We start from the raw sequence: 57,671 nt of genomic DNA, 5'->3' as shown, positions 1-57,671 counted from the left end.
TTTATCTGATGTTGTATTATGTGACAGAACTGGAACAATCTATAAGGGAAGAGAAAATCTTAATGTGGCCAAATTAGAGATTGCCGATATTACTAACCGGAATATGCTCAAAGGTACACTTATGGATGCAATTGTAGGTGCTGATGTATTCATCGGAGTGTCGGCACCGAGTGCTTTAACACCTGAAATGGTAAGACTTATGGCTCCAGATCCTATAGTCTTCGCATGCGCTAATCCAATACCAGAGATTATGCCTAGGGAAGCCCTAAAAGCAGGTGCTAAAGTTGTGGCTACTGGTCGCTCGGATTTTCCGAATCAGATTAACAATGTGTTGGCTTTTCCCGGTATATTTCGTGGGTCACTCGATGTTCGAGCATATGATATAAATGATGATATGAAGTTAGCAGCAGCTTACGCAATTGCTGATCTCGTGTCAGTAGAAGAACTATCAGCGGAATATATTATTCCTTCTGCTGTGGATCTTAAGGTAGGCAAAACTGTAGCCCAAGCAGTTTCAAAAGCGGCCAAAAATTCTGGAGTATCTAGAATTGAATAAGTAAAAAATCATTGAAAAAGAATAAATATAGTATAGTCTATACTTAAAAGAAAAGGTTTTCTATAATTTGCATACTCAATTTAAAAAGTTTATCTATCAAAATATTTAAAGCATGAAGCTAGATATTGATTTATTAATAAGAATCCCAATGTAAACTCGAAAGAAAACAAAACATATGTGAATTATATAGTGGCACTTACGAAGTTTTATTTTAATAGACCAAGTAAAAAATTCAAGTAAAGCTATTTGATATTTTTAAATTGTTTAGGGGAGGTGAAACAGTTTTATTGAGTTCTAAACAAAAAATAAAATTTTAAAGAACATAAGTATTTTGGCTAAAAAATATCAAAATAGCGAATTCGCCCTATTTATGTGAATAAGTAAAATTTAAGGGCACAGAATTATATTCACAAAAAACTTAAAAATTAAAGGAGATGCTCTAATGAATAAATATGGAAGAATACTATTACCTTTTATTACACCTTTCGGAAAAAATGAGGAAGTAAATTATCAAGCTTTTGAGGAGCTATTAAACTATGCAATTGAAAGAGATTATTTGGATACTGTAATAGTTACTGGAACGACAGGAGAATTTAATGTCCTGACTTTTGAGGAAAAAGTAAAACTCTATGAGACGGCCGTAAAAGTAGTGAATGGCAGAAAGCCAATAATAGCTGGAACTGGGTGTGCATCTACCAGAGAAACCATCGAATTGACGAATGCAGCTACTAAACTAGGAATAGATACATGTATGATAGTTGCACCATATTATTGTAAACCTACTCAGGAAGCTATATATGAAAATTACTTAAGGATTGCTAAAGAAACCGATACCAATATTATGATTTATAATATACCAATATTCACTGGAGTGAACATAGAACCAAATACAGTAAGAGAGTTAATAAAACAAAGCAAAAAGTTTTTTGCAATAAAAGATGAGTCGGGGATTAATCCCGTGCAGATTACAGACTATTATTTTGCTGTCAAAGATATTAATCCCGAATTTTTAATTTTCAACGGTGACGATATAATGCTTATGCCTACGCTGGCACAGGGTGCTGTAGGGATTGTAAGTGGAGGTTCGTTAATACTTGGAGATAAGGTTAGAGAGGTATTTACAAAATACTATGAAGGTAAAGTTAAAGAAAGTCTTGAAATTTATAGACAAATATTTAGGTTTACTAGAGCGCTAGGCATAAATAGTAGAACCAATCCGATACCTGCTCTAAAAGCTGCTGTTGAAATGGTTACTGGAATTGAAGTTGGTGGTGTAAGAATGCCATTAAACAACTTGACTGAAGAAGAGAGGAAATATTTAAAGGAAGTTCTTGAAGAGATTAAACTTATTTAACTAAATTTAGTAGTGAGATTTCATTTTTTAAAATGAAATCTCACAGTTTCAACTCTATAAATAATTTGAGCGGATGTGAGATAAATGGAAATAATAGAAACCGCTAGACAAGTAATGGAAACAGAACTAAAAGCTATAAAAAGTGTTTCAACTACAATTGGTGAGGACTTTGAAGCAGCTGTTAAGGCCATGTATGAGTGTAAAGGAAGAGTTGTAGTTTCTGGTTTGGGTAAGTCCGGGCACATAGGAAAAAAGCTTGCTGCTACCTTATCAAGCACAGGCACGCCATCTTTTTTTGTGCATGCTACTGAAGCATTACATGGAGATTTAGGTATGATCACTAAAGATGATATCGTCCTTGCTATTTCAAATAGTGGGGAAACAAAAGAGTTATTAAATATGATACCATCTGTAAGAATAATTGGTGCAAAAATAATTTCTATCACAGGCAGTAAGGAATCCACGTTAGCAAAATGCAGTGATATAAACATAGAAGTTAAAGTGGAAAATGAAGCAGATCCGTTGAATCTTGCTCCTACTTCTAGTTCAACAGCAACTTTGGCAGTAGGAGATTCCATAGCTATTACTCTTTCTGTTATGAAAGGTTTCAAGGAAGAAAACTTTGCTGTATTTCATCCTGGTGGAAGTCTTGGCAAAAAATTACTAGAAAAGCATAAACTTGAAGACATAATATAAAGGGTGACAATAAATGATTAAAATTCTTGTAATAGGAAGCTTTATGATGGATCTTGTGGCTAAAACTCCAAGAGCTCCACGAGAGGGTGAAACTATAATTGGTCATTCCTTTTCTCAATTTACTGGCGGAAAAGGTGCAAATCAAGCAGTAGCAGCTGCAAAACTGGGATCTAATGTTACAATGTTAGGTAAAGTAGGGGAAGATAGTTTTGGGGATTCCCAGATAAATAGCCTAAAATCAGCCGGTGTTAATACAGAATATGTGATTAAAGATAATTCTGATTCTACAGGAGTGGGATTTGTTACTCTTGAAGACAATGGGAAAAACAGAATTATTATAATACCAGGCGTAAATATGCTGTTAAAACCATCGGACATAATAAGGAATGAAAAGCTTATTAAATTATCAGATATAATTATTCTTCAACTGGAGATTCCTTTGGAAACAGTATATACAGCTATAGATATTGCCTACAAATACAGTAAGACAATTATCTTTAATCCGGCTCCGGCTGCTAAAATAAACAATGAATATTTAAAGAAGGTATCATATTTTATACCCAATGAGATAGAAGCCAAAGATTTTACCGGTATTGATATTGTAAATAAAGAAAGCGCAAAAATAGCCGCTGCAAAATTGTTGAAAATGGGATGTCAGAATACAGTAATTACCATGGGAGACAAAGGAGTGTACTTTTTAAATATAAAAGATGAGGAGTACTTTGTAGAAGGCATAAATGTTAATGTTATAGATACAACGGCTGCAGGAGATGCGTTTGTCGGAGCTTTTGCATTTGGCCTTGGGCAGGATCTGGATCATTATGACTGCCTAAGACTAGCTAATGCATCAGCTGCTCTATCAGTAACAAGAATGGGTGCCCAACCGTCATTACCTTATTTAAATGAAGTGAGAAAGTTTATGAATGACAGAAAAATCAAGATAGAAAAATATTAGGAGTAAATAGTTTAAGACAGGAGTGAATGTATTTGCTCAAAACCTCATGTATAAATCCGGAAATCATGTCAACTTTAGCGTGCTGCGGGCATGGTGATAAAATACTTATTGCAGATGGAAATTATCCTATTGAAAGCAATACCAATACTAATACAAAAAAGGCGTATATAAATCTATCTCACGGCATTCCTACTGTAACTCAGGTATTAAACGTACTATCAAATACTATTACTATAGAAAAGGCAGAAGTAATGGCCACGGACGACGGACAGGAACCGCTCATATTTCAGGAATTCAAGAAAATACTTGGAACCGAAGCTACACTTTATGACCTAAATAGGTTTAAGTTTTACGAAGAATGTAAGAAAGAAAATGTAAAGCTTGCAATAGCTACCGGTGAACAGCGAGTATATGCAAATATACTACTTACTGTAGGAGTGGTTAATTAAACTCGAAAGCTGTTTAACTATAAATCTTAAAGTTATATTTACTATCTTCTCTAGCATAAGAAGCAAAGGTGATTATATCAGTCCTTTGCTTCTTATGTTTTAGCGTAGATTAAAAAATCGATAATGTAGTGGAACTACCCAAAAAGATACAAGAGCCGGTATGTAATAAGCTGCCACAAGTGAACCGATTATGTTTCTTAGAAATCCGGTAAATAAAAAACGATTTAAAACTTGCCAAGAACTTGATAAAATAAAAAGAGAGTGATAATCTATTGTTACACGAGAGACTGAATTTGAGTCTGTTATTTCCTCTGAGCTTGCTGAATATATACAAAAGGATTCAGAAAAATAAATTCAACCCTTCAGGATGTTACTGTTCCTAAAGTAATCTACTACATGACCGCACCTATTACCCTCATGCATATAGCGGATACTTCTTGATTATCTGCAAATCCCATAAATTCTCAGAAGCCCGAAGCTCTGTTAGTATTTCCCCCCGCTTATGTGTTATGTGTATAATGCACAAAAAACGATTTTTTATATGTAGTTTACATAAAATATGTAATAAAAGTTATTATAATTATAATAATTGCAAAAAAAGCTGGCCAAAGCTTGGATAAAATCTAATAATAAGATAGTATTTTTTGCGAAATTCTTATAAGAGCTGTGGACAGTAAAAGCAAAAAGGAGAGATGAATATGTTCGATTTAACAGAGAGAGTAGCCGCAGTAACAGGAGCCTCTGCGGGCCTGGGAAGACAATTTGCTTTAGCTTTAGCAAGACAGGGAGCCGATGTGGCTATTATGGCAAGAAGAAAGAATAAACTTGAAGAAGTGGCGCAAGAGATACGGGAAACAGGAGTAAAGTGCCTGGTTGTTCCCTGCGATGTTACAAAGCTTGATCAAGTAAGAGATTCTGTAGCAGCCATTATAAAGGAATTTGGCAAAGTCGACATCTTGGTTAATAATGCAGGGAGCGGAGGTTCTGCACCTTTGGAGGAAATGACCAATGAAATCTGGCAGCATAATATAGATTTAGAGCTCACCGGTACATTTCAGTGTACTCGTGAATTTGGAAAAGAGATGCTGAAAAGAGGTTATGGCAGGATCATCAACATAGCTTCAATTTTCGGCCTAGTGGGAAATGCAGATGTTCCTGTAGTAGGGTATCATGCTTCAAAAGGCGGAGTTGTGAATTTTACAAGAGCAGCGGCTGCAGAATGGGCAACAAGAGGTGTTACAGTAAATGCCCTTTGCCCAGGATTCTTCCCATCTGAAGCAAACAATCCTGAAGCAATGGCAGCTATGGATTCATTTATAAGAAGATGTACCCCGATGAAGCGTCCCGGCAAAGAAGGCGAGCTGGATTCCGCGATTATATTTCTTGCGGCAGATGAATCCACATATGTTACCGGCTCCATTGTGACTTGTGACGGCGGATGGACATGTGTTTAAAGCCGAACACTTTAAAATTTAAAAAATATTTTAGAAAGGACGGATAAGATGGACAGCAAATATGCAAAATTGTTGGAGCCTATGAAAATAGGCAACATGAATTTAAGAAACCGCTTTATAATGTCGCCCATGGGCACGTTTACTCCCATGCAAGACGGGACAGAAAGCGAAGAAGGCATTATGTATTATGAAGAGCGCGCCCGAGGCGGGTTTGCTATGATTATAATCGGTGCTCAGTTCATAAATGAAAAAACAGCACAGGGAGGGCCGACAATAGCTTTTGACAATAATCGCGCCATTCCCAAGACTACTGTTTTGTGTGAGAGAGTGCACAGATGGGGGGCGAAGATTTGTGCGCAGTTAAGCCCGGGCACAGGACGCAACGGCATGCCTGATATTGGAGAGCGAGTGCCGATTTCTTCCTCTGAAAACCCGTCTTTTTATGACCCGAATGTAATCTGCCGTGCTCTGACAGTTGACGAAATCAAAGATATAATTAAAGACTTTGCTCAAGCGGCATCATTTGCTCAAAAAGCAGGTTTTGATGCAATTGAAATTCATGGACATGCAGGTTATCTCATAGACCAATTTCTATCGCCCATTTGGAATAAGAGAACCGACGAATACGGCGGCAGTGCTGAAAACCGCGCACGTTTTGCAGTCGAAATCGTTCAAGCTGTTAGAAATACAGTAGGTTCGGACATGCCTATATTATTTAGAATCGCCTTGGACCATCGTTTCCCCGGAGGACGCACCCTCGAAGACAGCATGCCTTTGCTTGAAATATTAGAAAAAGCAGGGGTTGATGCATTCGATGTAGATGCAGGCGCATATGAAACCATGGATTATATATTCCCTACGGCATATGTGGGAGATGCGTGCATGGCATATGTATGCAAAGAGGCAAGAAAACATGTAAACGTTCCGCTTATAAATGCAGGAAATCATTCCCCTGAAACAGCCCTTGAACTTGTAAACTCTGGTGACTGTGATTTTGTAATGTTTGGCCGGCAAGCTATTGCAGATCCGGAATTTCCCAAGAAATTGATGGAAAACCGCAGAGAAGATGTAAGGCCTTGCATTGTTTGTAATGAAGAATGTATTGGACGGATTTTCGGCAGGCTTACACAGCTAAGCTGCTCGGTAAATATACAGGTCTGCATGGAAAAATATTTTCCAATTACGAAAACAGATTCTCCAAAAGATATTGTCGTGATTGGGGCAGGGCCTAGCGGATTGGAAGCGGCTCGCGTGGCTGCCATAAAGGGCCATCATGTAACCGTTTATGAAAAAAGTGATGATATAGGCGGTATTCTCAAGATAATCGCAACAGCGCCTTTTAAAAAACGTATCCGGGATTTAATTGAGTGGTATGATGTCCAGCTTAAGAAACTCGGAGTAAAAATAAAACTGAACACAGAAATAAAAGCAGACGACACTGTTTTGGATTATGCCGATAAAATCTTTGTTGCAACAGGCTCTTTGCCGTTTATCCCCAATATACCCGGTATTGATGGCAAAAATGTGATAGGTGTGATTGACGCCCATGAGAAAGGTGTGTCCGGAGAAAAAATTGCTGTTTGCGGCGGAGGCCTCAGCGGCTGCGATACCGCCTTGGAACTTGCAATGAAGGGTAAAAAAGTGACCGTTATCGAAATGCTGAGCGAGTGTGCTCAGGATGCAATGCCGATAAATAAAATAAGTTTAATGAGGATGCTGGCCGAAAATGCTGTAACTTTACTTACAAACAGTAAAGTTACAGCTATCGAGCCAAATGGCGTGGTGATCGAAAAGAAAGACGGAACAAGAAAAACAATAAAGGCTGATACTGTTATAACTGCATTTGGTCAAAAATCGGATACAAATCTTCCGGATGCCATCAGAGCAAAGTACAATATAAAAACTACTGTAATCGGCGATGCCGAAAAAGTAGCAAAAGTCGGAGAGGCTATTCGTACAGGCTTTTATGCAGCAATGGCGGTAGAATAATTATTAGAATTATAGATTATAAGTCATTCGTAAATCTGACAATAAAGTCAAGAAAGTAAAATGTTGGTAAGCAATACCAAGAAACCTCCTAATACCGATATCGGTGCAGCCGTATAATATGGAGCCGCCTTTTGATATTTGACAAACGGTTTTTGAATATTATTCAGAAAGGACTAGCAGGACAATAACCTTGACTTGTCGAAATAATAAATAAGTATATATATTGAGACAAGCAAGGAGTGAAAGCAAATTGAATCTTGAGGAAATAAAACAAACAGCGCGCGATAAGATGAAAGGTTATTGCCGAGTATGCAAGAACTGTAACGGAATAGCTTGTGCCGGTGAAGTTCCCGGAATGGGAGGGATAGGCACCGGTTCTTCTTTTACAGCAAACATAGAGGCACTGGCCAATGTAAAGCTTAATCTGAGAACACTGCATGATGCAAAGACTCCGGATGTTTCCACAAATATTTTAGGAATTGACCTTTCCATGCCGATTCTTTCAGCTCCTATAACCGGCTCAGATTACAATATGGGCGGGGCAATACCTGAGGCCGAGTATATCAGCATGGTCATGTCAGGCAGTAAATATGCGGGAACTATTGGTATGTGCGGCGACGGGGGAAATCCCGTATTTTATACTTCGGGTATTGAAGCAATTAAAAAAGAAAACGGGCATGGAATACCTATCATAAAACCCAGGGAAAATCACAGAGTGATTGAAATGGCGAAACAGGCCGAGGAGATAAATGCCCCTGCTGTTGGCATGGATATTGACGGAGCGGGCCTTGTGACCATGGCATTAATGGGACAGCCGGTAGGTCCTAAAAATCTTCAGGAAATAAAAGAAATAATATCGGCTGTTGACCTGCCTTTTATATTAAAGGGTATCATGACCGTAGATGAGGCAAAGCTGGCTTTGGAGGCGGGGGCTGCTGCAATAGTCGTATCAAACCACGGCGGACGCATACTGGACAGCACGCCTGGAGTTGCACAAGTTCTCCCCGCCATAGCCGCTAAGCTGAAGGGTAAAATAACCATTCTCGCCGACGGAGGAGTGCGTTCCGGTGTGGATGTGCTGAAATATTTAGCCTTGGGGGCAGATGCGGTACTTGTAGGAAGACCTGTTATCATCGGTGCTTTTGGCGGCGGCGGCGAAGGTGTGCGACTGGTACTGGAAACAATGGCAAATGAGTTAAAACAGGCCATGATTCTTACAGGCTGTAAGGATATTAAAAGCATAAATTCATCAGTCATATATTAAAATTATACCCTCTTGCAGAAGTTTGTGATTGGTTTATACATTTTTGTCGGGGAGTAAGATTGATGTGCCGTGAGCTTTAAATAGCCCTTAGCAAATCCACTTCTTCCTTTGTGAGCTTGCGCCACATGCCCGGCTCAAGCTCTTCATCAAGCCTTAACGGCCCAAGAAACAGCCGTTTTAGATAAGTAACCTCCTTACCCCTGGCTTTCATCATCCGCTTTATCTGATGAAACTTGCCTTCATATATAGTAACATATGCGCTTGAAATATTATTATTTTTTTCCAAAATATCAAGCTCTGCAGGCAGTGCCGTAAAATCTTCAAGTTCCATACCTGCGGCAAAGGCTTTAACATCACTTTCATTAAGCCTTCCATAAACTTCCACATAATAGGTTTTAGGTACCCGATTTTTAGGTGACAGAAGCCGATGGGCCATCTTACCGTCATCGGTTAAGAATATAAGCCCTTCGGCATCTTTATCAAGCCTGCCTACCGGGAATAGTTTTCGATGGAAGTATTCCCCTTCCAGCAAATCAATGACAGTTGTTTCAAAATCATCATAGGTTGAAGAAACAACATCTTGGGGCTTGTTCATCATAATATATACATTATCTTCATAAAAAATACATTCCCCTGCTACGATTATCTCATCAAGAGATGGATTCACCAAAGTGCCGGCATCATTGATAATTACACCGTTTATCGACACTTGGCCCGATTTAATCAGTTTTTTAACGTCCTTTCGGCTGCCATAGCCGCATGAAGCAAGGATTTTGTCGATGCGTGCAGGTTTTTGACTTTTCATTGCTTACACCTCATTTTATTTCAACTGTCTTATCATCCTGATGCCATATTACCTCATATCCCATAGCCTCTGCAAGTTCCCTTACGGGCACCATTACCTGTTCGCCTGCCAAATAAGTTGGAACCGTAAACCATTTTTCCGTTTGATTGGTAAGCTGCCTTGTAACCTTATGCGAATTAGAGTCCCAAAGCAGATTCCACCCTAAATTTTCCACAAAGAAACTCAGCGGTGCCGTAAATTTTCCACCTACAAAAGTTGCGGCAGCATCCAGCGGCATCGGCTTTTTATCCCGATACGCAGTTGCAGAATCCAAGCGGAGCACAACTGAACCATCAAAGTATTCCGGAAGAACAAAAGAACTATCGTGAATTAAAACTTTAAATTTCTCCAAAGTCGTACCGGGCAACACAATTATCCGATTTAAAGCCATGGGACAAGCATCTTGACATACAAAACCCTGATTAACAGTAAACCCAAGGCTGTAGCCGTTTAACCTTGAGGCGGCTATTGACATGTCATTAAACTTGCCATAAGGATATGCAATACTTTTGATTTTCGGAGAGCCGATTTGGTCGAAAAATTCATTCATATTGTCAAAGTCTTCATACAACAGCTCTTGGCTCATAGCAACAAAAGCAGATTCTTCATTTATAAGATAATGAGCATTAAAAGTGTGACTGCCGAACTCTATAAGCCCGCTATCGCTCATTTCGCGTATTTGGTCAAAAGAAAGCTTTGGGATGATATTTGGGTCTTGCGGCTTACTTTCTATGCTGCCGCCTATCAAAAAAATCAATGCATTTAAACCGTATTTCTTTAATATGGGATAAGCATATGTATAGTTGGATTCATAACCGTCATCAAAAGTAATAAGCACCGTATTTTCCGGAAGTTTCTTTTTGGCATACAAAAACTCCTCAACATCAGTTAATTTTGCAGTATAATAACCATGTTCATATAGATATTTCATCTGCTGCTCAAATTCTGAAACAGAAATAGTGGCATCCGTATTTGTCGGTGATTCCTCAGGAACAATATGATGATAACATAGAACAGCCAGCGAGTCCTTTTGCTCTGCCGGTAAATTCTGTGCAGCCAATGAAGGTGCTGGAAAATTTAAAGTTAGTATAAAAAACGATAATAAAAATAAAACAATATTCTTCGACTGCTGAAGTTTAAAGTGGCACAAAAACTGCATTATTATACATACTCCTTTCAAAATTAATGACATAAGCAAAAATAGACTGCATATCTGATTTTTTTAATTTCTAAATTTATATGCTCAAACAGTATCCTATCACATTGCCAACACAGAGTAAATAACATAAATTTTGCAGAAATATTATACAAAAGTGTTTGATTTTTGATATAATCGAATAAAGCTTTTTTATTAATCTTTTAAAGGAAGCGGATATAAGTTGGAACATATTGAATTAAAGATATCACTACTTCAGACTGATACAATTTACAGTGATTTTCAGGCGAATTTGAGTCAAGCCGAAATCATGATAAGCAAGGCTTTAAACCGTCGAAAAAAGCCTAATGTGCTGGTTTTGCCTGCAATTTTGGCAGCCGACTCAACTGAGCAGGAAACTGCTGCTATAGAACAATTACAAAAGCTGGCAGCGCAAAACTCCGTCAATATAGTGACTTGCGGCATATTGGATACCGCATATGCAGTAGACCGTCAAGGTCATATTATTGCAAGCTATAATCAAGCTAATGAAATGCAGCCCGAAAGCTGTATATTTGATTTGGACGGTATCAGCTGTGGGATTATCCCGGGCTGTGATTTAAGATTTCCAGAAGTTGTAAGACAGTCGGCTCTTGGAGGTGCAAAAGTTCTCTTTGTTTTAGGGAAATGGCCGAAGCTTCGAGAAATTCACTGGAAGCTTTTAAACATAGTAAGAGCCATTGAAAATCAATTTTTTGTTGTAGCAGTAAATTCTGCAGGCAAACCCCGGATCGGTGCATGTTCAGGCATGTCTATGGTTGTAGACCCTTGGGGCAAAATACTTGTTGAAAGTGATGAGAGCTCCGAAATTTTAACGACTGTTATAGATGTGGGCCTGGTTGAAAGAGCCAGAGGTCAAAATCCGGTACTAAATGACATAACAGCTAATTAACAAAGTGATTGAAAGGAGATACATATGAATAAAATTCAACAACAAATATTTGACACACAGCTAGCTGCAAATTCCCTGGTTATTTATAGAAACCTTCTTCTAAATGACCGAATTGTTAAGAAGTACTTAAAAATGCTTGAAATTACCTCGGAAGAAAAACCTATACCGGCTGTTGTTTCAGCATACCACGATTTTTTAAGCAGCCTTATAGAAGAAAACAAAATTTGTGGGGAACCTTTAGTGGGCAACCTTTGGCAAGACCATATCTTAAATCTTATTCTTGCAGATGAAAACCCTTTTAGCCTCAGATGTGAAAAAATCGGATTACATGAAATAGAGCAGCCGCTTATAGAACTTGCAGAAAGAGATTTAGCGCTATTGAAGATATTACACGATTTCAATTTTGTAGCATTTACTTCCTACATACAAGAAAAGTCAGCTCAATGCACAGATTTTACCGCAATGCTTACTATGAAAGGCAGTAAATCTTTTCCCTATCCCAAAACCTATTACGAACAAAAACAAAAAATAAAAATACTGTTGAATAATTCCCCGGCTTGGAATAAAAATATCAGTGACTTGGCAAAATTCTATAAGAATACGGGCTGCGGAAAGTTTGCCAGATACTGGGCTTTCAAATGGGCAGATACCGAAAATGGCGGCAAACTTGTGGGTATACCGGAACCGGACCCCATTCTGTTGGAAAACCTTATCGGTTATGAAGAACAGAAAAATGAAGTATTGCGAAATACCCGACAGTTTGTCCAAGGCTTTGGAGCAAATAACATGCTGCTATACGGGGACAGAGGCACCGGCAAGTCTTCTACGATTAAGGCATTAATCCACGAATTCGGAGAAGATGGCTTGCGAATGGTGGAAGTAACCAAAGACCGGTTAATAGACCTTTCCAATATCGTTGCAGAACTGAGAGACCGTCCCTACCGCTTTATTATTTTTGTAGACGACCTTTCCTTTGAAGAACACGAGACAGAATACAAGTATTTAAAAGCCATTCTGGAAGGAAGCCTGGAACCGGCTCCGGAAAATGTACTGATATACGCAACCTCTAACCGCCGCCATCTCATCCGGGAATTTCACAGCGACCGGGCCGAAGATGAGGCAAAAGCCCAGGATACGCTTCAAGAAAAACTTTCCCTATCGGATCGCTTCGGCATTACGGTAGTATACCTTTCTCCCGACCAGGAAAAATATCTTGACATAGTCGAGGGCATAGCCGAAAGCAAAGGGATAAACATAGAGCCCAAACAACTTCGTGAAATGGCACTAAAATGGGAGCTTTGGCATAACAGCCGCTCCGGCCGAACCGCCAAACAGTTTGTAGAAGACCTGCTGGGCAAAATGGCAAGTAATAAAGAGGATGATGTAATTGAAAATAAAAGCAACAACTGAGGACTTTATCGTAAAGGAACTGATAGATTTAGAAATCAAGGATGATGGTGCATACCGCATATACCTTCTGGAAAAACGCCATTGGAATACCATGGATGCACTTTTGGCCATTGCCCGGCAAAATAAGATGCCCATGGCACGGATAGGATATGGAGGCCGAAAAGACCGGCATGCCCTTACATATCAATATATCTCCGTGCCCAGGGAGTATGACCTTTCTTTCAATATGCCCAAAATCAAGCTTACCTTTATAGGTTTTGCGGATGATTATGTATCTCCCGCGATATTAAAAGGAAATTACTTTGAATTGACACTTAGGAAAATACCAACAGCACAAAAAACATCAGTAGCAAAGCGCTTAAATGAAGTTGCCCGCTGCGGCTTTCCAAACTACTTTGATGATCAGCGCTTCGGCAGTGTAATAAATCCCGAAGAGTTTTTAGCGGAAAGGATTATAAGGAAACATTACAAGGGAGCCTTAAAACTTTACTTAACCAGCATATACCCGGAAGACAGAGGCAAAGAGAAGGAAAGAAAAAGGGCAATAGAAAAACAGTGGGGAGACTGGCAGGCAATACTCCCCCTATGCCGCACAGCGGCAGAAAAAGACATTGTAAAGATTCTTGCCAAAGGAGAAAGTAAATATCAATTAGTAAAAGCCATCAATGCCATCCCCAAAGAAGAACTTTCAATGCATTTTTCTGCATATCAAAGCTTTTTGTGGAATCAAAGCTTAGAGCGCATACTCCTTCAATATATAACAAACCCCATCAAAATAAAAGGAAGGATTATGAACTACTATTTCTATGAAACCCTTGAAGAAAATACTTTAAATACATTAAAGCAGCTCAACATCCCAACCGTATCCTACAAAATCTTCGGAGATCCCAAAGCTATCGACGCTGTCCTGGAAGTCCTCTCCGAGCGGAACCTAAAACCATCCGACTTCAACCTTACCAAAATCCGAAAATCCTTCTTCAAAACCTTCCCCCGCCCCGCCATCACCATCCCCAAATTTTTAAGGACGGTTCCACTTGATTCATCAGATATCCTGCAATCTTTTGCAAAAGATGATATATATCCCGGATATCTAAAACTTAAGATAAGATTTATCCTCCCGCCCGGAAGCTTTGCTACCATGCTGGTAAAAAGCTTAGAGAGTTAATTAGAGGGGTAGCGGGAACGTTTTTCTCGTTCACCACAAAATCCCATATTTCCATCACAATTTATCCGCTTTTAAAGGATAAACTAAAATTAATTTGAGTTACTTTAAAGAAAGGGGACAAAGGAGCTACTACTTGTCACCTTAAGGGAGGAAGAACGTTTGTCAAAAAAAGTTATAAAGATAGCAGTAATAGGTGTTTTAATTATTGCAGTGATTTTTACCGGGTATTTTTGGAAACGAAAAAACAGTTCAATGCGAAAAACAGCGGCACAGCAAGTATCATCAGCCCAAGTTACAAAAGGAGATTTAGAAGTGGTTTTAAAAGGCTCGGGCACGCTTTTACCCATGGAGCAGGAAACCATTAATCTGAAAGTAGACGGCACCGTAAAAAAAGTATACTTTGAAGAAGGAGATGTTGTTAAAAAAGGTGATCTGCTCTTTGAATTAGAGGATGAAGACCTTTCAATAAGTCTTGAAAAATCTCAACTTTCCCTGATACAACAGCAGATTAACCTGCAAGAGATAAATGAACAAAAACAAAAAGCCGTAATATATGCTCCTGAAGACGGCGTCGTAAAATCTGTTGATGTAAAGGTTGGTGATTCGGTAAATGCCAACAGCGTGCTTGCGACCATACAAGATCAAAACAAATGTCAGGTTAAAGTGCCCTTTATTTCGTCACAGATAAAAAATATAAAGCAGGGGCAAAAAGCCGAAGTTATGTTTTTAGATCCCATATATACCGTAGAAGGCGAAGTAACAAAAACCGACACAGTAGGCACACTTACATCTACCGGCAGCATTTACTACTATGTGACCGTTACAATGAACAGCAACTATTATGTTGAGGAAAAGGATACGGCGGTTCAAGTGCATGTTATTACCGACAGCGGTAAAGAATTGGGTATTGAGCAGGCCCTGATTGAGCCGGAAGAAGCAGTGGATGTAAAGTCGGAAATATCCTCGAAGGTTAAAGAGATATATGCTGAAGAAGGTGAAGTAGTCAAAAAAGGTCAGAAGCTATTTTCGCTGGACTTAGAAGATATAAATAGGGATATAGAAAAACAGCAGTTAACTTTACAGCAGGCTGAACTTGACCTTAAATCCAAGATTTCACAATTAGAAAATCTTCTGGTATATTCTCCCATAGACGGAACAATCATAGAACAAAACGTTCGAGAAGGCGATCTGATACGCCCGTCCACAAGCAGCAGTTCCAGCAGCGACCCTGCAGCGGTTATTGTAAACTATGCAAAAATGCAGGTAGTATTGCCTGTGGATGAACTTGATATTAACAATGTTGAGATTGGCATGCCTGTTAAAATAACGGCAGAGGCCGTACCGGATCAGGTATTTGAGGGGCAGGTAGAAAAAATTGCAGAGCAGGGTCAAAGTCAGAACAATGTTTCAACCTTCGATGTTACAATAACCACAGATAAAGTTGACGAACTTAAAGCGGGTATGACCGTTGATGTGGAGATGGTTGTAGCCAGCAAACAAGATGTCCTTATACTGCCTATAACTGCGATACAATATCGAAACAACAAGAGCTATGTTATGCTTGCCTCAAATGGAGGTGAAACGTCTTCGAGCGACATGGTGGAAGTTGAAACCGGCATCAGCAATGATGAATATGTTGAGATTGTAAGCGGCGTAAAACAGGGAGACAGAGTTTTGCTGTCCAATTCTACAAGCAGCAGCAGCAACAGCACCAGATTTGGCAATCAACCTGCAGGCCAGATGGCACCTATGGGACCAATGCCGTCAGGTGGCAGTGGAATGGATAATCGGAGGTAATCATATGCTGATAAGCTTAGAAAACATCTACAAAATATATAAAAGAGGCGACACAGCCGTGCATGCACTTGACGGCGTGACACTGCAAATCGAAAACGGAGAATTCGTGGCAATTGTAGGTCCCTCCGGCTCAGGAAAATCAACAATGATGAATATTTTAGGATGCCTTGATACGCCGAGCGATGGTACATATATATTTGAAGATAAAGATATATCCAAGCTAAACGATGATCAGCTTGCAGTCATACGCAACCGGCATATAGGATTTGTATTCCAGAGTTTCAACCTGCTTCCCAAGCTTGATGCAGTGGAAAATGTGGAACTGCCGCTTACCTATGCGGGGAAAAAAGGCCCGGCCAGAAGAGATCGTGCCGTTGAAATGCTAAATGCAGTAGGATTGGGCAATAGGATACACCATAAACCATCCGAACTTTCCGGAGGTCAGCAGCAGAGAGTTGCCATAGCTAGAGCACTGTCTACGGACCCGCCGATTATATTGGCGGATGAGCCTACAGGAAACCTTGACACAAAATCCGGCCGCGAAATCATGGAGATATTAAAAGAATTGCATTTAAGCGGAAAAACTATCATCCTTATAACACATGATATAAGTGTAGCAAATCAAGCCGAAAGAAATGTCCACATTCAAGACGGCAAAATAGTAAATGATGTAAAGGTGGTCGGATAAATGGATACACTCCAGACCATAAAAATAGCCCTAAGAGGCATTTTAGATAATAAACTGCGGTCGTTTTTAACCATGCTCGGCATAATTATAGGAGTAACATCGGTTATTGCCCTTGTTTCCATAGGTCAGGGAGCCACTTCGCAGGTAACCGAACAAATCCAAAGCTTAGGTTCAAACCTGCTTACCGTAAATATAATGGGCAGAGGAGCAAACACCACCCTAAGCTATAAAGACGCCATGGAATTTGCAGAAAGTCCTTACATCAGCGGAGTGGCTCCGGTAGTTACCGGAAATGCTACGGTAAAACACGCCAACAAAAACAGCAGTGTTCAGATTCAAGGGACAAATGCCGACTTTCTGACTGTAAGAAACTACAAATTGTCACAGGGCAGATTTATAACACCGGCCGATGTTAACATGCGCCAAAAAGTAGCGATTCTGGGTTCACAAATAGCGGAAGACCTTTTCGGGTTAGTAAATCCTATCGGACAGGAAGTAAAAATAGGAGGCCAGATTTTTAAAGTAGTCGGCATTCTTGAATCTTCCAGCTCCATGATGGGATCCAACGATGAAGAGATATACATTCCGATAACCGTAGCCGAAAGGCTTTTACAGAGCAGAGGCGTAAGAGTACTATATATCCAAGCCGCATCCAAGGATACAGTAAGCCAGGCAACCGAAGAGATATCCTCCAAGCTTTCCCGCATGTTTAAGACAAGCTCCGACAGCGATTTTCAAAGCTATAGAATTCTTGACCAGACGGAGATGCTTGATACAATAAACCAGACCACGGGAACACTTACCATGATGTTGGGCGGCATTGCGGCTATCTCACTTCTGGTCGGCGGAATCGGAATTATGAATATCATGCTGGTGTCTGTAACTGAGCGCACAAGGGAAATAGGTATCAGAAAAGCCCTTGGCGCAAGAAAGCGGGATATAATGAGCCAGTTTCTAATAGAGTCGCTGGTAATCAGCGGCATCGGCGGAATCGTAGGCATCATCACGGGATTTTTGCTAAGCAGGGGCATAGCCCAGTTAATTGGAATAAATGCGAAAACCACCTACTCAGTGACAGCCATCGCCTTTGGTTTTTCCATGCTGGTCGGAGTATTCTTCGGAATATATCCCGCCAACAAAGCCAGCAGCCTAAAACCTATCGAAGCATTGCGATACGAATGAATAATTAGGGACGGTTCTAAAATATTCATGAATATTTTGGAACCGTCCCTTTGGCCTTATGACAGCAGATGCTGTCATTTGCTTTGCCCAAAAACTGGTTATCTGATATAATGTAGGAAAGAATATGCAAGAAAGGGGCTGTGTAAGAATGTTTCTTGATATGCTAATGTTATTTTTTATGATTTCAGCATTGCAGCCTGTAGTTACTCAGGGAATGCTAAAAATGTCGCGCCAAAGATTGATATCCAAAATAGAAGAAAAAAACAAATCCAGAGTAATTACCCTCATACATCGGCAAGAGACCATGAGTATACTGGGTTTTCCGGTAATGCGCTATATTGATATCAATGATTCGGAGAAAATTATACGCGCAATACAGATGACTGACCCTAATATGCCCATAGATATGATCTTGCATACCCCGGGTGGAGTAGCATTGGCAGCACTTCAAATAGCCAGAGCTCTAAAACTGCACAAAGGGAAAGTTAGAGTTTTTATCCCCCACTATGCCATGTCCGGCGGCACTCTAATCGCACTGGCTGCCGACGAGATAGTGATGGGAGATAATGCCATGCTGGGGCCGGTAGACCCGCAGTTAGGCCAGTATCCTGCTCCATCGATTGTTAATGTCCTAAAACAAAAGCCGATGGCAAGTATCAGTGATGAAACGCTGATTTTGGCGGATATTTCTCAAAAGGCTATAAGTCAGCTGAAAAACGGCATACTGGATTTGCTTCCGGACAGATATTCTTTTGATGAGAAGAAAAACATAGCAGAGATATTGACACAGGGCATTTGGACACATGATTTCCCAATAAATGTAGATGTGGCTCGCGGACTGGGCCTTAATGTAAGCACAGACGTTTTGCCCGAGATATACCAGCTCATGAATCTGTTTCCACAGCCCGTACAAGCTACACCATCAGTAGAACACGGTGTCATAGATCGCAGAACGCATAGGCGATTTTAGCAAAAATTAAAAACGGGGGTTGTATCTATGAATATAGCACTTATAGCACATGATGCAAAAAAAGAGAAGATGGTAGAGTTTGCTATTGCTTATGAAGACATATTAAAACCTCACAAGCTTTACGCAACAGGCACCACAGGCAAAAGAATAATGGAGGCAACAGACTTGAAGATAGAACGCGTCCAATCCGGACCATTGGGCGGTGATCAGCAGATTGGCGGGATGGTAGCTGACGAAGGTATAGATATGGTAATATTTATGAGGGACCCGTTGACTTCTCAGCCTCATGAACCTGATATAAATGCTCTCCTTCGAGTATGTGATGTGCACAATGTGCCGTTGGCGACCAACATCGCAACAGCGGAGATACTTATAAAGGGATTGATGCGGGGAGACTTGGATTGGAGAAAGGTTATAAATCCGACTTTACAGTAAAAAAGAAAGGCAGTTCCGAAACTAAGGAACTGCCTTTACTGTCTTAATAAACCCTCAATCAACTTTTAAGATTTCATCGATGTTGATCACTTCTCCGGGCCTTACTCCTTCAATAATTTTCCGGCTTAGAGGTGTTTCTATTTCTTGCTGTATCAATCTCTTCAACGGCCGGGCTCCAAACAGCGGATCATAGCCCTTTTCAGCTAAATACCTTACGGATTTTTCCGACCATGTCAAATTAATTCCTGCAGTATTCTTTACCCTTTGAGCAAAATTATTCAAAAGCAGCTCGGCAATTTTTGCCACATGCTCAGGCTCTAAGGGATGGAATACTATTATCTCATCAACACGGTTTAAAAACTCCGGTTTAAAGTAGTGTTTTAATAAATTCAAAACCTTCTCTTTAATTTGCGAAAAGTTTTTATCTCTCGAAGATTGGTATTCAAGGATTTCCTGACTTCCAATATTCGATGTCATAATCAATACGGTGTTTTTAAAGTTTATGGTGCGGCCCTTGCCGTCGGTAAGCCGACCGTCATCTAATATCTGGAGAAGCACATTAAACACGTCATTATGAGCCTTTTCAATTTCATCAAAGAGTATTACGGAATAAGGGTGTGTGCGCACAGCTTCAGTGAGCTGCCCGCCTTCTTCATAGCCCACATATCCCGGAGGCGCTCCTATAAGCCTTGAAACCGCATGTTTCTCCATGTATTCGGACATATCTATCCGGATAATATTTCTCTCATCGTCAAACAATGCCTCAGCCAAAGCCTTAGCCAGTTCAGTCTTGCCAACACCGGTGGGACCGAGGAATATAAAGCTTCCTATAGGTCTTGACGGGTCTTTGATACCGGCTCTTGCACGCAGTATGGCATCTGCAACGGCCTTAACCGCTTCATCCTGACCGACCACCCGGCGGTGCAGGATATCTTCTAGGTTAAGCAGCTTTTCTTTTTCACCTTCAAGGAGCTTATCAATGGGAACACCTGTCCACTGACTGACCACCCTTGCAATTTCTTCTTCGTCGACCTCTTCCTTTAAAAGTCCGCCTTCTTTCTGTCTTTGCCGGATGGCCTCCTCTTCAGCTTTTAACTGTCTTTCAAGTTCATTCAGCCTTCCGAACTTAAGTTCTGCAACTTTATTAAGGTCATATTCACGTTCTGCCTTTTCAATTTCAAGCTTTACCTTTTCGATTTCGGATTTTATTTTATGAATCCTGCTTATTTCTTCTTTTTCTTGCTGCCACAAGACATTTAGCCTGTCAAATTCATCTTGAAGTTTACTCATTTCCTCCTGTATCTTTTCAAGCCTCTTAAGTGATGCTTCGTCCTTTTCCTTCTTCAACGCAGTTTCCTCAATCTGAAGCTGAATTATTTTACGTTTTATTTCATCAAGCTCAACTGGCATACTGTCAATTTCAGTGCGAAGTCGAGCCGCAGCTTCATCCATTAAGTCGATAGCCTTATCCGGCAGGAAACGATCGGTAATATATCTATCTGAAAGTGTTGCGGATGCTACTATGGCATTATCCTTTATTCGGACACCGTGGAACACCTCATATCTTTCTTTAAGACCTCTTAAGATGGAAATAGTATCTTCCACCGATGGGGGATTGACCATCACCGGTTGGAAACGGCGTTCAAGAGCAGCATCTTTTTCGATGTATTTGCGGTACTCATCAATAGTGGTGGCACCGATAACTCTTAGCTCTCCACGTGCCAACAAGGGTTTTAAGATATTCCCTGCATCCAAGGCCCCTTCGGCAGCACCTGCACCTACTACGGTATGAAGCTCATCGATAAAGAGTATGATTTGACCGTCGGACTCCTGCACTTCCTTTAGAACTGCCTTAAGCCTTTCTTCAAATTCTCCTCTAAATTTTGCACCTGCTATAAGGGAACCCATATCTAAAGCAATTATCTGTTTATTCTTTAAACCTTCCGGAACATCCCCTGCCACGATGCGTCGGGCAAGACCTTCTACTATGGCAGTTTTTCCCACACCGGCTTCACCTATGAGAACAGGGTTGTTTTTTGTTCGCCTTGACAGAATTTCGATGACCCGCCTTATCTCATCATCTCTACCGATAACCGGGTCAAGTTTGCCGTCGCGAGCCAAGCGGGTAAGGTCTCGGCCGTATCTTTCAAGAGCATTATAAGTAGCTTCGGGATTTTCACTGTTAACCTGCTGACTGCCGCGAACTTGTTTTAGGCCTGTCAGTATGGCTACCCTATCCAGACCTGCCTTTTTCAAGGCATCCCTTACATCTGTGTCGCCCTCTTCCAACAATGCCAGAAGCAGGTGTTCGACACTTACAAATTCATCCTTCATGTTCTGAGCTTCGCGCTCTGCTCTGATAAAAACCCTGGCAAGATTTGCATTCATGGACAATGGCCCATCATAACCGTGAACAGAAGGTATACGTTTTAACAGGTCTTCGGCCAATGATTTAATTTGATTGACATTGACTCCCGCCCTTTCTATAATCAGCGGTACAATACCGTCCTTCTGAAATACAAGAGCGTAAAATAAATGCTTTGAAGTCATTTCTTGATGATGATGCTCTAATGCAAGATTTTGAGCATTTAAAATGGCTTCTTGAGATTTTTGAGTATATTTATTAAGATCCAAGGCTGTCACCATCCTTTCTTCCTCTTTTTTCTTATTTTATAATACTATAAAGGTCAAAGAAAGTCAATGTTTTTCAAACCCATTTTCAGACTATTAGACCTACAGCTTTAACAAAACCTGAAAATAAAAATCAGGCCCTATTTTAAGGCCTGATTCCTCTGCAGTTCAATTATCTCCATCAGCAGTTTCAGAAGATACTCCCTAAGCAATACCTCGCTATGCTCAAGAGAGTTTTCCCAAGGGAAGAGCTGGGCTTTTTGACCCTTTGTAGAAGCTTTTTTAAAAGGGAGCACTCGTGCACTATATTTACTGTCGGACTCCTGCAGATTTTCCCAAGACCTGCCTACAGTTTCCTCGTATCCGTGAAAATGCTGATTCAGGAAAATGTTTTCCGCAAGCTGTGCATTTTTCATATATTCCCTCATAGTGGATTGGCTCACAAGCACAAGAAGGCTTTTATCACATCGAAAAGTGATACTGCACTTTCCGCCTTCACCATCGGCAACTTGTTTAATTTCCCGAAAATTCACATACCCAAAAGTACCGTCATTTTCGCCCAAGGGACTCTTTCTGACCTTGACCGGTATAAGCAGCAGATTGACTGCCATAGGGATGGGCACGCCCTGTTTCTTATTGATAAAACTGCCGTAGTGTTCGCGAACCGCAGTAAGGTCTATACCATAAAACCTAGCAAGGTTTTTTAAAACCGTTTTACAGGTTCTTCTGACCAATAACTGTTCACCGCCACCGGTAAAAATCATAGTCACATTGCCTTCCTTATATACCGGAAGCAGAGCAGCAAGGCCATTTTCTAAAATCTCTTCCATATTCATAAACTATACCCCCAACATAGTAATCAAAATATTTTGCAAGAGGCGAAAGCAATTCCATTATAAACCAAACATATGTTCGATGTCAAGGCAAAAAAATATAGGTGGTATCATACCTTAAATTCAAACCTATCTCCCGGACAACTGGTGGAAGCATTCTTTACCTGCTTATGCCCGATTACGTTCTCCCCCGGAATCTGATATATCTCCATCAGGTAAAAGACAAGCTTTTTCAAAGCCTCGATTTGCCCCAAGGTAGGTGCAATATGCCCTTTTTTGCCGGAAGGATTGTCTTTAGAGTCAAAATTACCTGTGAGGGCTACTCCAATAGATTGAAAATTCATACTCTGAGCTGTGCAGTGAGCGCCCCTTGCAAAATCCGGCCTGCCTTTTTCCACACAACCATCGGCTCGGATTAGATAGTGATATCCGATACTGACCATAACCCCGTCCGAAACACGCTTAAAACCTCTCTTTGCATATTCTTCCACCAGAGGCTTAGGTGAGGTAATCTTTATGCCAAAACCCCTTTCAGCATGATATCTATCTATAGTAAGTGCCGGTACATCGAAACCAGCCGTATGATGTATTACTATGAATCTCGGGTAAAGTCTTTCCATATGACCGCTCCTCACTTTCTTAATTAATGATATTTTTCCAACTAATTCTTTATACCTTCGATAACCTTGGCCAGCTCATAGATGCTGCAGGTAAGGCTTTCAATCTTAGTTTCAACTCTTACCAAAAGGTAAATGGAAACGACAATGGGAAATCCCACATTAGCTACATGAGCAACCAACTCGTCCATGAAAATCCTCCTTTCCATAGTAGTTTAGCCGGACACATCCAGTGCCCGGCAGGGATTTTTCTAACTAACCGATAAGCTGTACAACTTCTTTCTGTATAAGGCGGGCTTCTACCGCTTCGATCAGGTCGCCGCCGGTCGTTTCAAATACATTTTTTGTTACAATGTTATCCATCAAGGCTTGGACTTCATCGGCAGTAAGGTCATCTTTAGGGTCCTGCAGCGAAATCCTGGCATTTTTGCCCGCCCTATTCCTAAAAACAAGCTCCAGATTCGTATCCACATTTTTCACCTCCTCTCAAGATTTTATAGATTGGATTTACCATTTCCTAGACTATTTCGCTGAGCTCACTTTCCACTGTCCGGCGAAACGCATATACCGGATGAATCTGAATGTCTGCCAACTGAGCTGCTATGCTCATCAGATCCTCATCAGTGGCACTAGTCTTTACATTGTTGAAAGACCTGGTTCTATAAATGGATTTATTATTTTCATCCTTACCGGTTTCCACAACGATGCGAAGACTGGAATTTAAAGGTGTTGAAACTATCGCCATATCTTTTCACCTCCTTTCATTTTTTCCCCACACCACTTAAAATCTCAGGCCACCTCCTTTAAAAGACTGCTGCGGTGTGTTTGTGATTTCATTATAGGGGAATACAAGAAAAAACAAAAAAGCCCGGCAGCTCTAAGTGGATAAGCCGCCCGGCCTTACCGGACTATTTTTTAAGCAGGTCAGTTTGACAAATATAAGCAGCAGCGGTAACTGGCGCCATTCTAATAAACCTAAATAACCTGCTTACACCAAAACCATGAATAGTAAATATTTAGAGACCAATTTTTAGGGACGGTTCCAAATTATTCAATGATATCATAATTCATCTTTTGCTGCATAATTTATTACAAAGAAACGAATAATCATAAAGATAGACAATAAAGGAGAATCATGGTAAAATGAATTTAAATATCAGCTATCTACTAGACAGAAAATTTTTTGATAATTATATTATTGTTTTAACCATAGGGGATGACAACATGTTGTTTGGTGAAAAGAGTATTATGAAATATGATATAAATAATATAAAAGAGTATGAAGTGCGTGATTTTGAAGGCAAAGCAATATCAGTAAATTATTTAATAATTCATGATTTTTATTTATTCCTTATTGAGGAATTAGAAAGCTTGAAAATGAAGCTGATCAAAAGACATCGAGTAGAAGATATAGATTATTTGTTATCTAGAGTAGACAGTTTTTTGCAGGACTTTGACTTCGATTTATTTTACTTAAATAATTTTGAAGAGTTGATGATGCAGTTAAATGAATCTTCATTTGCTAAACTAAATGAAATAATCAATATTTTAAAAGAAGAGTATGATAACTTTAAGAGAATGAATCCGGAAATTGATATTTATAGTGACATGATTGACTGGATTGAAGATGCATTATATTTACTTAAAGGCTTCGCAAAAAAACTTATAGCAAATCAAGAAGAAACGATCAATAAGCTCGAATAGAAGAAATATTGAAAGTTGCCGACAAGTGTTAAAAGCTAATGGATATGATTTTGTAAGGATATTGTCATGTGACGATCTATGCGAGATGCTTGAAAAATTTCTTAAATAATTTGAAACCGTCCCCAATTATTCATAAGGTTTTGCAAAGCGGTTCCGATGTTTTTGCTGTAAACAGCAGAGAACATCGGAACCGCTTTTGTTTTTCTTCAATCGATATTTCCGATTGTTCTGGAGCAGGCTCTTTCACAATCTTAATTTCCATTTTTTTAAGTTCATATTTATTTTATTTGTAAAGTTTACGGAATTTCTTCAAAGTAAATCTTTTTCAGTTACCAACATTTCACGATGAGATGCCAATGGCTGAAGTTACGCTGCTTCCCCTCACTAAATCCGATTGCTCGATTGCAACGGAAGCTAGGAACTCAAAATGATGAAGTTTTCGATTACATTCCGATTAAAACAAAGACCAAAGTAATCACAATAACAATTTCTCTATTGATTGTATTTCCACAGATTGTCAACTGGTTACCAAGTATAAGGTATAGAAGTTTTAAAAATGCATTTTTGTAAATCACATAAAAAATCCAACAAAAATCTGCTATAATATTATAATGAAAATAAACCAAAATATCTTATCCTTAAAAATAATACGATTCCGGTCAAAAAGAAGGAATTCCACATCTATTGTAGAATAAAATATAATCGAAGGATGCAGTGCAGTGTCATATAAATACATCTAGGAGGAAAACAATGGAAGAAGAAATAAGCTTACGCGAACTTATCGAAATAATACTTAACGGAAAGTGGATTATAGCAGCCATCACAATCATAGCCGTACTAATAAGCGGCATATTCAGCTTTTTTGTAATAGCACCTACATATGAAGCACAAAGTACACTTATGGTTTCGCCAATGGTGCAAAGAACGGCAGCACCCGGCGAGGACAGCGCATACGATGCATTGCTTTCTTATCTGTCCCAGTATCCACAAATGTCTTTAGAAACTTATCGGGTTCAAGTGACAAATCCCCACATATTAAATCAGGTGATAGAGGAACTTGACCTTGACCCGGAAAAATACAGTACAACCTCTCTTCGAGATATGATAAGCGTTGAAGCCATCCAAGATACCAACCTTATAAAAATCGCGGTAAAAGACAAAAACCCCGAAATGTCAGCAAAAATAGCGAATACCTTAGCACCAAAATATGTAGATTTTATTTCAAAAACACTGCAGGAACAGATGGGTAAATCCGCAACTTTTTTACAGACTCAGATGAAAGAAGAACAGAAAAACCTGGATGCAGTCACTGAAGAACTAAAAAACTTCCTATCCAAACCTCAAAGTGTGGATGAACTGCAAAAAGATATTGATGCAAAACTCGAGCTGATTACCGAGTTTAAGACAAAACTCGTAGAACTTGATGTAGAAGAAAAGGCTACAAGGGCGTCTTTGGAAAGTGCCAAGGCAAAACTTGCCGCGGAACCGAAATTTTTCGACGTAGAAAAATCCATCATCGATGATGCTATAATGACAGGGCTTGCAGCAAATAAAACCGGAAGCATGTCCGATGCGATTGGACTTACCATGAAGAGCCAGGAAATCAATGAAAACTATACCTTACTCAGCGAAAGGGCATCAGAACTTGAAGTCATACTTGCAGGACTTAGTTCCCAAAGGGCCGCATTGACCTCAAACATACAAAAAACCCAGACGGAACTGGAAAGCCTTCAAGCAACTCTGGCCAAAAAACGAACTGAATATAATCGACTGCAGCAGCAGTATACCATAGCACAGGATACATATAATACCTTCCTGCAAAAATACCAGGAAGCACGTATCACTACATCTAGCAATATCGGCGATGCGAATATTATGGTAGTTTCTCCTGCTATAGTACCCGAAAAACCCGTAGCACCTAAAAAAGCTCTTAATGTAGCCATTGCTATGGTGCTAGGGCTGATGGTAGGAATATTTACTGTGTTCTTCATGGACTACTGGAAAAACTCAGCAGACGCCAAAACCGTAAAAACCATATCGTAAGTAACCTGTTAATTGAGGTGTAATAAGTTGGGAAGAAAACAAAAACTAAAAGAACAGAAAAAAGTCGAAACAAATAAAAACATTTCCCGGGCAATACGAGAAAAGGACAAAGGGACACTTTACTATATAATATATATAGGGCTTATTATATTACTCCTATATCCTCCCTACTTCAGAGGGATGTTTTTTGATAAAGAATTCCTTCCGACTCATATATATAGTGGTGTTCTATTTCTTCTGTACCTGCTCTACAAAATCAAGGTCCTAAAAGAGCAGCAGTTTTTCAAAACTCCGATGGACTATGCCGCATTAGCTCTTGTGGGAGCTTATTTCCTGTCCGTATTTGCAGCTGTAAATATGCGCTCTGCCGTAGGAGAGTTTTTAAAATACATCAACTACTTTATAGTCTTTTATATGGTATCGGATTTTGCCCGGACAGAAAAAGACATAAGGGTGGTCTTATGGGCGATGGTTCTTTCTGCCTTCGGAGTAGCCTTCGTCGGAATCGGAGCGGCGGCAAGCACCTTTACATACAACGGCGCATTTGTCGGCGGCAGGATAAATTCGACACTTCAGTATCCGAATACATTGGCGGCATATCTTACTGCGGCCTTTATGATAGCTGCATCTTTATGGGCAACAGGTCAAAAACGTTGGCAAAAAGGAATACTTGCATTTATAAATTATACGATACTTCTATGCTTTATCTTTACACTGTCCAGGGGAGCATGGCTCATGTTTCCCGCATTATTTCTGATATTCATTCTGGGAATGCCTGGTCAGTACCGCATGAAGGCATTGAGCTGCTCTATCCAAACATTTATATCGGCAGCAGCAGCATCTCCGGGCTTTAGCATGGCCATATCTGCAAACCGGGAAAGTCTGGTATGGCTCTGGTACCTGGCAGGAGCAGTTCTTTCAATTGCCCTATTTTATATAATCGAGAAAATAAGTGAGCACTTTGCACTTCGCATAAGGCCGAAAGTTGCTCTTTCAGTTTTTGTTGTATTAATCATTCTGGGAGGCCTAGGTGCATATGCCGCACTAACCACCGAAGCCCCTCTTGCTATTTCCCATAGTGAAGACGAGGAAGCAAGCTGGAAGACGTCGTGGTATCCTATAAAAGATGTAAAACCTGACACGGAATATACCTTAAGAATCACCCTTTCCGCAAAGCCGGGTAAAACAGAAGAGGAATGGGGCGGGGCAATATTTATAAACAGCATTGATGAAAACAGCAGCAGTGTGCGTATCATGAATGAACATATAAACGAAAACTTATCAAAAGAAACAAGAGAGGTCACCTTTACCACTCGCCCGGATACAAAAAGTTTATCCATTGGATTTAGCAACTATTTTCCCGACACCAAGGCAACTTTTTACGATGCGGAGTTTTTTGAGGCAGGGGATGCAGCCGCTGCAAAACACATAATCCTTGCCTATAAATATATACCGGAATCAATATCCCGAAGGATCATGAGCATCAGCACCGAAGATTCCAGTTTTACAGGAAGAGTCAGCTTTTACAGGGATGCTCTAAAAATAATAAAAGACCATCCGGTGCTCGGTACCGGCGGCGGAGGCTGGAAGTCTATATATCAGGCATACCAGTCGTACCGCTACTTTACCACTGAGGTTCACAACTTCTTCCTGCAGCTTTGGGTAGAAACAGGTACTATCGGCATATTAGCACTGGCAGCACTGCTGCTTTGTACCGCAGCATCCGTATACACTGTATATAAAGTGGATGGGCAAGCGCCCTTAAAGACTATTACATGGGGAGCTTTTGCCGGTGCTGCTGCCTTGCTGGGACACAGTGCCATGGACTTTAACCTTTCGCTGGGAGCTGTAGCTTTTTATCTATGGCAGCTTTTAGGTGTAATAAGATGTTCCACTGCTACATTAAAACCTCAGGCAAAAGCCGAGGGGAATAAAGGATTATGGCAGCCTTTGCCCTTAGGCGGTCTTGCATGTATATTGGCAGTGCTCGGCTTTCTTCTGTATCAAGGCTACACCTATAGTCAGCAGGCAGTAAAAAGCGTTCAAGAACAGGATATCATGCAAGCCAGAGAATACTTTGAAAAAGCTGCCAAATATGACCCGTATACCGCATCCTATAAAGCAGATTTAGCACAGCTTGATTACTTTATCGCAAGGCAGACCGAAGACGATGGTTTACTTAAAAAATCAGAACAAATGCGGCTTGAAGCAGTAAAACTTGACCCATATAATGCGATGCTTCGAACTCAGCTTGCCGCTTATTATCTTGAAAATGGCAGGCTTGATGAAGGAATATCCGAACTTGAGAAATCTTGCATGATAAATCCGTTCAATAGCGAGAACTGGGAAAACCGGGCCGATGCATACCTAAAAACTGCTATAATGTATTTACAGCAGGAACAAAAACAAAAAGCTCTTGAACTTACGGCAAAGTCGCAGGAATTATTCAATGAAATATTTGAATATAATGCAAGAGCTCCAAAGAGTGCCCGAGATAAACTGGACGTCACAAATGAGCTAATGCTGTATATATACAAATCAAAACTTCTGGCAGAAAACATCGATGACAAAAACTACTACAAAACACTTGACAATCTTATCTTTGCATCTGACTTTACCATAGATGCGGACAATGACAAAGCTCCGGACCTGTGGAGGATATATAATTCTCAGAATGGTCTTTTGGAAGTCAGTATAGACAAAAATGCTGCCAAAGTCACAAACCGAGGAGAAGAGCCATCGCATGTGATCACTAAAAATGATATAACATTGGAACCCAACACAGATTATATGGTAAACTTAGCAGTAGGCAGTCTGAATCCGGAAACCAAACCAATATTTAACATATTTAGCCGCAAAGGTAAAAACCCTCAGCACCAGCAAAGCGATATGGGCCTTAACCCTGAAATAACAAACATATCCTCAACCTTTACAACTACCGAGGACATAGAAGACGGAGCCGCATGGCTTAGAATAGACATACCGGAAAATACGAGGGATGCAATTTATATAAAAGCTGTAGAGATATGGCATAAATAGATTAATCAATGTTGGCAATTATTGCCGATACAGAAAAGCTAATAAAAACACTGAAAGTGTTGTGGAATATAATGGCAAATATTGAATTGAACTCAAATAAGACAATTACTAATTTGACCCCACAACAAGGAGGACTATACAGAAGATATTTTAAAAGACCAATAGATTTTACTCTTTCATTATTGGCTATTATAGCTCTTAGTCCTGTCCTTGCTATCATAGCTATTATTGTAAAAGTTAATCTTGGCAGTCCGGTGATTTTTAGGCAGGAAAGACCCGGACTTAATGAAAAGATATTTACTCTTTATAAATTCAGAACGATGACCGATAAACGAGATCAGAATGGTGATTTGTTGCCGGATGAGGTTCGCCTGACTAACTTTGGAAAGTTCCTCAGGAGCACTTCCTTAGACGAACTTCCTGAGCTATTTAATATACTTAAAGGGGACATGAGCATTGTTGGTCCAAGGCCGCTGCTTGTTCAATACTTGCCGCTTTATAATGATCATCAAAGACGTCGACATGAAGTAAGACCGGGGCTTTCAGGCTTAGCACAGGTAAACGGCAGAAATGCTATTAGCTGGGAAGAGAAATTCGATCTTGATGTAAAATATGTTGAAAATGTTTCTTTTTTTGGGGATCTAAAAATAATTTTTAAAACAGTTGTAAAAGTTATAAAAAGAGAAGGAATTAACAAAGACGCAAATATGACTATGGAACCTTTTAGAGGTAGTAAAAATTTCAACGTATAACTCATAAAATATTATTAAACTGAATTAGGATCATTTAGTGAGCTGTTTTATGCACATTATATATATATAAAAGTGATTTGAAATGAGTTTTCTGCATTAGGGGGCTAATAATGAGGAACAGAGCTTACATTAAAGATATAGCATCATACCTTCCTGCGCAAAAACTAACGAATGATGAACTTATAAAAGATTATCCCGATTGGGATGTACAAAAGATTTATAATAAAACAGGCATATCAACCAGAGCAATTGCGGGAAAGAATGAATGTGCATCTGATTTAGCTGTTGCAGCAGCTGAAAAATTATTTGAAAAAGGTATTTGCAAAAGAGAAGAGGTAGAATTTCTAATACTCTGCACGCAAAGTCCGGATTATTATTTGCCAACCACGGCTTGCATTGTGCAGGACCGCCTAAAGCTGCCAACTACTTGCGGAGCGTTTGACATTAACCTAGGGTGTTCCGGATATGTATACGGGCTTTCAATTGTCAAAGGGATGATAGAATCAGGGATTGTTAATAATGTACTTCTGATTACTTCTGAAACATATTCCAAATACTTACATCCTACTGACAGGAGTGTAAGAACGATTTTCGGCGACGGAGCAGCAGCAACATTTATATCTTCAATCGAAAGCGAAGAAGAACTAATCGGGCCGTTTGTTTTTGGAACCGACGGCAGCGGTGCCAACCTGTTAATTGTACCGGCAGGCGGGCTTAGAATGCCCATATCACAAGAGGCAAAAATAGAGCAAACTTTTGATGATGGAGCAATAAGGTCACCGCAAAATCTTTTTATGGATGGTGCGGAGATATTTAACTTTACCTTAAAATCCGTGCCTTCTGCAGTAAAAGAATTGCTCAAAAAAAGTAAGATGACAATCGATGATATCGATATGTATATATTTCACCAAGCTAATGCATTTATGTTAGAAACTCTGCGCAAAAAGATAAAAATACCTAAAGAAAAATTTTGCATAAACAACGAACAGTATGGCAATACAGTTTCATCTACCATACCCATGGCTATTGAATTAGAGATAGAAAAAAACAGCATAAAAAAGGGCGATAAATTAATGTTGGTAGGCTTTGGAGTAGGACTTTCTTGGGCAGGCACAATAATAAAATATATTTAATTAAAATGAATTGGAGGAATATAAATGGAATTTAAGGAATTTTTAGCGGAACTTGCAGATTTATTAGAGGTAGATGCAGAAGATTTAAATGATGATTACGAATTAGATAGCGAAAATTTTGATTCAGTCGCTGTAGTATCTACTATAGCTTTAATCGATGAATATTTTGATGTAACAGTCAACGGAAAGTCACTGTCACAGGCCAAAACAGTGGGAGAAGTAATGGATTTAATAAAAAAAGCAAAAGAGGATTAAGACATGATACAAACGCTGGCATCGAATGTTAATATTAAAGGAATAGTCTGTGCCGTACCGAAAAATATCGTTAAGAATGATGGTTTTGAAAAATATTTCCCCAAAGAAGATATAAATAAAATAACTGAAATGACAGGCGTTAGGCAAAGGCGTATTTCAAATAGCGATACTTGCACATCGGATTTATGTACTGCGGCTGCTGCAAAATTGATTGAAGAACTGGATTGGCCGGCAGATACAATAGACGGTATTATCTTTATTTCTCAAACGCCGGACTATAGGCTCCCTGCCACAAGCTGTGTTGTGCAAGATAAACTGGGACTATCTACAGAATGCATGGCATTTGACGTAAATCTAGGATGTTCCGGCTATGTTTATGGATTATGGATGGCTGCCAATTTTATCGCAGCAGGAGCTTTAAAGCGGATTTTGCTTCTTGTAGGTGATACTCCAAGTAAAGCTGTTTCCCCTAATGATCGTTCAACATCTATGCTTTTTGGCGATGCTGCTTCGGCAACAGCTCTAGAGATAGACGAAACATCTTCAACTATAAGCTTTGTTTTAAAAACAGACGGTAAAGGCAGCAATAATTTAATTATTCCGGCAGGAGGGTATAGGAATCCGGCAACACAAGAAAATCTTGTAAGAAATGTTCAACCCGATGGAAGTATACGAAGCCTAAATGACCTATACATGGATGGCGGAGAAATTTTTAATTTTACAATAAAGAGAGTGCCGCCACTGGTAAAAGAGCTGTTAAGCATAAATAACTTAGATGTTAAAGATATTGATTACTTTGTTTTTCATCAGGCAAATGAATTTATTTTAAAACATTTGGCAAAAAAATTAAAACTTAGTCAAGAACAAACGCCTATCAGCATTGATAGATTTGGAAATACGAGCTCTGCTTCAATACCTCTGACAATAACAAGCGAACTGCAAGATGTGCTAAGCTCCAATAAGAAAAAGCTTGCAATGATAGGTTTTGGAGTAGGTTATTCGTGGGGAGGCGCCTTAATGGATGCGGGTCCTCTTACAAGTTTACGATTATTGGAGGTGTAGCAATGGCTTTTAACCCTATGTCCTTGGAAGGTAAAAGAATATTAGTAACCGGTGCTTCATCGGGAATAGGCAGAGAAACGGCTATTATTTTAAGCAAACTCGGAGCGGAAGTCGTGTTATTAGCCAGAAACAGAGAAAGACTTGAAGAAACTTGCAGAGAGCTCGAAGGAGAAGGCCACAGCATATATGAATATAACTTAGAACAATTAGATGGCATACCGGAATTGTTAAAAACCGTTGCATCTGAGCAAGGGAGGCTTTCCGGGGTATTTCATGCTGCGGGGATAGAAGCAACAATTCCCCTAAATATAATTAAAGAGAAGAAAATTGAACCTGTTTTTAAAACTAGTGCATTTGCGACTTTAATGATTGCCAAGGGCTTGAGCCATAAAGATGTTAAAGAAGAAACTTCAAGCTTGGTAGTTATGTCATCAGCAGCCGGAATAACAGGGAATAATGGAATATCGCTTTATTCTGCCAGCAAGGCTGCCGTTGACGGTGCTGTAAGAGCGCTGGCTGTAGAACTTGCCCCTAAAAATATCAGGGTAAACTCAATAGCTGCCGGATTGGTCAAAACAAAAATGTACGAAGATCTGGTTAATCGTGCTCCCAGTGAAGCAATTAAAAGAAAAATGGAAAGATACCCGCTTGGATTTGGACTTCCGGAAGATGTGGCAATGGCAGCAGCGTTTTTATTATCAGATGCTTCAAAGTGGATAACAGGAACTACCATGGTAGTTGATGGAGGATTTACTATTAGCAAAGAATAAAATGCATTTTACTAATTATTTTATAGTGGAGAATCATTATGAAGAAAATTTTAATTGTAGGTGCGGGTGGCTTTGGTCGAGAAGTCTATAACTGGATTAAAGATTCGCAGGAAAAGTATCCGGACTGGCAAGTGGTGGGATTTTTAGATGATAATTTGTCAGCGCTAAAGGAGTATAATTATGAAGTAGGTGTAGTATCAACGATATCGGAGTATCGGCCTCAAGACGATGAGTATCTGGTTATGGCCATAGGAACTCCACAAATTAAGAATGAGCTTGCTAATTTGCTCAGGGATAAAGGTGCAAAGTTTGAAACCTTTATCCACAGAACAAGTATTATAGGAAAAAATGTAGAGATTGGCCTAGGCAGTGTTTTGTGTCCAAATTCTATTATAACCTGCGATGCAAATATAGGGGAGTTTGTTACGATTAATTGCGGATCAGGCACAGGCCACGATGCGTCAGTGGATGACTATTCAACTCTCAGCGGTCAGGTCGATATAACGGGTTTTGCAAAGGTAGGTAAAAGAGTGAGTATTGGCAGTAGTGCTTGCGTTTTACCAGGCGTTATTATAGGAGATGATTCGGTTATTGGCGCAGGTAGTGTAGTAGTTCGAAATGTACGGGAAGGTTCTACTGTTTTTGGAAATCCTGCAAAATACATAAAGTAAATCTCGGGTGAAAAAAGTATGCTAATCGGCACCGATATCCTTGATCTTAAAAGAATAAAAATTATAGAACGCAAAAAAAGTATTCTGTGCAGACTTTTTACCCCTTTAGAATTAGAATCAACAGTTAAACTCAATTATATGGAAAAAATAATTGCCTTAGGCAGTATGTTGGCAGCAAAAGAAGCAGCGGTAAAAGCTCTAGGGACAGGATTTACTGATACTATCAGTGTCCAAGATGTTCAAATAGTAATAAATGAAAATAGTGAGGGGAAAATAGAATTTTTAAATAAAGCCAAAAGTTTTGCAGATGAATTGGGCGTTACAGAAACACATCTAGCAATAGATACTGAAAACAAATTAGTTGTTGCTATAGTGGCTTTAGAAAGAGGATTTTTACATAGATAGGCAAAAAAATCCATAACGAAGAACTCTATAAAGACAAAAAAACTCATTTTTCCCTGAGTATAGAAAATAAAATTAACGTTTACTAAAATGTGGATTTAATTTAGCATTAAAAAGCAGTTTGGAGATGTAAACCATGGATCATAATCCAATCCCCCTATCAGTTCCCAACCTTTCTTTAGACATCATGGAGAACATAAAAGAAACTATAGAAACAGGCTGGGTGTCAACAGGCGGTAGATTTATAACTGAATTTGAAGAAAAGACAGCAAAATATGTAGGTGTAAAAAGAGCAGTATCCTGTCAAAGCGGTACGGCAGGGCTTCATCTTGCACTGAAGGTGCTTGGTATAGAGCCGGAGGATGAGGTAATAGTCCCTACAGTTACATTTATAGCAGCGGTAAATCCGGTGAAATACATGGGTGCAGAACCTATATTTATGGATTGTGATGATACATTAGATATGGATATGAATAAGCTTGAAGAATTTCTGGAAAATGAATGTGATTACATAGACGGAAAGGTAATTAATAAAAAGAGCAAAAGACAGATAAAAGCAATAGTAATAGTTCATGTATTCGGCAATCCGGCAGATATGGAAAAGCTTATGAGGATAAAGGAGAAGTACAACTTAAAAGTTATAGAAGACTCTACAGAAGCCCTGGGCTCATATTATCTGGAAGGAAAATATAAAGGCAAGTACTGCGGTACTATCGGTGATATAGGCGTATATTCCTTTAATGCCAACAAGATAATAACAACCGGCGGCGGTGGGATGGTAGTTTCAAATAATCAAGAATTACTTGACAAAGCAGCATATTTAGCAGTCCAAGCAAAAACAGATCCGCTCTATTTTGTTCACGACGAAATCGGATACAATTACCGTATGACCAATATCCAGGCAGCCTTTGGAACGGACCAGATAGACAGATTAGAAAGCTTTATAGAAACAAAGATTAGAAACTACAACTTATATAAAAAAGCCATAGAAAACATAGAAGGTTTAATGCTCCTTCCTTTTAGAGAAGATACCAGATCAAACCACTGGTTCTATTCTGTAATAGTTGATAAAGACAAATACGGAATAGATAGAGATGAACTTCTCAGGAAACTAAACAATGACAATATCCAAACAAGACCTCTGTGGAGCCTAATACATAAACAAAAACCCTACCTCAATAACCAAAGCTATAAAATCGAAAAAGCAGAGTTTTATGAGAAAAACCTCATAAACCTCCCCTGCAGCAGCAATTTGAGCAAGGAAGAAGTTGGGGTAGTGGTGGAGAAACTTAAATAAAAGAGTGATTTATTTGAAGAAAGTACTTATATTAACTAATAATGCAGGTGGATTATATAATTTTAGAGCTGAATTGATTTATGAGTTAATAAAGCAAGGTTTTGAAGTCTACTTTTCGGTTCCTCAATCGGAAGAGGATAAAAAAGTTCAATTAATTAGAGATATAGGGGCTAAGTATATTCAAACTCAGATGAATAGAAGAGGCTCAAATCCTTTTGAAGATCTGAAACTTATTTTAAGATATAAAATAATTATCAAAGAAGTAAATCCAGATATTATTTTGACTTATACAGTAAAACCTAATATATACGGAACCTATGCAGCCGATAAATTTAATAAACCGGTTATTATGAATATAACTGGCATCGGTTCTTCACTTGTAGGCGGCAGTTTAAAAAACATAATTAAAAAAATGTATAAATATGCTTGCAGCAAAGCCAAGGTCGTTTTTTTTCAAAATGAACAAAATTTGAATTTTTTTATTGAGAATAATATATTGAATCATAGAAAGGGAATCTTAATACCGGGTTCGGGAGTGAATGTAGAAAAATTTATTCCTAGTAATAAAGCCAATTGTGACGGAATAATTCGGTTTTTATTTATTGGAAGAATAATGAAGGAAAAAGGAATAGAAGAATATATCAAAGTTGCAGAAAAAGTGACAAAAAGGTATCCAAATACAGAATTTCAGGTTCTAGGTTCGTTTGAAGAGGAGAATTATAAAGAGCTGATTATTAACAACAAAAATAGAAAAATAAAGTACTTAGGTAGGTCCGATGATGTAAGAAATGAGATAAAAGAAGTTGATTGTATAGTACATCCTTCTTATCATGAAGGTATGTCGAATGTTTTACTAGAAGGAGCTGCTATGGGGAAACCTCTTGTAGCATCTAATATACCAGGATGTAGAGAAATTGTAGAAGATGGTTATAATGGGTTTTTGTTTGAAATTAAATCAGTTAAGTCTTTAGAAGAAAAGGTGATTAAATTTATAGATTTAGATGAAGAAAGTAGGAAAATCATGGGAAAGAATTCAAGAACAAAGGTTGAAAAAGAATTCAATAGAGATATTGTTATAAATGAATACATGAAAACAATAGACGTAATTTTAAAGGAAGGCCAACAGAATGAATCTATATAATTCAATCAAAAATAAAAAAGAAAAAATCTCAGTAACGGGACTAGGTTATGTTGGGCTACCACTTGCAATTTCCTTTGCAAAAGTTGCAGATGTAGTGGGATTTGATATATCGAAAGAAAAGGTGAGTCAATACTTAAATGGAATAGATATTACAAAAGAAGTTGGAGATGAAACAATAAAACAGACAACTGCATTACTTACATGGGAAGAAAAGTATTTAAAGGATTGCAAGTTTCATATCGTAGCAGTGCCAACACCTATTAATGCGGATAAGACCCCAGATTTGAAACCGGTCATAAATGCCAGTAAAACTTTGGGTAGAAATCTAACTAATGGTTCTATAGTAGTATATGAATCCACGGTTTACCCCGGAGTTACAGAAGATATTTGTGTGCCGATATTAGAGCAAGAGTCTGGGTTAAAGGGTGGTGTAGACTTTAAAGTCGGCTACTCTCCCGAAAGAATTAATCCTGGAGATAAGGTACACAGGCTGGAGTCCATAGTAAAGGTCGTGTCAGGCATAGATGAAGAATCATTAGAAACTATCGCTAAAGTATATGAGCTGGTAGTAAAAGCCGGTGTATATAGAGCTAAAAGTATAAAAGTTGCCGAGGCCGCAAAAGTCATAGAGAATTCTCAAAGAGATATAAACATAGCTTTCATGAATGAACTTTCCATTATTTTTAACAAAATGGGAATAGATACAAAGGCAGTATTAGAGGCCGCAGGAACAAAATGGAACTTTTTAAATTTCAATCCTGGTCTTGTAGGAGGCCACTGTATAGGAGTAGATCCGTATTATCTGACATACAAAGCAGAGCAAATAGGGTACCATTCCCAAATCATCCTTGCCGGTAGAAAGATAAATGATGATATGGGTAAATATGTTGCCGAGAATGCTGTAAAAAGTATGATAAAGGCTGACAAACAAGTTAAAGGCTCAACAGTTGCTGTATTCGGAATAACATTTAAGGAAAATTGCCCTGATGTAAGAAATACAAAAGTAGTTGACATAATTAATGAACTTAAAGAGTATGGGATAGAAACAAAAGTTATAGATCCGGTTGCAGACAAAGACGAATTATGGAATACTTATGGAATAGAATTGTGTAATTTTGAAGAAATAAGTGATATAGATGCAGCGGTGTTTGCCGTGCCGCATAATGAATTTAAATCCATAAGACTGGAAGATATTAAAAAGATATTTAATCAAAGATGGAATGGGCATAGAGATACAACAACAGAGGTTCATGATAGTAATTTCAATAATAAATATGTTTTAATTGACATAAAAGGAATATTTGATAAAAAAGAAGCAGAAGATATGAACTTCCAGTATTGGAGGCTTTAAAGTGAAGGCAGACTATAATAAGCTAGATAAAAACAAAAGATATTTTGTAACAGGTGCAGCAGGATTTATAGGTTTTCATTTATCTAAGAGGTTACTTAAAGAAGACTGTCAAGTTATAGGATTGGATAATTTAAACGATTACTACGATGTAAACTTAAAAAGAGCAAGATTAGATATATTAAAGCAAGACGGCAATTTTCAGTTTATATATGCAAATTTAGAAGATAAAGATGCAATAGATAAAGTTTTTAAGGAATATAAAATAAATATAGTAGTTAACCTTGCAGCACAAGCCGGTGTGAGGTATAGTTTAAAAAATCCCTATGCATATATTCAGTCAAATATAGTCGGGTTTATGAACATATTAGAGGCTTGCAGATATAATAAAGTAGAACATTTAGTATACGCTTCATCAAGCAGTGTATATGGTTCAAATGAAAAAATGCCGTTTTCAACGAGCGATAACGTTGACCATCCTATTAGCTTGTATGCGGCAACCAAAAAGTCAAATGAACTAATGGCTCATACGTATAGTCATTTATATGGAATACCTACAACAGGACTCCGATTTTTTACAGTTTACGGTCCATGGGGTAGGCCTGATATGGCATTATTTCTATTTACTAAAGCTATACTCAATGATGAACCTATAAAAGTATTTAACTATGGGAAGATGGAGAGAGATTTTACATATGTAGATGATATTATTGAGGGAGTAATAAGGGTTATATCTAATCCACCTAAACTAAATGAAAACTTTAATAGACTCAACCCAAATCCAAGTACAAGCTTTGCACCATATAAGATATACAACATAGGAAATAACCATCCGGTGAAACTTATAGAGTTTATCGAAATATTGGAAAGACATTTAGGCAAGAAAGCCAAGAAAGAATATTTACCCCTACAGGCAGGAGATGTTCCCAAAACCTATGCAGATGTAGATGATCTTGTAAGAGATGTAGGGTTTAAACCAAATACTAGCGTAGATGAGGGAATAAGGAAATTCGTGGAGTGGTATAGGGAATATTATGGAGGCAGAAATGATCAATGTAACATATAAAAAGAAATATTTTAAAATAAATGCAGTATGGTTTTGTAAGGATATAGAAGTTATAGTAGATAGGAGCAGAGGCGATTTTATCTTTCTTCACGGAATAGATAAATCAGTTTTGGATACTAACCGCAAAAATGCCATTATCAATAAACAATTTTCGTTAATAACAGACTTAAAGGCAGAACCGGAAGAAATATTTAAAGAGTTTAACAAAAATTACAGATACGAGATTAATCGAGCTGGTAAGGAAGGAGTAAATTGTATTTCTTATCTTTCGGAAGATTTGAAAGATGACCCTGATATACTGGCATCGTTCAAAATGGAATATACTAATTTTGTAAAACTTAAAGGAATTGTGAATTCTTACAATGAGCCTGCAATGCAGCAGTATATTGCAAATGGGAATGTTTTACTTACTAAAGCTCTCAAAGATAAACAGAGTTATGCACAACATGTTTATTTATATGATAATAGGATTGCAAGGCTGCTTTATTCTGTATCTAATTTTAGAACAAAAGACTTAGATCCCAACTTTGCGGGAAGAGCCAATAAATACTTGCATTGGCATGATATCCAATACTTACATAAACATAAGATCGAAGTATTGGATTGGGGGGGTATAAGCAGCATTGAAAATCTAAACGGTATTGATAAATTTAAAAAAGGTTTCGGAGGGAAAGAACATACCTATTACAATATAATTTTTGGTAAAAGCTTAATTGGAAAGTTGGCTATTTCAATGATGAAGCTAAAAAGGAGCTAAAATATGTATTTGATAAGATTAGATGATGCTTCGGAATATATGGATATCACAAGATGGGATAAGATGGAGCAAATATTAGATCTTCACAACATAAAGCCTATAGTAGGCGTTATCCCAAATAACCAAGATAATAATTTAATAAATAAGTATAAGAGAGATACAGGATTTTGGAATAAAGTTAAAAAATGGCAGGAGAAAGGCTGGACAATTGCATTACATGGCTATAATCATGTTCATTTGACCGACGATGGCGGAGTTAATCCTGTTAATTTGCGTTCCGAATTTGCCGGCGTTTCATTAAACGAACAAAGGGATAAAATTGCTAATGGCATTAAAATCTTTAAGAAGTATAATATAAATCCGGAAGTTTTCTTTGCACCATTTCACACTTTTGACATGAATACGCTTGAGGCGCTAAAAGTAGAGAGTAATATAAGAATAGTAAGTGATACAATTGCAAATGACATTTATAAAAGCGGAGATTTTTATTTTATACCGCAACAATCCGGCCATGTTCAGAAACTACCATTTAAAGTCGTAACATTTTGTTATCATCCCAACAATATGAAAGACAATAATTTTAAAAGGTTAGATTTCTTTATAGAAGAAAATAGAGATAGGTTTGCCGACTTTAAAGAATTATTATTTAAAGATCGTAAGCTCGATGCTTATGACAAAATATTAAGAAAGTCGTATTTTTCACTAAAATCTTTAAGAGTTAAACTGAAAGGTAAATAAAAATGAAGGAACAAATCAGGATATTACATATTGTAGGCAATTTAAATCGTGGTGGTGCAGAAACCATGATTATGAACCTGTATAGAAATATTGACCGTTCCAAGTTTCAATTCGATTTTGTAAAGCATACAAGTAAAAAATGCGATTATGATGATGAAATATCTGAATTGGGAGGACGAATCTTTAGTATTTCTAAATATACAGGTAAAAACTATTTTTCTTATAAAAAAGAATGGGATACTTTATTTAAAAATCATCCAGAATATAAAATCCTCCATGGCCATATAGTAAGCACAGCTGCAATATATATTGCAATAGCTAAAAATTATGGGGTGATAACTATAGCGCATAGCCATAGCACGGCTTCAAGAGGCAGTAAAATTGAACAACTTATAAAAAATATTATGCAAATCCCAATAAAAAGTAAAGCTGATTACTTACTTGCTTGCTCGAATCAAGCAGGAAGTTGGTTGTTTGGAAAAAGGGCGATAACAGGAAATAACTACAAAATAGTAAAAAATGCAATAGACGTTGAAAAATATGTGTTTAATGAATCTAATAGAAATAACATAAGAAAAAGCCTTGGGATCAAAGATAAATTTGTTGTAGGGCATGTAGGCAGTTTTACATACCCTAAAAATCATAAGTTTCTAATTGATATTTTTTATCAACTTCAAATAAAAAATAGAAATTCTGTCTTATTACTTGTAGGTGACGGAGAATTAAGACCACAAATAGAGAAACAAATAGAAAGATTAGGCATAAAAGACAAAGTTATATTGACTGGAGCAGTTTCGAATGTCAATGATTATTTACAGGCAATGGATGTATTTGTATTTCCATCAATATCAGAGGGACTTGGTATAGCAGCTATAGAGGCCCAAACAGCCGGATTGCCATGCATCCTATCTGATAAAATTCCTCAAGAGGCTTTTGTTACCGATTCGGTGGAAGAACTTTCATTGAAAGCTGACAAAAAAATATGGGTAGAAAAAATCCTGCATTACTGCAATAATTATATAAGAAAAAACAATTCGGAAGATATTAAACGAGCCGGATATGATATTAAGGAAAGTGCAAGAGAGATGGAAAGGTTTTACTTAGAGGTAACTACTACTAAAATATAGGGGAAGGTATTAATGGTAAAAAAGATAGGGATAGTTACTTGGTATGACAGAGGATACAATTACGGAAGCACTTTGCAAGCTTATGCATCGCAAATTATATTGCAAAAAATGGGGTACAGTAGTGAATTCATAAATTTTAACCCGGAAAGACAAAAAATTAGTAAGAGAATAAAGGAAATATTAAAAAGAATATATTTATATCTTTTTGATAGAAACGTTTATGAAACATGGAAAAAAATGGATGATTGGATCAAATCTCACCTAATCATCAGTGAAAAATATGATTCCTACGAACAACTCAAATCTAAGTCATTAAAATATGATGCTGTTATTTGCGGAAGTGATCAAATCTGGAATAATTCTAGCGGTGAAATAAATCCATTTTATTATTTGCAGTTTATTAATGAAAGCAAAAGAATAGCTTATGCGCCGAGTATAGCAAGAGATTATATTGATAAAAATTTACAAAGTGTGTTTTGCGATTATGTAAAAGGAATAAAGTATTTGTCTATACGGGAAACTCAAGGTGCTGAGTTGATAAAAAATATTACTGGAAGGGATGCAAAGGTGGTTCTTGATCCTACTCTGCTTGTAGATAAACACGAATGGGAAAACAAATTATCCGATGACTATGAATTAAAAAATAAGATGTACATATTTTGTTATTTATTGACAAAAAACGACAAGCATTACAAAATAATCGCAGAACTTTCTAATAAACTTAATATTGAAGTCATAACGCCAACATTACTAAATAGATATGATAAAACGTCAAAAAATGTTGATTTTTTTGAATTTCTTAATTTAATTAGATATGCTGATTATGTTGTTACAGATTCATTTCACGGCGTTGCATTTAGTCTAAACTTTTGTAAACAGTTTGCTGTATTTAAAAGATTTCCAGATTCATACAAAGAAACACAAAATTCACGAATATATAGTATTTTAAATGAATTTGGTTTGAATGATCGATTAGTTACTGATAATAATAGCTTAGAATTAATAATAAAGAAAAATATAAATTATGAAGACATTAATATTAAATTAAAGAGAAAAAGAGAAGATTCCTTGCAATATCTCAGGAGTTCATTAGAATCAGCTATTAAATCTAATGAGGAGAATCTGTGAAGTGCCTATGAATTCTGTATACAAAAATAAATTAACTAATAAGGAATCATTCATGCATGAAAAAGATAATTGTAGTAGACTAAGCAAATTTATAACGTGGATAGTCTTATTATTCATGCCTTTATCAACATATGCAGCATATGTTGAGGGGATTACATTTGGGGATATACTGCTTATTTTGGGTGTTTTATTAATTACTACAGACATCTTTTTAAATAAAAAGATAAATCTACTCAATATCATAGCTACACCGTTGTTATTATATATGATTTTTATTATTATCCATTCTTTAATCTTTTGGATGATTAAGCCCTATGAATTAAGTGAGGGGCTGTTAGGAGTATCGAGATATCTATTATATTTGTATTTTGCTATGAATGGTGCAAAATATTATTTTAATTATGATTATGGGTATAAGATATATAAGAAACTGGCCATATTGTTTGCATTATATTGTATAGCACAATATTTTTCATATAATTTTTTTTCAACCGTTCTGCCAGTCAACTTATTTGGCTTGCCAACATTTGACGATATAAGTGCAATCACTTCAAAATATAATATTAGCATGTATCAAACAGGAGCTGTTTTGTATAGACCAAGAAGTGTATTTCTCGAACCGGCGTATTTTGCCGCATATCAAATTCCGATTCTATATTTAATATTAAATAATAAAAACGAGAAATATTTAACTAAATATAGTTCTGCTATACTAATTACAGCTAGTATATTCTTAGCAGGAACTACTACTGGCATACTGATGCAATTTTTATGTTGGTGGAAACCAATTATTACGGAATTAAAAAAAATATCATTTAAATTCGTCAATTTAATAATTATAGCTATACCTTGTGTATATCTTTTTATTTCTTCGGACTATTGGCAAAGAGTTTCAAATAGAATTATTTCTAATGATGGGACTTTAGGCACATCTGTTACAGGCAGGATACAAAACTATAAAATATTTTTTGATGGTAGGTTATCGTGGGATCAATTATTATTCGGACAAGGCAAGTGGGTTTCAGTAGGTTATCTACCAAGTTATGGAGAGCTAATTATATCCTTTGGCTTAGTCGGTCTAGTTGTATTTTCTGTTGTAATGTTATTAACGTATTTAAAAACGCAAAAAATAGGAAAGGCAATGACTTTATTACTATTGGTAATGTGTATAGGCACTAATACATTATTCAATATTACATCAGTACTTATGTTCTTTTTAATATATTCAGACTCTAAATCAAATATAAGATATAATTTTTCTGGGAAGCAAAACTAGAGAAGGTGACAAAATGATTTGTGATAAAGACGTTTGTACCGGGTGCGGAGTTTGTTATAATGTTTGTCCGGTAAAATGTATAACAATGAAATATGATAGCGAAGGTTTTATCTTTCCGATAATAGATGAGCAACAATGCATTAAGTGCAATAAATGCAGAGAAAATTGTCCATCTTTAAATGAATTAACAAATAATAATTGCAAAGAACCGATTACGATTGGTTGCTGGAATAAAAACCAAGATATATTAAAAAAGAGTAGCTCAGGGGGAGCTTTTGCAGCTATAGCTGAGGATATATTGAAGGAAGATGGCGTAGTTGTAGGGTGCGTAATGGATAAAAACCTAAATATCTATCATACAATTGCTGAAAACTTTGAAGAACTTGAAGAAATGTATGGATCCAAGTATGTTCAAAGTGAAACACATAATATATATCGGAAAATAAAGGTGTTTCTCAATAAAGGGAAAAAAGTCTTGTTCGTAGGTTGTCCCTGTCAAGTAGCTGGTGTGTATACTTATTTAAAAGATGAAGAATATAAAAACTTAATTACAATAGATCTTGTATGTCATGGCGTAGGTTCAAAAAAATTTTTTGATAAATACATTAATGAAATGAATAACAAATATAAAGATAAAGTAATTGGAGTATCATTTAGAAACAAAAGAAATGGAAGACGAAACTATACAACAAGGCTTTCGTTTACAACAAGGCCTCCTGTATACATACCAGCGATTAAAGATTCATATATGACTTGCTATTTACAAAGAGCAATTTATCGTAAAAGTTGTTATAGCTGTAAATATGCTAAATTGCCAAGAGTCGGAGATATTACGATAGGAGATTTCGTGGGTATAGATAGAAATCAAATCAGCAAAAGAGATTATTATAATGGTGTTTCTGTAGTTCTCCTAAACAATAGTAAGGGTACATATTATTTCGAAAATATTAAATTAAATCTAAATTGGTTAGAACGCCCATTACAAGAAGCAACTTCAACAAATTCTAATATTATCGAGCCTAGTATAATGCCAGATAGCAGAAAACTTATATTAAATGATGTTGGCACAGTTGAACAGCTAAAGAATAAATATTGTAAATACCCTCTTAAAGCAAGAATCGCTAACATTTTAGGGGACGACGTTGTAAGAGCATTGAAAAAGGTATTTAGTAGATTTAAATCGTAACTAAAAGATTTGTGTTAATATTGTATTATTAAATAACTACGCAAGAATTTAAAATGGTTAAATGTTTATATCTATCCTAGCTAAGCACTGTACACTTCCATCGTTTTGTTCATCGCCCGGGCGCAATCTAAGAAAAGATAAAATCAGGAGGTTTTAATGTATTACATTAGGGACCCAATCCATGGATTTATAGAGATTAATGAGTTGGAGAAAACTATAATAAATCAGCCGGAGTTTCAGAGACTTAGACGCATAAAGCAATTGTCATTATCTGATATGGTATATCCGGCTACAAATCATACAAGGTTTGAACATTCACTAGGCGTTATGCATGTGGCAACACAAATGTTTGACAATATAGTAAAAAATGAGATGGATTTTTTAAGGAATAAGTTAAACTATACAGAATCAGGGTTGGAAAGAGAAAGAATTTTAATAAGGCTTGCCGGTCTTTTGCATGATATAGGCCACCCGCCTTTTTCACATGCAGCTGAAGAATTGATGCCTTTAAAACCTGATTCAGCAAAAGATCATTATGAACATGAAGATTATTCTGCTGCTATAATAAAAAATAAATTTAGAAGATATATAGACGAATCTAAATTTAATGACCTAAAAATTACTGCCGATGAAGTTTGTGATATACTGACAAAAGGGCCTACATCATCTGAAAGAGCATTTTGGAGACATTTAATCAGCGGTCAATTAGATGCAGATAGAGCAGATTATTTGTTAAGAGATTCTTATCATGCAGGCGTGAACTATGGTAGATATGATTTAAAGAGAATATTAAGAACTTTAACGGTTATAAATGAACCTGAAACAGATAATTTTTCCATAGGAATCAATAAAAGCGGTTGGCACGCAGCAGAAGGATTAATTATTGCACGATATCAGATGTTTACACAGGTTTATTTCCATCATACTAGAAGAGCTTATGACAATCACATTTCCGAAGCGATAAAAACTTTACTAAAATCCGAAACTAAAAAAGATACATTTGTACCGCCAACTAGGGACAATCTAGATGAATATTTGGATTGGGATGATTGGAAGGTAGGAGGCTTAATAAAAGAAGGAAAAGCGGGTCTGCACGGAGAAATAATACTTAACAGGCTGCACTATCGACGTGCATACGAAACAAAAGAAGTTCCCAGTATTGAGGATCTTAAAGAATTTGAAGCTATATCTGAAGAGTTCAAAGACAAAATCGGTTTTATAGATACGGCAGAAAAATCATGGTATAAAGTTGGCGATGAAGATATACTTATATCCGAAGAAAAAGGCGATTCTAAGTATGCACCTCTTTCTCAGTACTCAAGCATAGCAAGAAATCTTGTTCCGAATAAGCAAATTAGAATATATGTTCCATATGAAAATAAACAAGAAATTAAGGAGCAAATTAAAAAATACAGGGAGGAAATAAAACATGATAAACGAATTTAGAATTCCATGGGAAAAATATGGCATAATAGCATACTTAGCAAAAGCTATGAATGGTAACAATGTTCAATTCGGAAAAACTTCCCTGCAAAAAATTATTTATATCTTACAGGAAGTATATCAAGTTAACGTAGGTTATAAATTTATACTTTATAACTATGGTCCGTATTCAGCAGATTTGGCAACTGACCTTGAATACATTGCAGCTTTAAATGGTGTCGATGTGTCTTGGGTAAATACCGGCGGATATAGGATAAAACCGGACTCAGATGCAGATACCTTTATAGAGAAAAGCAAAGATTTTCTAGATAAACATAAAAATGATATAGATAAAGCTATTGAAACTTTTGGAAATTTAAGTGCTAAGGAATTGGAATTAAGGGCTACTATTATTTATTTTGTAAATGATTGCGGTATAAGAGAAGATTCAGAAGTTATGGATAAGATACATCAGTTAAAACCTTATTTTCCAAAAGACAAAATACAATCAACAATAGAGGAATTAAAGAGTTTAGGTGTTATTAGGCTTTGATGCTTATACAGAATTGACCTACTGGAGCTAACCAAATGAAAAAAACAGCACTGCTTTTAATGATAATAACAATAGTTTCTAAGATAGTCGGGTTTGGTAGGGAGATAACCCTATCATATTTTTATGGGGCATCTAATATAAGTGATGCCTTCTTGATATCTCTTACTATTCCCAGTGTGATATTTTCTTTTATCGGGACAGGCATATCTACGGGATATATTCCTTTATACAGTAAAATCGAGGAAAAGTATGGGGAAAAGGAAGGGGAAAGGTATACCAATAATCTTGTAAATATCCTGCTGGTTCTATGTACGGGTATTATAATCTTTGGACTTTTGTTTACGGGTCCGCTGATAAAGATGTTTGCTTCCGGGTTTGAGGGAAACACCCTGGAACTTGCGATAAGGTTTACCAGGATAAGTTTATTTGGGATATACTTTACAGGCTTAATAAATATCTATGGCGGATTTTTACGGATAAAGGGAAACTATGCCGTTCCGGCATGTGTGGGCTTTCCCATGAATTTCTTTTTAATACTTTCGATATTGCTCAGCTCTAAGACGAATGTAATGGTGCTTGCCATAGGAAGCGTGATAGCAACCGCTTCTCAGCTGGTGTTTTTGGTGCCTTTTATGCATAAAGCGGGATATAGGTATGAGTATATATTTGATACGAAGGATGAATATATTAGAAGAATGATATATATTGCACTGCCGGTAATAATAGGGGTGTCGGTAGATCAGATAAATGTGCTCGTTGACAGGACTTTAGCGTCCGGCATTGCGGTAGGCGGGATTTCTGCATTAAACTATGCGAGTAAGCTCAATGGTTTTGTACAGGGGATGTTTGTTACAACCATATCTGCCGTTATGTATCCCATGATATCTAAGATGGCTGTACAGGGAAATTTTGACGGGCTTAAAAGTTCTGTATCTGAAGCCATAAATTTGATAAATTTGTTTGTTGTACCTGCTACATTTGGAGCTATGCTATTTGCAGAGCCGATAGTCAGGCTCCTGTTTGGAAGGGGAGCCTTTGACCCGGAGGCTATATCTATGACATCTATTGCACTTTTTTATTATTCTATAGGGATGGTAGGCTTTGGCCTTCGGGAAATTATATCCAGAGCCTTTTATTCCATGCAGGATACTAAGACACCGATGATTAATGCTGCTGTGGCTGTGTCTATGAATATTATCTTAAATATAATATTGTCGAGGTATATGGGTATAGGCGGTCTTGCACTTGCCACAAGCTTATCGGCTATATTCTGTACAGGGCTGCTGTTTATAAGCTTGAGGAAGAAGGTAGGGCCTTTTGGCATGAAGGACACTGCTGTTTCTTTTGTTAAAATCTTGGTATCTTCAGCAGGGATGGGAATTGCGGCATATATTTCATATGTTTTCCTGCTGCCGCGTATCAGCAGGAATTTATCTTTGATAATTTCAATATTCATAGGTGCGTTAGTGTATTCTGTAATTGTTTATTTTATAAAGATAAAAGAAGTGGATACGCTGGTAGATGCAGCCAAGAAAAAGCTGAAAACAGGTGCATGAAATGGTATAATGAGTTTATAAGTATGTGTTTAAGGAAGGGATTTTTAAGGTGAAGACCACACTGCGTAAAGTCTTAATGGTAATTTCGGATATTTTGATTATAAATATTTCGCTGTATTTATCGCTTATCCTGCGATTTGAAAGTGATATTCCAAATGAGTATTTAACACTTTTTGAACAAACTCATATTATAGTGACTGTTATTGCACTTTGCAGCTTCTTGGTTTTTAATTTATATAATAGAATCTGGAAATATGCCAGTATAAGTGAGCTTATTTCGATAGTTGTGGCAACTTCTTTTAGCACTCTTACATTTTTAGGATATACATTCATGGTTAGAAAAACCTTTCCCCGCAGCATATACATATTGTTTTGGCTTTTACTTACTACATTTGTTGGAGGAAGCAGATTTATTTTAAGAACTTTTAATGGTGTAACTCCGACTTTTAGGAAAACAGAAGGTGTCCGAAATGCTATGGTTATCGGAGCGGGTGAAGCGGGATCTATGGTTATTCAAGAGTTTAAGAAGCATCCGGATCTAAGGATGAAGCCTGTTGCTATTATTGATGATGATACAAATAAGCACGGTATGAGCATTCATGGGGTAAAGGTTTTAGGTGCACGTCAGGTAATTCCTGAAACAGTCTTGCGAAAAAATATTAAAGAGATAATAATAGCTATGCCGTCTATTGATAGGCATCAGATAAGAGATATAGTGGATATCTGCAGCAAAACCAAGTGCAAATTAAGGATTGTGCCGGGGGTATATGAACTGCTTGATGGGAAGGTAAGTATAAAAAGGCTTCGTGATGTGAGGATAGAGGACCTTTTGGGCAGGGAGCCGGTTAAGTTAAATCTGGATGAAATCTCCGGTTATATAGAAAATAAGGTGGTGCTGGTAACCGGCGGCGGTGGGTCCATAGGTTCGGAGCTGTGTCGGCAGATAGCCAGGTTTAAACCTAAAGAGCTTTTGATTTTTGATATCAGCGAAAACAATGTCTACAGTTTAGAGTATGATTTAAAAACTCTTTTTCCCGACTTATGCTATACTCCGCTGATTGGCAGTGTAAGGGATAAGGGCCGACTGGAATATGTATTTAAAAAATACGGGCCAGATGTGGTTTTTCATGCTGCGGCACACAAGCACGTGCCGATGATGGAGTTAAATGCTACTGAGGCCATAAAAAATAATGTTTTTGGAACGCTAAATGTGGCAGAAGCGGCGGATAAGTATGGTGCGGAAAGGTTTACCCTTATATCTACAGACAAGGCAGTAAATCCTACTAATATTATGGGTGCGTCAAAGCGGATTGCGGAGATTGTTGTACAGATGATGTCTATGAAAAGCAGTACTGTGTTTTCAGCTGTAAGGTTTGGGAATGTTTTGGGAAGTGAGGGGAGTGTGATTCCCCTTTTCAGAAAGCAGATAGAAAACGGAGGGCCTGTAACGGTAACTCATCCTGAAGTCATCCGATATTTTATGACTATTCCGGAAGCCGTGCAGCTTGTAATACAGGCGGGAGCCCTTGCGAAGGGCGGAGAAATATTTATCTTGGATATGGGGGAGCCGGTAAAAATCGCAGACCTTGCCCGAGACATGATAAAGCTATCAGGGCTGGAGCCGGGTGTGGATATAGATATAGAATACATAGGCCTGAGGCCGGGTGAAAAACTTTTTGAAGAGCTGCTGCTAAACGAAGAAGGCATAACTGCCACCAAATACAAGAAGATATACATCGCAAAACCGACATTCAGTAATGTTGATGCATTTGAAAAAGAGATTTTAAACCTGAGGGAGCTGCTCTTTGACGCCAACGCAGAAATAAGGGATGTAATAAAGAAAATAGTCCCGACATATAAATGCAGATGAATTTTAGGGGCGATTTTCGCACCGCATGGGGGTAAGAGGATAGGGGGCAGCAAGTAGGGATGGGGGTACAAAGAAGGTTTGCAGCGAGGATTTCAAGGTTCTAAACTTTGAGAATCAACTATTATGTGATACCACTTCGGCCATACATGCATCATCTTATAATTTAACGGAAACTGATTTGATTAAAAAAACATTTAGGGTAGGTGAGGGCATCGTTGGGTCAGTGGCAAAGCAAGGTAAAGCCATACTTTTACAAGATGCCGAAAAGGACAGGCGCTATGTAATTTGTGTTCATGGAACAAAGTCGCAGATGACGATGCCGCTTAAGGCAGGCAGTGAAGTTTTAGGTGTTATTTTATTAGGAAGTTATGAAGTAGAAAAGTTTAAGAATAAAGATATCATTTTGCTGAATAATATTGCAGGTGAGATTGGGCTTGCTATAAACAATGTATGGCTGACCAGAAAATTAAAGGAAGAAAAGGAAAGCGTGGTAATTCTCTATGAAACGGCCAAACAATTGGCTGAAAGTATTGATTTAGATGATGTGGCCGAGATAGGGGTAAAAAGATGTCAGCTTAGCTATAATCGATGTTGATAATTTCAAAAAGTATAATGATCATTATGGGCATTTGGCCGGCGATTATTTATTATCAAAAATAGGAAATCTTATACAGGAAGACCTTCGCGGCAGTGATATTCTAGCACGCTATGGCGGCGATGAATTAGCGATTATACTGCCTGAAACAGGTGCCAAACAGGCTTTAGATATTCTTACGCGGATTAAAAACAAGATTGGTGATTACAGCTTTAGTCTGCAAGATTATAAAGCGGGTAAAGATGATGAGAATCCCGATGATTACGGCCAATACGAATATAAATCTGGATATGATATAATCAAGGAAAAGTTCTTTCGGTGGTTTACAAATAGAGGTTTAAATTTCAGTGATTTAAACAGCAATTTCGCCATGCAAGTGACAATAAGTGCCGGCATTTGTGAGCTTTACGATGAAATCGCAGATAAAAATGAATTAATTAAAAAAGCCGACCAAGCTCTACTGCAGGCCAAAAGAAACGGTAAAAATCGAATATGTTTGTGGGAATGATAATTTTCAGGGGCGGTTCTAAAATATGCATGCATATTTTAGAACCGCCCCTTATTTTTCCTAATTTATTCTTAAAAAATGGCTTGACTTTAGTTAGCTGGTCTGTTTTTCCGTTGTTTTTATATGCAATTTAGAAAATCGTTTTTTTAAAAACATATTGACAGTAGTATACTAATATGGTAGTATGTAAGTGAAAATATTCAGGTTATAATTAACTACCTGAAATATGTGAAGGTGAAAAAAATGAAACTTCGTATTTCTGACCTTAAAAACAAACACATTTGGCAGAACAAAGGTTATGAACTGCCTGACTTTGATATTGAGAAAGTAAAAGAAAATACACTAAAAGCCCCCATATGGCTGCACTTTGGAGCCGGCAACATATTCAGAGCGTTTCCCGCAGCATTACAACAGACCCTTCTTAACGAAGGCCTTTCAGACAAAGGCATTATCGTCTGCGAATCCTATGACGAAGAAATTATCGAAAAAGCATATGTACCTTTTGACAATCTGAGCTTGCTTGTTACATTAAAAGCCGATGGAACCGTAGACAAAAAAATAATAGCAAGCATAATCCATGCAATGGTTGCAGAAGACAGTATGGAAGAACTTGAAAAAATCTTTATATCCCCCACACTGCAAATGGTAAGTTTTACAATAACAGAAAAAGGATATTCACTAACCGATTCTAAAGGAAATTATTATCAGGATATTCTAGAAGATTTAAATATTTTCCCCCAAAACCCCAAAACCCTTATGGGAACAGTAACATACTTATGCTATAAGAGATACTTGGCAGGAAAACTTCCCATTGCATTAGTAAGCATGGACAACTGTTCCCATAACGGCTCTAAACTATATAGTGCTGTAAAAACCTTTGCCGACAACTGGGTAAAAAAAGGACAGATAGACAAAGGATTTTCAGATTACATATCAAACTCAAAATTCGTTTCATTCCCCTGGACCATGATAGATAAAATAACCCCCAGACCTTCGAAACAAGTAAAGGCCATGTTGGAAGCCGATGGCTTTGAAGATGCCGAAATCATAGCAACAGCAAAGCATACGTACATATCTTCTTTCGTAAATGCCGAACAAACCCAATACTTAGTAATAGAGGAGGCTTTTCCTAACTCAAGGCCGCCTTTGGAAAAAGCCGGTGCTATATTTACCGATAGGCAAACCGTAGACAAAGTTGAAAAAATGAAGGTCTGCACATGCTTAAATCCCCTGCATACAATACTTGCCATCTATGGCTGCCTCTTGGGATACAACTCGATAGCAGAGGAGATGAAGGATAAACATCTCAAGACATTTATAGAAAAAGCGGGTTATGAAGAAGGCCTTCCGGTAGTAGTAAATCCGGGCATAATTAAGCCGGAAGAGTTCTTAAGAGAGGTAATCGAAGAACGTTTTCCAAATCCATTTGTACCCGATACTCCACAACGAATAGCCTGTGACACATCCCAAAAAATTCCGGTACGCTTCGGCGAAACCCTCAAGGCATATATCTCAACCGGGAAGCGAGATATATCAACACTGACATATATACCGTTATTTTTTGCAGGCTGGTTAAGATACCTTATGGGAATAGACGATGAAGGAAAACCATTTGCCCCAAGCCCTGACCCCATGCTTGAAGTATTGCAGGGATATATAAAAGATATATCTTTGGGAGATAAAGGACCGTTTACGGATTCATTAAAGCCTATATTATCAAACAGCAGCATATTCGGCATAAATCTTTATGAATACAATCTGGCATCAAAGATAGAAAACATGTTTACAGAACTAGTGGCCGGTAAGGGGGCGGTAAGGAAGACGCTGGAGAAATACCTAGATTGAGCCCGAGTAAGTTAGATTAAACTAATAAATTTTTAATAATCTTTAACACTATTTGGAGGTTCAAATGAAGAAAAAGATACTAATTACTCCTAAATCGTTCTTTCGTGCAAGGAATAAAGCAGATGAAATTTTTAGCCAATTTGACCTTGATATAGTAGAAAACAATACCGGTAAAACACTGACAAAGCAACAAATGATCGAATTATGTTCGGATGTCGACGGCGTAATTGTAGGTCTTGATCCGATGGATGAAGAAGTAATCAGAAGCGCTAAAAATCTCAAGGCGATATCCAAGTATGGTGTTGGTCTTGACAATATTGATCTAAAGGTTGCGGAAGAATTAGGAATTAAAGTAAAAAAAGCAGAAGGCACTAATACCCGATCGGTAGCAGAACTTACCATAGGTTTGTTTTTCGCATTATCAAGAAGTATACCCAAGGCTGTTATAGATGTAAAAGACGGCAGGTGGGACAGGACAATCGGGACCGAGATCGGTGCAAAAGTGGTTGGAATTATAGGATTTGGCGCAATTGGCAGAGAAGTTGCAAAAATGTCGTCCGGCTTAGAAATGGAGATAATGGCCTATGACCCTTATTTTAATGATATAGAGCTTACAAGAGCAATGAATGTAAAAATGACAAATATAGATGAGATACTGGAAAAAGCTGATTTTGTAACGCTTCACTTACCATTAAACGAAGAAACGAACAAAATCATTAACAGTAAAACCTTGAGCAAGATGAAGCAAACCGCTTATCTGGTAAACACGGCAAGGGGTGAACTTGTAGATGAAGATGCATTATATGAGGCACTGAAAAATGGAATTATAGCCGGTGCAGCTCAAGATGTATTTTCGCAAGAACCACCGGATAAGCAAAATAAGCTACTCTCACTCAATAATTTTATTCTTACACCTCACATAGGTGCCTATACTAAGGAGGCAACTGAGCGGATGGTTGTAATTTCGGCAAAGAATCTAATTGAAATGTTATTTTAGATATGCCGAAATTATTCTCATAATCTTAAGGAGCGATGCTACTTGATTATATTGGCTTTAGAAACCAGTACTTCTGCATTAAAGGTAGCTGTATATTCCAGCAATAAAGGTTTCATGAATGTAAAAAACATTCCATACGACGAAAGCTTAAGTGATACAATTACACAAAATGCAGAAGGATTATACGATGCATTAATACTTGGAATAAAAGAAATATTGCAGTCATGTAAGTACCAAATTGATGCAATTAGTCTTAGCGGGATATGGCACAGTCTTTTACTGCTGGATAAGCATAGAAAGCCGATTACGCCGATATTTACATGGGCTGATACCCGTCCTATAGAAACAGTTGCAAAGTATCGAAAAAATGAGCAGCTTTGGCAAAGCTTCTATAATAAAACCGGGTGTACCATCCACAGTATATATCCTCTATGGAAAATCATTCATCTTAAAGAATCTCAACCCGAAATATTTTCTAAAGCAGCTTACTTTACATCGCAGTTAGAATATATCTTCGAACAACTGACAGGTGAATTCATCGAATCAAAGACAATAGCATCAGGTACCGGAATGTTTAATATACACACTCTAGACTGGGACGATGATATATTAAATTTTGCTGGCATAGACCGAGATATGTTGTGCAAATTACACGAGCCCACATATTCGGTACCACTAAAATCTAGTGTAGCTAAGTGCTTAAATCTGCCGAAAGGATTACCAGTAATAATCGGCGGTGCGGATGGTGCATTAAACCAGATAGGGGCAGGAGCATTAAAAAAAGGCATTATGACGCTGTCTGTTGGAACCAGTGGCGCACTGCGATTAGCTTATGACAAGCCTGTGTTATCTGAAAATACCTCTACTTGGTGCTATTATGCCTTACAAGGAAAACGGTTGGCCGGAGCTGCCACATCAGGTGCAGGCAACTGCTTGGAATGGTTTAAAAAGAAGGCTTACAGAGATTGCGGGTTCAGTTATAAAAAGCTAGATGAAAAAGCTGCTAAAACTGATATAGAAAAAGCTCCCATATTTCTACCCTTTTTGTATGGCGAAAGAAACCCCGGCTGGCAGGATAATAGACGAGCAAGCTTTATCGGCTTAAAAGGGTATCATGAAATAGGCGATTTATATCATGCGGTGCTTGAAGGAGTATTATTCAACCTTTATCAATGCTACGAGGCGCTAACCCAAATCACTGGGGAACCAGAGGAAATAAGGATTTCAGGCGGAATAGAGAACTCTCCTTTTTGGCTCCAAATGGCAGCAGACATATTCGGTCGTGATATCGTAACATCAGGTATACAACATATGTCTACAGTAGGTGCTGCGGTGCTAGCCTTAAATGCCTTAGGAGAGGTAAAAGACATAGAAAAATATGAGCCGACACACGGCAGAACTTATACACCTAATAAAAAGGCGAATAAAGCATACGAAAAAAGATACGAAACATACCTTGACTATTACCAAAGAACCGATGAAAAGAGGTGACATTTTGAAAAATATAATCTTAAAATCTGATAGTATTACTGATTTCCAGATAGATGAGGCTTTAAAAGAATCTATATCAAATCTAAACGGAAGAATAAAAAAGGTATTACTATTGCCGCCAGACTTTACCAGATATCATTCCAAAGCCGGGAAGATAACTCAGATGTATTATGATACATTAAGCAGAACTTGTCACGTGGATATAATGCCTGCCATAGGAACACATATGCCTATGACTGATATAGAAATAGAAAAAATGTACGGCAAATACATACCGAGAGAGAGATTTATAGTACATGATTGGAGAAATGATATTGTAAAAATCGGTGAAGTGCCGAGCCCATTCGTGAAAGAGGTTTCAGAAGGGCTATTGGACTTTTCGATAGATGTAGAAGTAAACCATCGACTGATAAGCCGAGAATATGATTTAATAATATCAATAGGTCAGGTAGTGCCGCATGAGGTAGTGGGTATGGCTAATTACAATAAAAATATATTCGTAGGATGCGGCGGAAAACATATGATAAACAGTTCTCACTTTCTAGGTGCGGTGTATGGCCTTG

The 57,671-nt window shown here is 37.8% G+C and carries 54 protein-coding genes (2 of these 54 cut by a window edge); 46 read left to right on the top strand and 8 right to left on the bottom strand.

From position 1 onward, the window contains the following. The 8 genes from TEPIRE1_RS08995 to TEPIRE1_RS08960 all read left to right on the top strand — a co-directional run. Positions 1–556, top strand: the end of a protein-coding gene (locus TEPIRE1_RS08995; RefSeq protein WP_013778857.1) for an NAD(P)-dependent malic enzyme. The gene continues 623 nt to the left of window position 1, outside the view; 556 of the gene's 1,179 nt are visible here — the last part of the coding sequence; its start codon lies off the left edge, out of view; its stop codon occupies positions 554–556. Between the two features lie 442 nt (positions 557–998). Next, entirely contained in the window at positions 999–1,910 is a 912-nt protein-coding gene (dapA, locus tag TEPIRE1_RS08990; protein ID WP_013778856.1) for a 4-hydroxy-tetrahydrodipicolinate synthase, read from the top strand. A gap of 84 nt (positions 1,911–1,994) precedes the next feature. After that, positions 1,995–2,606, top strand: coding sequence for a KpsF/GutQ family sugar-phosphate isomerase (locus TEPIRE1_RS08985; RefSeq protein ID WP_013778855.1), 612 nt, complete (start codon positions 1,995–1,997; stop codon positions 2,604–2,606). Positions 2,607–2,619: 13 nt separating this feature from the next. Then, on the top strand, positions 2,620–3,561 hold the full coding sequence (rbsK, locus tag TEPIRE1_RS08980) for a ribokinase (RefSeq protein ID WP_013778854.1): 942 nt from the start codon (positions 2,620–2,622) through the stop codon (positions 3,559–3,561). 32 nt (positions 3,562–3,593) lie between these two features. Then, entirely contained in the window at positions 3,594–4,010 is a 417-nt protein-coding gene (locus TEPIRE1_RS08975; RefSeq protein WP_013778853.1) for an RbsD/FucU family protein, read from the top strand. Between the two features lie 698 nt (positions 4,011–4,708). Continuing rightward, entirely contained in the window at positions 4,709–5,464 is a 756-nt protein-coding gene (locus TEPIRE1_RS08970) for an SDR family NAD(P)-dependent oxidoreductase (protein WP_013778852.1), read from the top strand. A gap of 48 nt (positions 5,465–5,512) precedes the next feature. Continuing rightward, complete coding sequence (locus tag TEPIRE1_RS08965; protein WP_013778851.1) at positions 5,513–7,453, top strand: NAD(P)/FAD-dependent oxidoreductase; 1,941 nt, start codon at positions 5,513–5,515, stop codon at positions 7,451–7,453. 250 nt (positions 7,454–7,703) lie between these two features. Beyond that, positions 7,704–8,717, top strand: a complete 1,014-nt coding sequence (locus TEPIRE1_RS08960; RefSeq protein WP_013778850.1) for an alpha-hydroxy-acid oxidizing protein — start codon at positions 7,704–7,706, stop codon at positions 8,715–8,717. A 76-nt stretch (positions 8,718–8,793) separates the two neighbouring features. Here the strand turns inward: TEPIRE1_RS08960 and TEPIRE1_RS08955 are convergent, their stop codons facing one another. Both TEPIRE1_RS08955 and TEPIRE1_RS08950 read right to left on the bottom strand, forming a co-directional pair. After that, positions 8,794–9,522: a pseudouridine synthase gene (locus tag TEPIRE1_RS08955; RefSeq protein ID WP_013778849.1), complete on the bottom strand. Its 729-nt coding sequence runs from the start codon at positions 9,520–9,522 to the stop codon at positions 8,794–8,796. Positions 9,523–9,532: 10 nt separating this feature from the next. Then, the gene (locus TEPIRE1_RS08950; protein ID WP_013778848.1) at positions 9,533–10,720 is read right to left on the bottom strand and encodes a polysaccharide deacetylase family protein; all 1,188 of its coding nucleotides are present in this window, start codon (positions 10,718–10,720) and stop codon (positions 9,533–9,535) included. Positions 10,721–10,940: 220 nt separating this feature from the next. Here TEPIRE1_RS08950 and TEPIRE1_RS08945 point away from each other — a divergent pair, with 220 nt between their 5' ends. The 8 genes from TEPIRE1_RS08945 (at position 10,941) to mgsA (ending at position 19,295) form a co-directional block, all read left to right on the top strand. Then, a complete protein-coding gene (locus TEPIRE1_RS08945) occupies positions 10,941–11,648 on the top strand; it encodes a nitrilase-related carbon-nitrogen hydrolase (RefSeq protein WP_013778847.1) in 708 nt (235 codons plus the stop codon). A 24-nt stretch (positions 11,649–11,672) separates the two neighbouring features. Further along, the gene (locus TEPIRE1_RS08940; protein ID WP_013778846.1) at positions 11,673–13,058 is read left to right on the top strand and encodes an ATP-binding protein; all 1,386 of its coding nucleotides are present in this window, start codon (positions 11,673–11,675) and stop codon (positions 13,056–13,058) included. Beyond that, positions 13,036–14,223, top strand: coding sequence for a tRNA pseudouridine(13) synthase TruD (gene truD / locus TEPIRE1_RS08935; RefSeq protein WP_013778845.1), 1,188 nt, complete (start codon positions 13,036–13,038; stop codon positions 14,221–14,223). Before TEPIRE1_RS08940 ends, truD begins: the two co-directional genes overlap by 23 nt. Positions 14,224–14,382: 159 nt before the next feature. Further along, entirely contained in the window at positions 14,383–16,020 is a 1,638-nt protein-coding gene (locus TEPIRE1_RS08930) for an efflux RND transporter periplasmic adaptor subunit (RefSeq protein WP_013778844.1), read from the top strand. A gap of 7 nt (positions 16,021–16,027) precedes the next feature. Next, positions 16,028–16,708: an ABC transporter ATP-binding protein gene (locus TEPIRE1_RS08925; protein ID WP_041591566.1), complete on the top strand. Its 681-nt coding sequence runs from the start codon at positions 16,028–16,030 to the stop codon at positions 16,706–16,708. Then, on the top strand, positions 16,709–17,890 hold the full coding sequence (locus tag TEPIRE1_RS08920) for an ABC transporter permease (RefSeq protein ID WP_013778842.1): 1,182 nt from the start codon (positions 16,709–16,711) through the stop codon (positions 17,888–17,890). A gap of 148 nt (positions 17,891–18,038) precedes the next feature. Further along, positions 18,039–18,860: an SDH family Clp fold serine proteinase gene (locus TEPIRE1_RS08915; RefSeq protein WP_231848284.1), complete on the top strand. Its 822-nt coding sequence runs from the start codon at positions 18,039–18,041 to the stop codon at positions 18,858–18,860. Positions 18,861–18,887: 27 nt separating this feature from the next. Beyond that, positions 18,888–19,295, top strand: a complete 408-nt coding sequence (gene mgsA / locus TEPIRE1_RS08910; protein ID WP_013778840.1) for a methylglyoxal synthase — start codon at positions 18,888–18,890, stop codon at positions 19,293–19,295. Between the two features lie 54 nt (positions 19,296–19,349). Here mgsA and clpB read toward each other — a convergent pair whose 3' ends face one another. The 6 genes from clpB to TEPIRE1_RS08885 form a co-directional block, all read right to left on the bottom strand. Further along, positions 19,350–21,929: an ATP-dependent chaperone ClpB gene (clpB, locus tag TEPIRE1_RS08905; RefSeq protein WP_041591565.1), complete on the bottom strand. Its 2,580-nt coding sequence runs from the start codon at positions 21,927–21,929 to the stop codon at positions 19,350–19,352. Between the two features lie 137 nt (positions 21,930–22,066). Continuing rightward, positions 22,067–22,762, bottom strand: a complete 696-nt coding sequence (locus TEPIRE1_RS08900) for a competence protein ComK (RefSeq protein WP_013778838.1) — start codon at positions 22,760–22,762, stop codon at positions 22,067–22,069. A 107-nt stretch (positions 22,763–22,869) separates the two neighbouring features. Then, positions 22,870–23,379, bottom strand: coding sequence for a peptidoglycan recognition protein family protein (locus TEPIRE1_RS08895; RefSeq protein WP_013778837.1), 510 nt, complete (start codon positions 23,377–23,379; stop codon positions 22,870–22,872). Positions 23,380–23,420: 41 nt separating this feature from the next. Then, positions 23,421–23,567, bottom strand: coding sequence for a YvrJ family protein (locus TEPIRE1_RS13490; protein WP_013778836.1), 147 nt, complete (start codon positions 23,565–23,567; stop codon positions 23,421–23,423). 64 nt (positions 23,568–23,631) lie between these two features. Beyond that, positions 23,632–23,847, bottom strand: coding sequence for a DUF2922 domain-containing protein (locus tag TEPIRE1_RS08890; RefSeq protein ID WP_013778835.1), 216 nt, complete (start codon positions 23,845–23,847; stop codon positions 23,632–23,634). Between the two features lie 46 nt (positions 23,848–23,893). After that, the gene (locus TEPIRE1_RS08885; RefSeq protein ID WP_013778834.1) at positions 23,894–24,121 is read right to left on the bottom strand and encodes a DUF1659 domain-containing protein; all 228 of its coding nucleotides are present in this window, start codon (positions 24,119–24,121) and stop codon (positions 23,894–23,896) included. A gap of 398 nt (positions 24,122–24,519) precedes the next feature. On the opposite strand from TEPIRE1_RS08885, the gene TEPIRE1_RS08880 reads away from it, so the two are divergent. The 30 genes from TEPIRE1_RS08880 to TEPIRE1_RS08735 form a co-directional block, all read left to right on the top strand. Continuing rightward, positions 24,520–25,080: a hypothetical protein gene (locus TEPIRE1_RS08880; RefSeq protein WP_013778833.1), complete on the top strand. Its 561-nt coding sequence runs from the start codon at positions 24,520–24,522 to the stop codon at positions 25,078–25,080. 750 nt (positions 25,081–25,830) lie between these two features. Next, positions 25,831–27,123, top strand: a complete 1,293-nt coding sequence (locus TEPIRE1_RS08875) for a GumC family protein (RefSeq protein WP_013778832.1) — start codon at positions 25,831–25,833, stop codon at positions 27,121–27,123. Between the two features lie 27 nt (positions 27,124–27,150). Further along, positions 27,151–30,162, top strand: a complete 3,012-nt coding sequence (locus tag TEPIRE1_RS08870) for an O-antigen ligase family protein (protein WP_013778831.1) — start codon at positions 27,151–27,153, stop codon at positions 30,160–30,162. 71 nt (positions 30,163–30,233) lie between these two features. After that, entirely contained in the window at positions 30,234–30,914 is a 681-nt protein-coding gene (locus TEPIRE1_RS08865) for a sugar transferase (protein WP_269450205.1), read from the top strand. 110 nt (positions 30,915–31,024) lie between these two features. Next, complete coding sequence (locus TEPIRE1_RS08860) at positions 31,025–32,047, top strand: 3-oxoacyl-ACP synthase III family protein (protein ID WP_013778829.1); 1,023 nt, start codon at positions 31,025–31,027, stop codon at positions 32,045–32,047. Positions 32,048–32,071: 24 nt separating this feature from the next. Then, complete coding sequence (locus TEPIRE1_RS08855) at positions 32,072–32,302, top strand: acyl carrier protein (RefSeq protein ID WP_013778828.1); 231 nt, start codon at positions 32,072–32,074, stop codon at positions 32,300–32,302. A gap of 3 nt (positions 32,303–32,305) precedes the next feature. Further along, positions 32,306–33,364, top strand: coding sequence for a 3-oxoacyl-ACP synthase III family protein (locus TEPIRE1_RS08850; RefSeq protein ID WP_013778827.1), 1,059 nt, complete (start codon positions 32,306–32,308; stop codon positions 33,362–33,364). Between the two features lie 2 nt (positions 33,365–33,366). Further along, positions 33,367–34,134: an SDR family NAD(P)-dependent oxidoreductase gene (locus TEPIRE1_RS08845; RefSeq protein WP_013778826.1), complete on the top strand. Its 768-nt coding sequence runs from the start codon at positions 33,367–33,369 to the stop codon at positions 34,132–34,134. Positions 34,135–34,172: 38 nt separating this feature from the next. After that, positions 34,173–34,805 (top strand): acetyltransferase, encoded by a 633-nt coding sequence (locus TEPIRE1_RS08840; protein ID WP_013778825.1) that lies wholly within the window; start codon positions 34,173–34,175, stop codon positions 34,803–34,805. An 18-nt stretch (positions 34,806–34,823) separates the two neighbouring features. Next, positions 34,824–35,210 carry a holo-ACP synthase gene (locus TEPIRE1_RS08835; protein ID WP_013778824.1) on the top strand — a complete coding sequence of 129 codons (387 nt, stop codon included), beginning with the start codon at positions 34,824–34,826 and terminating at the stop codon, positions 35,208–35,210. 133 nt (positions 35,211–35,343) lie between these two features. Beyond that, a complete protein-coding gene (locus TEPIRE1_RS08830; protein ID WP_013778823.1) occupies positions 35,344–36,504 on the top strand; it encodes a LegC family aminotransferase in 1,161 nt (386 codons plus the stop codon). 13 nt (positions 36,505–36,517) lie between these two features. Beyond that, on the top strand, positions 36,518–37,645 hold the full coding sequence (locus tag TEPIRE1_RS08825; protein WP_013778822.1) for a glycosyltransferase family 4 protein: 1,128 nt from the start codon (positions 36,518–36,520) through the stop codon (positions 37,643–37,645). Continuing rightward, positions 37,632–38,996, top strand: coding sequence for a nucleotide sugar dehydrogenase (locus TEPIRE1_RS08820; protein ID WP_013778821.1), 1,365 nt, complete (start codon positions 37,632–37,634; stop codon positions 38,994–38,996). The genes TEPIRE1_RS08825 and TEPIRE1_RS08820 overlap by 14 nt, the downstream gene beginning before the upstream one ends. A 1-nt stretch (position 38,997) precedes the next feature. Further along, a complete protein-coding gene (locus TEPIRE1_RS08815) occupies positions 38,998–40,059 on the top strand; it encodes an NAD-dependent epimerase (protein ID WP_013778820.1) in 1,062 nt (353 codons plus the stop codon). Next, complete coding sequence (locus tag TEPIRE1_RS08810) at positions 40,040–40,816, top strand: peptidoglycan bridge formation glycyltransferase FemA/FemB family protein (RefSeq protein WP_013778819.1); 777 nt, start codon at positions 40,040–40,042, stop codon at positions 40,814–40,816. The genes TEPIRE1_RS08815 and TEPIRE1_RS08810 overlap by 20 nt, the downstream gene beginning before the upstream one ends. Positions 40,817–40,819: 3 nt before the next feature. After that, positions 40,820–41,554 (top strand): DUF2334 domain-containing protein, encoded by a 735-nt coding sequence (locus tag TEPIRE1_RS08805; RefSeq protein ID WP_013778818.1) that lies wholly within the window; start codon positions 40,820–40,822, stop codon positions 41,552–41,554. Positions 41,555–41,556: 2 nt separating this feature from the next. Further along, positions 41,557–42,681, top strand: coding sequence for a glycosyltransferase family 1 protein (locus tag TEPIRE1_RS08800; protein ID WP_013778817.1), 1,125 nt, complete (start codon positions 41,557–41,559; stop codon positions 42,679–42,681). Positions 42,682–42,693: 12 nt separating this feature from the next. After that, positions 42,694–43,809, top strand: a complete 1,116-nt coding sequence (locus TEPIRE1_RS08795) for a polysaccharide pyruvyl transferase family protein (protein WP_013778816.1) — start codon at positions 42,694–42,696, stop codon at positions 43,807–43,809. Between the two features lies 1 nt (position 43,810). Then, positions 43,811–45,085, top strand: coding sequence for a hypothetical protein (locus TEPIRE1_RS08790; RefSeq protein WP_013778815.1), 1,275 nt, complete (start codon positions 43,811–43,813; stop codon positions 45,083–45,085). A gap of 13 nt (positions 45,086–45,098) precedes the next feature. Then, on the top strand, positions 45,099–46,271 hold the full coding sequence (locus TEPIRE1_RS08785; RefSeq protein ID WP_013778814.1) for a Coenzyme F420 hydrogenase/dehydrogenase, beta subunit C-terminal domain: 1,173 nt from the start codon (positions 45,099–45,101) through the stop codon (positions 46,269–46,271). A 156-nt stretch (positions 46,272–46,427) separates the two neighbouring features. Beyond that, positions 46,428–47,717 carry an HD domain-containing protein gene (locus TEPIRE1_RS08780; protein ID WP_013778813.1) on the top strand — a complete coding sequence of 430 codons (1,290 nt, stop codon included), beginning with the start codon at positions 46,428–46,430 and terminating at the stop codon, positions 47,715–47,717. Further along, positions 47,701–48,246: a YwgA family protein gene (locus TEPIRE1_RS08775; protein WP_013778812.1), complete on the top strand. Its 546-nt coding sequence runs from the start codon at positions 47,701–47,703 to the stop codon at positions 48,244–48,246. Before TEPIRE1_RS08780 ends, TEPIRE1_RS08775 begins: the two co-directional genes overlap by 17 nt. A gap of 35 nt (positions 48,247–48,281) precedes the next feature. Further along, the gene (gene murJ, locus TEPIRE1_RS08770; RefSeq protein ID WP_013778811.1) at positions 48,282–49,802 is read left to right on the top strand and encodes a murein biosynthesis integral membrane protein MurJ; all 1,521 of its coding nucleotides are present in this window, start codon (positions 48,282–48,284) and stop codon (positions 49,800–49,802) included. A gap of 76 nt (positions 49,803–49,878) precedes the next feature. Next, positions 49,879–51,672, top strand: a complete 1,794-nt coding sequence (locus tag TEPIRE1_RS08765; RefSeq protein ID WP_041591564.1) for a polysaccharide biosynthesis protein — start codon at positions 49,879–49,881, stop codon at positions 51,670–51,672. Positions 51,673–51,814: 142 nt separating this feature from the next. Next, positions 51,815–52,267, top strand: coding sequence for a GAF domain-containing protein (locus tag TEPIRE1_RS08760; protein WP_081460120.1), 453 nt, complete (start codon positions 51,815–51,817; stop codon positions 52,265–52,267). Continuing rightward, positions 52,254–52,775, top strand: a complete 522-nt coding sequence (locus TEPIRE1_RS08755; RefSeq protein ID WP_331704469.1) for a GGDEF domain-containing protein — start codon at positions 52,254–52,256, stop codon at positions 52,773–52,775. Before TEPIRE1_RS08760 ends, TEPIRE1_RS08755 begins: the two co-directional genes overlap by 14 nt. A gap of 243 nt (positions 52,776–53,018) precedes the next feature. Next, positions 53,019–54,620, top strand: coding sequence for a mannitol dehydrogenase family protein (locus TEPIRE1_RS08750; RefSeq protein ID WP_013778809.1), 1,602 nt, complete (start codon positions 53,019–53,021; stop codon positions 54,618–54,620). Positions 54,621–54,684: 64 nt separating this feature from the next. Continuing rightward, positions 54,685–55,617, top strand: coding sequence for a phosphoglycerate dehydrogenase (locus TEPIRE1_RS08745; protein ID WP_013778808.1), 933 nt, complete (start codon positions 54,685–54,687; stop codon positions 55,615–55,617). A 42-nt stretch (positions 55,618–55,659) separates the two neighbouring features. Further along, positions 55,660–57,108, top strand: a complete 1,449-nt coding sequence (locus tag TEPIRE1_RS08740; RefSeq protein ID WP_013778807.1) for a gluconokinase — start codon at positions 55,660–55,662, stop codon at positions 57,106–57,108. A gap of 4 nt (positions 57,109–57,112) precedes the next feature. Next, positions 57,113–57,671: the start of a nickel-dependent putative hexonate epimerase gene (locus TEPIRE1_RS08735; RefSeq protein ID WP_013778806.1), read on the top strand. The gene runs 713 nt beyond the window's last position; the window shows 559 of its 1,272 coding nt (coding positions 1–559); its start codon is at positions 57,113–57,115; the stop codon falls past the right edge of the window.

This window comes from Tepidanaerobacter acetatoxydans Re1 (assembly GCF_000328765.2).
GTDB lineage: Bacteria > Bacillota > Thermosediminibacteria > Thermosediminibacterales > Tepidanaerobacteraceae > Tepidanaerobacter > Tepidanaerobacter acetatoxydans.
The sequence above is the reverse complement of the archived record's forward strand: the minus strand, read 5'-3'. Positions and strand labels throughout refer to the sequence as shown.

Coding starts and splice junctions, on each gene's coding strand:
- TEPIRE1_RS08800 (WP_013778817.1), top strand. CDS start 41,557: ATGAAGGAACAAATCAGGATATTACATATTGTAGGCAATTTAAATCGT.
- TEPIRE1_RS08950 (WP_013778848.1), bottom strand. CDS start 10,720: ATGCAGTTTTTGTGCCACTTTAAACTTCAGCAGTCGAAGAATATTGTT.
- TEPIRE1_RS08895 (WP_013778837.1), bottom strand. CDS start 23,379: ATGGAAAGACTTTACCCGAGATTCATAGTAATACATCATACGGCTGGT.
- TEPIRE1_RS08830 (WP_013778823.1), top strand. CDS start 35,344: ATGGATCATAATCCAATCCCCCTATCAGTTCCCAACCTTTCTTTAGAC.
- TEPIRE1_RS08940 (WP_013778846.1), top strand. CDS start 11,673: ATGAATAAAATTCAACAACAAATATTTGACACACAGCTAGCTGCAAAT.
- dapA (WP_013778856.1), top strand. CDS start 999: ATGAATAAATATGGAAGAATACTATTACCTTTTATTACACCTTTCGGA.
- TEPIRE1_RS08885 (WP_013778834.1), bottom strand. CDS start 24,121: ATGGCGATAGTTTCAACACCTTTAAATTCCAGTCTTCGCATCGTTGTG.
- TEPIRE1_RS08775 (WP_013778812.1), top strand. CDS start 47,701: ATGATAAACGAATTTAGAATTCCATGGGAAAAATATGGCATAATAGCA.
- TEPIRE1_RS08810 (WP_013778819.1), top strand. CDS start 40,040: ATGATCAATGTAACATATAAAAAGAAATATTTTAAAATAAATGCAGTA.
- TEPIRE1_RS08780 (WP_013778813.1), top strand. CDS start 46,428: ATGTATTACATTAGGGACCCAATCCATGGATTTATAGAGATTAATGAG.
- TEPIRE1_RS08805 (WP_013778818.1), top strand. CDS start 40,820: ATGTATTTGATAAGATTAGATGATGCTTCGGAATATATGGATATCACA.
- TEPIRE1_RS08955 (WP_013778849.1), bottom strand. CDS start 9,522: ATGAAAAGTCAAAAACCTGCACGCATCGACAAAATCCTTGCTTCATGC.
- murJ (WP_013778811.1), top strand. CDS start 48,282: ATGAAAAAAACAGCACTGCTTTTAATGATAATAACAATAGTTTCTAAG.
- TEPIRE1_RS08860 (WP_013778829.1), top strand. CDS start 31,025: ATGAGGAACAGAGCTTACATTAAAGATATAGCATCATACCTTCCTGCG.
- TEPIRE1_RS08875 (WP_013778832.1), top strand. CDS start 25,831: ATGGAAGAAGAAATAAGCTTACGCGAACTTATCGAAATAATACTTAAC.
- mgsA (WP_013778840.1), top strand. CDS start 18,888: ATGAATATAGCACTTATAGCACATGATGCAAAAAAAGAGAAGATGGTA.
- rbsK (WP_013778854.1), top strand. CDS start 2,620: ATGATTAAAATTCTTGTAATAGGAAGCTTTATGATGGATCTTGTGGCT.
- TEPIRE1_RS08900 (WP_013778838.1), bottom strand. CDS start 22,762: ATGAATATGGAAGAGATTTTAGAAAATGGCCTTGCTGCTCTGCTTCCG.
- TEPIRE1_RS08915 (WP_231848284.1), top strand. CDS start 18,039: ATGTTTCTTGATATGCTAATGTTATTTTTTATGATTTCAGCATTGCAG.
- TEPIRE1_RS08865 (WP_269450205.1), top strand. CDS start 30,234: ATGGCAAATATTGAATTGAACTCAAATAAGACAATTACTAATTTGACC.
- TEPIRE1_RS08835 (WP_013778824.1), top strand. CDS start 34,824: ATGCTAATCGGCACCGATATCCTTGATCTTAAAAGAATAAAAATTATA.
- TEPIRE1_RS08985 (WP_013778855.1), top strand. CDS start 1,995: ATGGAAATAATAGAAACCGCTAGACAAGTAATGGAAACAGAACTAAAA.
- TEPIRE1_RS08820 (WP_013778821.1), top strand. CDS start 37,632: ATGAATCTATATAATTCAATCAAAAATAAAAAAGAAAAAATCTCAGTA.
- TEPIRE1_RS08745 (WP_013778808.1), top strand. CDS start 54,685: ATGAAGAAAAAGATACTAATTACTCCTAAATCGTTCTTTCGTGCAAGG.
- TEPIRE1_RS08750 (WP_013778809.1), top strand. CDS start 53,019: ATGAAACTTCGTATTTCTGACCTTAAAAACAAACACATTTGGCAGAAC.
- TEPIRE1_RS08850 (WP_013778827.1), top strand. CDS start 32,306: ATGATACAAACGCTGGCATCGAATGTTAATATTAAAGGAATAGTCTGT.
- TEPIRE1_RS08765 (WP_041591564.1), top strand. CDS start 49,879: ATGGTAATTTCGGATATTTTGATTATAAATATTTCGCTGTATTTATCG.
- TEPIRE1_RS08795 (WP_013778816.1), top strand. CDS start 42,694: ATGGTAAAAAAGATAGGGATAGTTACTTGGTATGACAGAGGATACAAT.
- TEPIRE1_RS08840 (WP_013778825.1), top strand. CDS start 34,173: ATGAAGAAAATTTTAATTGTAGGTGCGGGTGGCTTTGGTCGAGAAGTC.
- TEPIRE1_RS08970 (WP_013778852.1), top strand. CDS start 4,709: ATGTTCGATTTAACAGAGAGAGTAGCCGCAGTAACAGGAGCCTCTGCG.
- TEPIRE1_RS08855 (WP_013778828.1), top strand. CDS start 32,072: ATGGAATTTAAGGAATTTTTAGCGGAACTTGCAGATTTATTAGAGGTA.
- TEPIRE1_RS08880 (WP_013778833.1), top strand. CDS start 24,520: ATGAATTTAAATATCAGCTATCTACTAGACAGAAAATTTTTTGATAAT.
- TEPIRE1_RS08920 (WP_013778842.1), top strand. CDS start 16,709: ATGGATACACTCCAGACCATAAAAATAGCCCTAAGAGGCATTTTAGAT.
- TEPIRE1_RS08785 (WP_013778814.1), top strand. CDS start 45,099: ATGATTTGTGATAAAGACGTTTGTACCGGGTGCGGAGTTTGTTATAAT.
- TEPIRE1_RS13490 (WP_013778836.1), bottom strand. CDS start 23,567: ATGGACGAGTTGGTTGCTCATGTAGCTAATGTGGGATTTCCCATTGTC.
- TEPIRE1_RS08965 (WP_013778851.1), top strand. CDS start 5,513: ATGGACAGCAAATATGCAAAATTGTTGGAGCCTATGAAAATAGGCAAC.
- TEPIRE1_RS08845 (WP_013778826.1), top strand. CDS start 33,367: ATGGCTTTTAACCCTATGTCCTTGGAAGGTAAAAGAATATTAGTAACC.